Origin of the sequence: Laedolimicola ammoniilytica, from assembly GCF_025567165.1 — a bacterium.
Lineage (GTDB): Bacteria > Bacillota > Clostridia > Lachnospirales > Lachnospiraceae > Laedolimicola > Laedolimicola ammoniilytica.
In genome coordinates, this window is the sequence record NZ_JAOQKC010000024.1 from 1 (window position 1) to 54,726 (window position 54,726).

General features: G+C 47.9%; 50 protein-coding genes and 4 pseudogenes. 45 read left to right on the forward strand and 9 right to left on the reverse strand.

Features of this window, described 5'->3' with window-relative positions; translation table 11 throughout:
- Positions 1–123: 123 nt before the first annotated feature.
- Both OCV63_RS14250 and OCV63_RS14255 read right to left on the reverse strand, forming a co-directional pair.
- Positions 124–717: pseudogene (locus OCV63_RS14250) on the reverse strand (transposase); the annotation flags it as partial.
- Positions 718–855: 138 nt separating this feature from the next.
- Positions 856–1,680, reverse strand: coding sequence for an IclR family transcriptional regulator (locus OCV63_RS14255; protein WP_158364947.1), 825 nt, complete (start codon positions 1,678–1,680; stop codon positions 856–858).
- A gap of 307 nt (positions 1,681–1,987) precedes the next feature.
- Between OCV63_RS14255 and OCV63_RS14260 the strand changes: the two genes are divergently transcribed.
- The 7 genes and pseudogenes from OCV63_RS14260 to OCV63_RS17565 all read left to right on the forward strand — a co-directional run bounded on the left by OCV63_RS14260 (position 1,988) and on the right by OCV63_RS17565 (position 8,615).
- A complete protein-coding gene (locus OCV63_RS14260) occupies positions 1,988–2,872 on the forward strand; it encodes a dihydrodipicolinate synthase family protein (RefSeq protein ID WP_158364949.1) in 885 nt (294 codons plus the stop codon).
- Positions 2,873–2,888: 16 nt separating this feature from the next.
- Positions 2,889–3,890 (forward strand): dihydroxyacetone kinase subunit DhaK, encoded by a 1,002-nt coding sequence (locus OCV63_RS14265; protein WP_158364951.1) that lies wholly within the window; start codon positions 2,889–2,891, stop codon positions 3,888–3,890.
- 4 nt (positions 3,891–3,894) lie between these two features.
- Entirely contained in the window at positions 3,895–4,539 is a 645-nt protein-coding gene (locus OCV63_RS14270; protein ID WP_158364953.1) for a dihydroxyacetone kinase subunit L, read from the forward strand.
- Positions 4,540–4,574: 35 nt separating this feature from the next.
- Positions 4,575–5,723 (forward strand): mandelate racemase/muconate lactonizing enzyme family protein, encoded by a 1,149-nt coding sequence (locus OCV63_RS14275; RefSeq protein WP_158364955.1) that lies wholly within the window; start codon positions 4,575–4,577, stop codon positions 5,721–5,723.
- Between the two features lie 44 nt (positions 5,724–5,767).
- On the forward strand, positions 5,768–6,817 hold the full coding sequence (locus tag OCV63_RS14280) for a TRAP transporter substrate-binding protein (RefSeq protein ID WP_262670886.1): 1,050 nt from the start codon (positions 5,768–5,770) through the stop codon (positions 6,815–6,817).
- A 20-nt stretch (positions 6,818–6,837) separates the two neighbouring features.
- On the forward strand, positions 6,838–7,314 hold the full coding sequence (locus tag OCV63_RS14285) for a TRAP transporter small permease (RefSeq protein WP_158364959.1): 477 nt from the start codon (positions 6,838–6,840) through the stop codon (positions 7,312–7,314).
- Between the two features lie 48 nt (positions 7,315–7,362).
- A pseudogene (locus OCV63_RS17565) lies at positions 7,363–8,615 on the forward strand (TRAP transporter large permease).
- A gap of 37 nt (positions 8,616–8,652) precedes the next feature.
- On the opposite strand, the gene nrdG reads toward OCV63_RS17565, so the two are convergent.
- Positions 8,653–9,216, reverse strand: a complete 564-nt coding sequence (nrdG, locus tag OCV63_RS14300; RefSeq protein WP_158364965.1) for an anaerobic ribonucleoside-triphosphate reductase activating protein — start codon at positions 9,214–9,216, stop codon at positions 8,653–8,655.
- Positions 9,217–9,227: 11 nt separating this feature from the next.
- Complete coding sequence (nrdD, locus tag OCV63_RS14305) at positions 9,228–11,405, reverse strand: anaerobic ribonucleoside-triphosphate reductase (RefSeq protein ID WP_158364967.1); 2,178 nt, start codon at positions 11,403–11,405, stop codon at positions 9,228–9,230.
- 242 nt (positions 11,406–11,647) lie between these two features.
- Between nrdD and OCV63_RS14310 the strand changes: the two genes are divergently transcribed.
- The 3 genes from OCV63_RS14310 to OCV63_RS14320 are packed head-to-tail and all read left to right on the forward strand — an operon-like array spanning position 11,648 to position 15,517.
- Positions 11,648–12,643 carry a leucine-rich repeat protein gene (locus tag OCV63_RS14310; RefSeq protein ID WP_158364969.1) on the forward strand — a complete coding sequence of 332 codons (996 nt, stop codon included), beginning with the start codon at positions 11,648–11,650 and terminating at the stop codon, positions 12,641–12,643.
- A gap of 9 nt (positions 12,644–12,652) precedes the next feature.
- Entirely contained in the window at positions 12,653–13,978 is a 1,326-nt protein-coding gene (locus tag OCV63_RS14315) for a vWA domain-containing protein (protein WP_158364971.1), read from the forward strand.
- A gap of 15 nt (positions 13,979–13,993) precedes the next feature.
- Positions 13,994–15,517: an ATP-binding protein gene (locus tag OCV63_RS14320; RefSeq protein WP_158364973.1), complete on the forward strand. Its 1,524-nt coding sequence runs from the start codon at positions 13,994–13,996 to the stop codon at positions 15,515–15,517.
- Positions 15,518–15,721: 204 nt separating this feature from the next.
- Here OCV63_RS14320 and OCV63_RS14325 read toward each other — a convergent pair whose 3' ends face one another.
- Positions 15,722–16,366, reverse strand: coding sequence for a hypothetical protein (locus OCV63_RS14325; protein ID WP_158364975.1), 645 nt, complete (start codon positions 16,364–16,366; stop codon positions 15,722–15,724).
- Between the two features lie 85 nt (positions 16,367–16,451).
- A complete protein-coding gene (locus tag OCV63_RS14330) occupies positions 16,452–17,612 on the reverse strand; it encodes an alanyl-tRNA editing protein (protein ID WP_158364977.1) in 1,161 nt (386 codons plus the stop codon).
- A 280-nt stretch (positions 17,613–17,892) separates the two neighbouring features.
- Here OCV63_RS14330 and OCV63_RS14335 point away from each other — a divergent pair, with 280 nt between their 5' ends.
- Entirely contained in the window at positions 17,893–18,189 is a 297-nt protein-coding gene (locus OCV63_RS14335) for a GNAT family acetyltransferase (RefSeq protein WP_158364979.1), read from the forward strand.
- 192 nt (positions 18,190–18,381) lie between these two features.
- Here the strand turns inward: OCV63_RS14335 and OCV63_RS14340 are convergent, their stop codons facing one another.
- On the reverse strand, positions 18,382–20,022 hold the full coding sequence (locus OCV63_RS14340; protein ID WP_158364981.1) for an ABC-F family ATP-binding cassette domain-containing protein: 1,641 nt from the start codon (positions 20,020–20,022) through the stop codon (positions 18,382–18,384).
- A gap of 264 nt (positions 20,023–20,286) precedes the next feature.
- Between OCV63_RS14340 and OCV63_RS14345 the strand changes: the two genes are divergently transcribed.
- Complete coding sequence (locus tag OCV63_RS14345; RefSeq protein WP_158364983.1) at positions 20,287–21,132, forward strand: aldo/keto reductase; 846 nt, start codon at positions 20,287–20,289, stop codon at positions 21,130–21,132.
- 65 nt (positions 21,133–21,197) lie between these two features.
- Here OCV63_RS14345 and OCV63_RS14350 read toward each other — a convergent pair whose 3' ends face one another.
- Positions 21,198–21,971, reverse strand: a complete 774-nt coding sequence (locus OCV63_RS14350; RefSeq protein WP_158364985.1) for a creatininase family protein — start codon at positions 21,969–21,971, stop codon at positions 21,198–21,200.
- Between the two features lie 223 nt (positions 21,972–22,194).
- Here OCV63_RS14350 and OCV63_RS14355 point away from each other — a divergent pair, with 223 nt between their 5' ends.
- From OCV63_RS14355 to mobQ, 28 genes and pseudogenes are all read left to right on the forward strand, one after another.
- Positions 22,195–24,852: a PRD domain-containing protein gene (locus tag OCV63_RS14355; RefSeq protein ID WP_158364987.1), complete on the forward strand. Its 2,658-nt coding sequence runs from the start codon at positions 22,195–22,197 to the stop codon at positions 24,850–24,852.
- A complete protein-coding gene (locus OCV63_RS14360; RefSeq protein WP_158364989.1) occupies positions 24,853–25,263 on the forward strand; it encodes a PTS sugar transporter subunit IIA in 411 nt (136 codons plus the stop codon).
- A gap of 20 nt (positions 25,264–25,283) precedes the next feature.
- Positions 25,284–25,754, forward strand: a complete 471-nt coding sequence (locus OCV63_RS14365) for a PTS sugar transporter subunit IIB (RefSeq protein WP_158364991.1) — start codon at positions 25,284–25,286, stop codon at positions 25,752–25,754.
- Positions 25,755–25,771: 17 nt separating this feature from the next.
- Positions 25,772–26,566, forward strand: a complete 795-nt coding sequence (locus OCV63_RS14370; RefSeq protein ID WP_158364993.1) for a PTS mannose/fructose/sorbose/N-acetylgalactosamine transporter subunit IIC — start codon at positions 25,772–25,774, stop codon at positions 26,564–26,566.
- Positions 26,556–27,380 carry a PTS system mannose/fructose/sorbose family transporter subunit IID gene (locus OCV63_RS14375; RefSeq protein ID WP_158364995.1) on the forward strand — a complete coding sequence of 275 codons (825 nt, stop codon included), beginning with the start codon at positions 26,556–26,558 and terminating at the stop codon, positions 27,378–27,380. The genes OCV63_RS14370 and OCV63_RS14375 overlap by 11 nt, the downstream gene beginning before the upstream one ends.
- A 25-nt stretch (positions 27,381–27,405) precedes the next feature.
- A complete protein-coding gene (locus tag OCV63_RS14380; RefSeq protein WP_158364997.1) occupies positions 27,406–28,422 on the forward strand; it encodes an SIS domain-containing protein in 1,017 nt (338 codons plus the stop codon).
- A gap of 3 nt (positions 28,423–28,425) precedes the next feature.
- Positions 28,426–29,088 carry an HAD family hydrolase gene (locus OCV63_RS14385; RefSeq protein WP_158364999.1) on the forward strand — a complete coding sequence of 221 codons (663 nt, stop codon included), beginning with the start codon at positions 28,426–28,428 and terminating at the stop codon, positions 29,086–29,088.
- Positions 29,089–29,271: 183 nt separating this feature from the next.
- Positions 29,272–29,715 (forward strand): Hsp20/alpha crystallin family protein, encoded by a 444-nt coding sequence (locus tag OCV63_RS14390; protein ID WP_158365001.1) that lies wholly within the window; start codon positions 29,272–29,274, stop codon positions 29,713–29,715.
- Between the two features lie 102 nt (positions 29,716–29,817).
- Complete coding sequence (locus tag OCV63_RS14395; protein ID WP_158365003.1) at positions 29,818–30,873, forward strand: DnaJ C-terminal domain-containing protein; 1,056 nt, start codon at positions 29,818–29,820, stop codon at positions 30,871–30,873.
- Between the two features lie 298 nt (positions 30,874–31,171).
- Positions 31,172–32,035, forward strand: coding sequence for an energy-coupling factor transporter ATPase (locus tag OCV63_RS14400; protein WP_158365005.1), 864 nt, complete (start codon positions 31,172–31,174; stop codon positions 32,033–32,035).
- The gene (locus OCV63_RS14405) at positions 32,020–32,886 is read left to right on the forward strand and encodes an energy-coupling factor transporter ATPase (RefSeq protein WP_158365007.1); all 867 of its coding nucleotides are present in this window, start codon (positions 32,020–32,022) and stop codon (positions 32,884–32,886) included. The genes OCV63_RS14400 and OCV63_RS14405 overlap by 16 nt, the downstream gene beginning before the upstream one ends.
- Positions 32,879–33,682: an energy-coupling factor transporter transmembrane component T family protein gene (locus tag OCV63_RS14410; RefSeq protein WP_158365009.1), complete on the forward strand. Its 804-nt coding sequence runs from the start codon at positions 32,879–32,881 to the stop codon at positions 33,680–33,682. Before OCV63_RS14405 ends, OCV63_RS14410 begins: the two co-directional genes overlap by 8 nt.
- Positions 33,679–34,446: a tRNA pseudouridine(38-40) synthase TruA gene (truA, locus tag OCV63_RS14415; RefSeq protein WP_158365011.1), complete on the forward strand. Its 768-nt coding sequence runs from the start codon at positions 33,679–33,681 to the stop codon at positions 34,444–34,446. The genes OCV63_RS14410 and truA overlap by 4 nt, the downstream gene beginning before the upstream one ends.
- 132 nt (positions 34,447–34,578) lie before the next feature.
- On the forward strand, positions 34,579–35,007 hold the full coding sequence (rplM, locus tag OCV63_RS14420; protein WP_158365013.1) for a 50S ribosomal protein L13: 429 nt from the start codon (positions 34,579–34,581) through the stop codon (positions 35,005–35,007).
- Between the two features lie 30 nt (positions 35,008–35,037).
- Positions 35,038–35,430, forward strand: coding sequence for a 30S ribosomal protein S9 (gene rpsI, locus OCV63_RS14425; RefSeq protein WP_158365014.1), 393 nt, complete (start codon positions 35,038–35,040; stop codon positions 35,428–35,430).
- A gap of 466 nt (positions 35,431–35,896) precedes the next feature.
- A complete protein-coding gene (locus OCV63_RS14430) occupies positions 35,897–36,718 on the forward strand; it encodes a ParA family protein (RefSeq protein WP_008396279.1) in 822 nt (273 codons plus the stop codon).
- Positions 36,675–37,610 carry a ParB/RepB/Spo0J family partition protein gene (locus OCV63_RS14435; RefSeq protein ID WP_118374268.1) on the forward strand — a complete coding sequence of 312 codons (936 nt, stop codon included), beginning with the start codon at positions 36,675–36,677 and terminating at the stop codon, positions 37,608–37,610. The genes OCV63_RS14430 and OCV63_RS14435 overlap by 44 nt, the downstream gene beginning before the upstream one ends.
- A 12-nt stretch (positions 37,611–37,622) precedes the next feature.
- Positions 37,623–37,913 carry a DUF5720 family protein gene (locus OCV63_RS14440; protein WP_118217502.1) on the forward strand — a complete coding sequence of 97 codons (291 nt, stop codon included), beginning with the start codon at positions 37,623–37,625 and terminating at the stop codon, positions 37,911–37,913.
- A gap of 67 nt (positions 37,914–37,980) precedes the next feature.
- Positions 37,981–38,841, forward strand: coding sequence for a DUF6017 domain-containing protein (locus OCV63_RS14445; protein ID WP_117751524.1), 861 nt, complete (start codon positions 37,981–37,983; stop codon positions 38,839–38,841).
- A 51-nt stretch (positions 38,842–38,892) separates the two neighbouring features.
- Positions 38,893–39,204 (forward strand): DUF5720 family protein, encoded by a 312-nt coding sequence (locus OCV63_RS14450; RefSeq protein WP_118374283.1) that lies wholly within the window; start codon positions 38,893–38,895, stop codon positions 39,202–39,204.
- A gap of 98 nt (positions 39,205–39,302) precedes the next feature.
- Entirely contained in the window at positions 39,303–39,803 is a 501-nt protein-coding gene (locus OCV63_RS14455; RefSeq protein WP_007886614.1) for a PcfB family protein, read from the forward strand.
- Positions 39,800–40,102: pseudogene (locus OCV63_RS14460) on the forward strand (recombinase); the annotation flags it as partial. The gene OCV63_RS14455 and the pseudogene OCV63_RS14460, both read left to right, overlap by 4 nt.
- A 56-nt stretch (positions 40,103–40,158) precedes the next feature.
- Entirely contained in the window at positions 40,159–42,009 is a 1,851-nt protein-coding gene (locus OCV63_RS14465) for a recombinase family protein (RefSeq protein ID WP_330587118.1), read from the forward strand.
- Between the two features lie 79 nt (positions 42,010–42,088).
- Complete coding sequence (locus OCV63_RS14470; RefSeq protein ID WP_112091126.1) at positions 42,089–42,280, forward strand: transposon-encoded TnpW family protein; 192 nt, start codon at positions 42,089–42,091, stop codon at positions 42,278–42,280.
- A 133-nt stretch (positions 42,281–42,413) separates the two neighbouring features.
- Positions 42,414–42,710 (forward strand): hypothetical protein, encoded by a 297-nt coding sequence (locus tag OCV63_RS14475; RefSeq protein ID WP_158365019.1) that lies wholly within the window; start codon positions 42,414–42,416, stop codon positions 42,708–42,710.
- Between the two features lie 79 nt (positions 42,711–42,789).
- Complete coding sequence (locus OCV63_RS14480) at positions 42,790–43,731, forward strand: serine hydrolase (RefSeq protein WP_158365021.1); 942 nt, start codon at positions 42,790–42,792, stop codon at positions 43,729–43,731.
- A gap of 150 nt (positions 43,732–43,881) precedes the next feature.
- The gene (locus OCV63_RS14485; protein WP_158365023.1) at positions 43,882–44,175 is read left to right on the forward strand and encodes a DUF3847 domain-containing protein; all 294 of its coding nucleotides are present in this window, start codon (positions 43,882–43,884) and stop codon (positions 44,173–44,175) included.
- A gap of 233 nt (positions 44,176–44,408) precedes the next feature.
- Positions 44,409–45,923, forward strand: coding sequence for a MobQ family relaxase (gene mobQ, locus OCV63_RS14490; RefSeq protein WP_158365027.1), 1,515 nt, complete (start codon positions 44,409–44,411; stop codon positions 45,921–45,923).
- 65 nt (positions 45,924–45,988) lie between these two features.
- Here the strand turns inward: mobQ and OCV63_RS14495 are convergent, their stop codons facing one another.
- Entirely contained in the window at positions 45,989–46,390 is a 402-nt protein-coding gene (locus tag OCV63_RS14495) for a hypothetical protein (RefSeq protein WP_033121559.1), read from the reverse strand.
- A gap of 92 nt (positions 46,391–46,482) precedes the next feature.
- Here OCV63_RS14495 and OCV63_RS14500 point away from each other — a divergent pair, with 92 nt between their 5' ends.
- The 5 genes and pseudogenes from OCV63_RS14500 to OCV63_RS14520 all read left to right on the forward strand — a co-directional run bounded on the left by OCV63_RS14500 (position 46,483) and on the right by OCV63_RS14520 (position 54,298).
- On the forward strand, positions 46,483–48,384 hold the full coding sequence (locus OCV63_RS14500; RefSeq protein ID WP_158365025.1) for an AAA family ATPase: 1,902 nt from the start codon (positions 46,483–46,485) through the stop codon (positions 48,382–48,384).
- An 85-nt stretch (positions 48,385–48,469) separates the two neighbouring features.
- Positions 48,470–51,172 (forward strand): annotated as a pseudogene (locus OCV63_RS14505) (DUF4368 domain-containing protein); the annotation flags it as partial.
- Entirely contained in the window at positions 51,169–51,513 is a 345-nt protein-coding gene (locus tag OCV63_RS14510; RefSeq protein ID WP_002593326.1) for a TnpV protein, read from the forward strand. The pseudogene OCV63_RS14505 and the gene OCV63_RS14510, both read left to right, overlap by 4 nt.
- Before the next feature lie 215 nt (positions 51,514–51,728).
- Positions 51,729–53,693 (forward strand): bacteriocin-associated integral membrane family protein, encoded by a 1,965-nt coding sequence (locus OCV63_RS14515; RefSeq protein WP_158365026.1) that lies wholly within the window; start codon positions 51,729–51,731, stop codon positions 53,691–53,693.
- Positions 53,690–54,298 carry an ATP-binding cassette domain-containing protein gene (locus OCV63_RS14520; RefSeq protein ID WP_002593328.1) on the forward strand — a complete coding sequence of 203 codons (609 nt, stop codon included), beginning with the start codon at positions 53,690–53,692 and terminating at the stop codon, positions 54,296–54,298. Before OCV63_RS14515 ends, OCV63_RS14520 begins: the two co-directional genes overlap by 4 nt.
- The last annotated feature ends 428 nt before the right edge of the window (positions 54,299–54,726 follow it).

The window sequence follows — 54,726 nt, forward strand, 5'->3', positions numbered from 1 at the left end:
AAGGGGGAAATGCGCTTTTAGAGACTACTTCGTTTATAATTTTTTAGTCTAAAAGAGCGTGTAAAAAATGATTTCTCATTTTTTCACACGCCCTCAGACTGTAGACAAAGTGATGTTTGACCATTAGGTCAGGCACCACTTTTCTGTTACGTTTACTTTATTCAGTAAATTTTCAACTCTAAACATAAATAACAGCGATTTTTTATTTCTCATTACCAGTATTTTAGCTAGCTTTTTCAGGTTCATGCATACAAAAGTAAGCCCGGCTTTCATTTCCATCCGTACTTTTCCTATGTACTGAGTATATCGAAAACCATGAGGTTCTTTCGCTGTTCCAAAGATTCGTTCTGTCGTTTCTTTTCGTTTCTGATAAATCTCTTTATTTCCCAGTGCATGACGGATATCCTCTGTCTTCTCTATATATCTTTCCCATACATGTTGTGTTAGCGGCTTCACATGTTCTTTGCTTTCTGTACATTTAGATTTCTGGGGACAATTACAACAAATATATCCATGGCTTTTGTATTTACGATAGCCATCCCGATTTGTTGTGCTATAAGAAAGTGCCTGATTTTCAGGGCAAAGATAGCAGTCATAATACTCGTCATAAACGTATTCATGCTTTCTGAAATAGCCTTCTTTTGTCATCGGGCGCTTATATGGAAACAAGGGTTCATTTTCATCTGATAGCAGCCTTCTGGCAATCACCGGTATCCTGCATCTGCAATAATCATAGAAGCATTTCTTGTCATTATAAAAACACCGCCCTTCTGATATCATTATATCAGAAAAGCGGTTCGAACAATAGTAAAACTACACAAAAGCGGGGCCTTTGTCTATAGTCTGACAGGAAACCTACACGGTTTCCTGCGAATAAATTGCGCGCATTTGCGCGGCAGGAAACAGTGATGAGTAAGGCGCAAGAGAGTTACATACATTAGAAAGATTTTCAGCATATCCGTCTAATAGATTATCTTTCATACTCATCAAAGAGCCTGAAATACTGATTGCCCCTACAGGATATCCAGTGGAATCCCGGATCGGGACAGCGACACATTTAACACCTATAGATTCCTCCTCTACATCAATGGAGTAGCCATGATTTCGGATTCTCTTAAGTTCCTCAGATAATTCATCGTGAGTGGTAATGGTGTTTGGTGTAAATTTTTGCAGTGGCCACGTGTCATAAATCTGCTCGATTTCTTCGGATGGAAGATAGGCAAGCATGGCCTTGCCGCAACCGGTGCAGTACATGGGAAGTGTTTTTCCTATGACAGAGTAATTGATGTTTCGGATGGAAGGATACATAGCTTCAAGGTAAAGTACCCGGCCGTTTATGTGCGTAGTCAGGTAAATAATTTCACTTGTCTTTGTTTGAAGCTCTTCCAAAACTGGTCGTGCGTAGTGCACAATCTGCAAAGAAGAGCTTAAATTATAACTTAATTCCATTAGTTTATAACCGAGCTGGTAGTTTTGCTCGCCAGGTGTACGGATTAATAATCCCCCATGTTCTAGTGTTCGAATTAGATTCAGGGTTGTGCTTTTGGGCAGCTCCAGTTGCTGACTGATTTTAGTCAGAGATAACCGAGGTTGTGACCGGGTAAAACAATCCAAAATGCGTAGGGCTTTCACAACTGATCCAACATAATTGTTTGATGAGATACGTTTGTCCTTTTTCATATGCTACCTATATGAGATTTGTAAAAGCAAATCTTCCCCTTTCAGTGATTTATTAAAACATATTCGAAAATAATATTATTGTTTCAGTATTACTAAATATAGGTTATATTATACTTCAAACTGAATTGCTAGTCAATATTGTAAATACGTAATGTTATAGTCAGTATTACTAGATTTTAACAAAATAAATTGTTGAAAATTGTTCTATTGACAAAAAAATATTGCTGCTGTAATATAAAAACATAGAAAAATAAAAGTGAATCAAGTTCAGTAATGATGAACTAAAAACAAAAAAGGAGGAAGAAAGATGAAAAAACTGTATGGAGTTATTACTGCTATGACGACGCCGTTTGATGAAAATGGAAAAGTTGATCTGGAAGCAGTTCGAGATCAGACAAATTTCCTGATTGAAAAAGGCGTTCATTGTCTGTATCCGTGCGGAACCACAGGGGAGATGTACTCCATGTCTCCGGAAGAAAGAGAACAGATTGCAGAAACCGTAGTAAAAACTGCCGGACATCGTGTGACAGTGTTTATCCATGTGGGGGCAATGAAGCAAGAAGAGACAATTCGACTGGCACAGCATGCTGTAAAAATCGGAGCGGATGGCGTAGGAGTTGTAACACCGAGTTATTTTACGGTAAACGAACAGGCTATGGTGAAATATTATCAGGAAGTATGTTCGACATTGCCGGAGGATTTTCCGGTGTATGTATATGTAATTCCGCAGCTTGCACACAATGATATTACACCTGAAACAATGGAAAAAATTTGTGCAGTATGCCCGAATGTGGTGGGAGTAAAATACAGCTATGCAGATGTGAACAGAATGTTGCAATATACCAGAGTTAAAAGTGGAGAATTTTCTGTTGTATTTGGCCCGGATCATATGTTCCTTCCAGCGCTGGTTTCTGGCTGTGACGGTACGGTTTCCGGTTGTTCTGGCCCGATGCCGGAGTTATTTGTAGAAGTATATGAACAGTATCTTGCAGGAAATCTGGAAGCAGCACAGGAAGCGCAAAAGAAAGCGACAGAACTTTGCTGGTTAATGAAATGCGGCGCAGATATGTCGATTTTTAAAACAATTCTTACTTATCGAGGAGTAAATGGTGGACATATGAAGAAGCCCTTGTTGGATTTATCGGAAGAAGAACAGAAAAAACTGTTGTCTCAGATAAAAGCATACCTGTAGCATAAGGAGGTAAATCATGAAAAAGATTATAAATCGGCCGGAAGATTATACGGATGATATGTTGAGAGGAATTTATGCTGCTCATAGTGATTTGGTCCGGTACGTAGAAAATGATCTGCGTTGTTATTGTACCGCAAAGAAAAAGAAAGGAAAAGTTGCCATTGTTACGGGTGGAGGCACAGGGCATCTCCCGCTGTTTCTTGGCTATGTGGGAGAGGGATTGCTGGATGGCTGTGGTGTGGGAAGCGTATTCCAGTCGCCGTCTGCTGAGCAGATCTACAACATTAGTAAAGAAGTAGATGCTGGAGCAGGAATTTTATATATCTATGGAAATTATACAGGGGATATCATGAATTTTGATATTGCGGCGGAAATGTGCGAAATGGATGGAATACAAGTAAAGTCCATTGTAGGCGCAGACGATGTGAATTCGGCTTCATCGGAAAATGCAGGAGCAAGGCGTGGAGTTGCTGGAATTTTCTTTATGTATAAATGTGCTGGGGCAAAAGCGGCGAAAGGCGGCACACTGGAAGAAGTACTGGAGGCGGCTGAAAAAGCAAAAGAAAATATCAGAACGGTGGGCTTTTCATTGACTCCGTGTGTAATTCCTGAACTGGGAAAGTCCAATTTTACACTGGGTGAGAATGAAATGGCAATGGGAATGGGAATTCATGGAGAGCCTGGAGTTTGGAATGGCCCCATTCTCACGGCAGACGAGTTGGCAGAAGAATCTCTGGATACCATTTTGAAAGACATGCCGGTGGAAAGCGGAGAAGAAGTGGCTATTCTGGTGAATGGTCTGGGAGCAACGAGCCTGGAAGAACTTTACATTTTAAGCGGCTCTATAAGTAAAAAACTGGAAGCAAAAAAAATTGCAATCTATCGTACATTCGTAGGAGAATATGCGACTTCCATGGAAATGGCAGGGGCCTCTGTTAGTTTGATGCGATTGGATGAAGAGCAGAAAAGACTTTTAGATGCTCCGGCATATACGCCGTTTTATAATCAGAAGGGGTGATAAGATGAAATACATAGCTCGTGAAGCGGTCGGCGCATTGTTTGGCAGTGTTCAGAAAATTATGGAAGAACATGCGGAAGAATTGTGTAACATGGACGCAAAGATGGGAGATGGAGACCTGGGATTGACTATGAAAAAAGGGTTTTCTGTATTGCCCGGGATAATTGATGATATGGAGGAAAAAGATATCGGAAAATGTCTGATGAAAGCGGGAATGAAAATGGCGTCAACAGTGCCCTCTACGATGGGAACTCTTATGGCTTCTGGAATTATGAATGGTGGGAAGGCAATTACAGGATCAGATAAAATAGGAACCCAGCAGTTTGTGTCTTATCTGACAGGATTTGCAGAAGGAATTGCGAAAAGAGGAAAATGCAAACAGGGAGATCGTACGGTATTGGATGCGGTGTTGCCAGCGGCTCAGAAAGCGAAAACATTTTTAGAGCTTCATCCAACGGCATCTCTCAAAGAAGTATGTGATGCAGCGCTAAAGGGAGCTAGGGATGGAGCGGAATCAACGAAAAATATGGCTCCTAAATTTGGAAAAGCGGTGGTATTTTCTGAACGGGCGTCAGGGGTAATAGATCAGGGTGCGTATACAGGAGTATTGATGATTCAGGGATACAAAAACTATATGGATTCTTTGTGATACTTTGTAGGTAGAAAGGAAGGGCGTGAGATAGAATGAACATTAAAAAAGTAAAGACTTATATTATAAAAGCACCGATTGAATCACCATTTTATTTTTCGCAGGGTTTTGTATATGACAGATGTTCCGTCATCGTAGAAGTGGTGTGCGATGATGACGAAAGCGGTTTTGGAGAGTGCCTGTGTCATGGAATGCAGCCTCCTCAGATTTCAGCTGCATTTGTGGAAAACTTTATCGCACCCCGCGTTGTGGGTCGTGACATTTATGATGTGGAGGTTCTGTGGGAAGAACTGTATAATTTGTCCCGTCCATTCGGCCAGCAGGGAATTGCGGTAAACGCGTTGAGCGGATTTGATATCGCACTTTGGGATGCGATTGGAAAGCATCTGGGAAAACCGGTAAGTAAACTGATTGGAGGAACTTTCCGTACTTCGTTGAAGGCTTATGCTACAGGGTTCCATCGGCGGGAAGGAAAGAAATATCCGGAGGATGCGATTGCAGAGGCACATAGACATATTGAGAACGGATTCAAAGCTATGAAGCTGAAAGCAGGCTTTGGAGTAGAAAAAGATATTGTTTATATTCGGGCGATCCGTGAAGCAATTGGATTTGATGTGATGCTGATGGCGGATTTCAACAGTGCCTATTCTCAGGCAGAGGCCCGAAGAATTCTGTATAACCTGGAGCCGGAGAGGCTGGAGTTTTTTGAAGAACTATTGGCACCTGAGGACATAGCCGGGTATACAGCGATTCGTAATCTTACAGCTTCTTATGTCACCGCAGGGGAACAGACCTTTGGAAAGATGGCGTTCAAGGAATGGCTGTCGAGAGGGGCGCTAGATATTTATCAGCCAGATCTGTGTAGCAGTGGAGGCTTTACTGAATGCAAGAAAATTGCGGCTCTGTGCCAGGCTTATAATACGATGCTGATTCCGCATGTATGGGGTTCCGGAATCGGACTTGCAGCATCGCTACAGTTTCTTGCTACGCTCCCTGCGACGCCCTTGCGTCATATTCCGACAGAACCGCTGCTTGAATTTGATCAGGCCAGCCATCCGTTTAAAATGGATTTGATTTATGGCGCAATCAAGCTGGAGGACGGTTATGTGAAGGTTCCGGATGCACCGGGAATCGGCGTGGAAGTAAACAGAGAGATAATTCAGAAATTTTGTGTAAATCATTGATGCATGGAGAATACAGGGAAAATCGAAAGATAAGGAGAACGTATATGAAAATGAAAAAATTTTGGGTAATGATGTTATGTGGTGTAATGTTGGTTTCTGCTGCAGCTTGTACAAAAAGTACTTCCGGTTCTGTTGAAACAGATACAGCGGATACGAGCAAAGAGGCAACTGAGAATGCGGGGAAAACGGTAGTTTTGAGATTTGCAAATTGTCAGACATCTGGTCATCCGTGGATTTCGTCAATTGATGAATTTAGTGCGCTTGCGGAGGAGTATTCAAATGGTCGTCTGAAAATTGAGCAGTATTCAGATTCTACGCTCGGTTCAGAAACAGAATTAATGGATCAGGTGGTTGCCGGAACCTTGGACATGTGCGTTATCGATCCTTCTGTAGGAGCGAGCTATAGTAATAAACTGGAATTATTTGCGCTTCCATTCCTGTTTCAGGATAAAGAACAATGGAAAAAGGCATTAACAGGAGAAGCGGGTAAAGAATATGCGAATTTGATTGAAGAAGAAACCGAATTAAAGATTCTCGCTTATTGGGGTGGTTCCACCAGAAATGTACTGAGCGCAAAAGAGGCTGTTACAGATGTATCTCAGCTGAAGGGGTATAAGCTCAGATTGACGGCTTCAGAATTGAAATTCAATGTATGGGAAGCAGTAGGTTGTCTTCCAGTAGAGGTTGCAATTGGTGAAACATATTCAGCACTTTCCAGTAATCTTTGCGATGGAATGGAAAATGAGATGCCTGCATTCCTGTCATTTAAATTTTATGAAGTGGCTCCATATTTGACAAAAACAGAACACGAAATTACAGTACGCCCGGTATTTATTAATGAAGATGTATTTAATGGATTGGATACAGAATTACAGGATGCGCTTGTAAAAGCTATGGACGAGACAACTCCGCATGAATGGCAGGCGGAAGAGGACTACTGCAAAGAAGCTGAGACAACGATGATAAATGATTTTGGATTACAGGAATTTGAAATTGATAAGGAGCCGATTATCAAAGCAGTACAGCCGGTGTTTGCAGAATTTGGTGAAAAGAATGGCCTGACAGAGGTTATTCAGATGATTCAGGGACTGTAACAGGAAAGGAAGGGGAAATTATGACAAAAATCTCCGAAGTTCTGGGCAAGGTTATCGAAAGTATATTGTATTTTTTTATGATAATTCTTGTTTCAGCGACATTTCTTCAGGTATTTTGCCGATTCGTTGTAAAGACACCGATTAGTTGGAGTCAGGAGTTGGTGAAGCTGTGCTTTATCTGGATTATTTTTCTGGGGGCAGCCATTGCTGTACGAGAGCAGACGCATCTTACAATGGATATTATTGTCCCACATTTACCAGGTGGGGCACAAAAGATGATAAGAGGCGGCATTTATATTATGTCCGTGGTTTGCGCGCTTTTTATGCTGTATGGTGGCATTGGATTCTGTATCCAATGCTCTGCAAAAAAAATGATGACTCTGCCTTTGCCGGCAGATGCGCAATATATTGCAATGCCCATATCGGCCGGTTTGATGATTTGGTATTTGATAGAAAAAGCATGGTTATCTCTGACTCATAGAAAGGAGGGGGCTTAAATGAATATCGTGCCAATTGTGAGCTTATTTGTCATTATGGTTGTGCTGATGCTTTTGGGACTTCCACTTGCCTATTCACTTTTTATTTCGTCAGTTTTTGTGGCAGCATCATGGACTAGTTTACCGTTTCTGCAGTTAGTGCAAAAAATGTTTGCGGGAGTTGATTCTTTTGTACTTACGGCAATTCCGTTTTTCTTACTTGCGGGAAATATTATGAATTCAGGAAAGATTACAGATAAACTGTTGAATTTGGCAACTGTTCTGGTAGGACATTTGCGGGGAGGACTGGCGCATATCAATGTTCTGGTTAGTCTGTTCTTTGGTGGCGTTTCAGGTTCTGCGGTGGCAGATACTTCAGGAATTGGTTCTATTTTAATCCCGGCGATGCAAGAAAGAGGATATCCGCAGTCATTTACAGTAGCTGTGACGGCTACCTCGTCTGTATTGGGGCAGATTATACCGCCCAGTATGATCATGATTATTTACGCTTCGGCAAGTGGGGCGAGTGTGCAGGCATTGTTTGTTGCGGGGATCATTCCGGGGATTCTGCTTGCACTGGCTATGATGGCTGTTTCCTGGTGCTATGCAGTAAAATATGATTATCCTCGTGAGGAAAAAAGAGTTTTAAGGATTTTTTCATAGCACTGAAAGAATCTATTTTGGTTCTGATTATGCCGATTATCATCATCGGCGGAGTGTTGTCCGGCATTTGTACTGCGACAGAAAGCGCAGTGGTTGCGGTTGTATACAGTTTATTTTTAACATTGTTTGTGGAAAAAACTCTGCGTTTTAAAGAACTGAAATTGATTTTTATTCAGACGGCAAAAGGAACGGCAACTGCTCTGATATGTATTGCATCTGCCAATGTTTTTGGCTATATTATGGCATATTTCAAAGTGAGTAGTCTGGTACAACAGCTGCTTACCAATATGCATATGGCACCATGGCAGTTTACTCTGTTTTGCATTGCAGTCTTTTTCATTCTGGGTTGTTTTATGGATTCTACTCCAGCTATCTATATCTTCGTACCGATTATCGCACCCGCAGGTCTGGCGCTTGGAATGAATCCGGTACATCTTGGCATTATTATTTGTCTGACTCTTGCAATTGGAATGGTGACACCCCCATATGGTCTTTGCTTGTTGTTGGGATGTCAGATATCAGGTATTGCACCGCAGGATACCTTTAGAGATGTGGGGATTATGTTGCTGGCGGTAATGACTACTTTACTGATTATCTGCATGATTCCAGATTTGATTCTCTGGCTTCCGAGATTAGTTGTGCCAAATGCAGTCGGGTAGAAAAAGTATATTTGGGAATATTCACGAGGATTAATTTTTAATCCTCGTGAATATTCCCATTTCCCATTTTCCGCTGCCAGGTGCCGGGCAGAAGAATCATGTGCCCGGCTTTCAGAGAAGCGGGAACGTCGATGATATTCTGATTGGCAGAGCCGCGGAAGAGGAGCGAGGCGTCCTTTTCCTCCTCTATAAATTTCCCGTCCACCAGGACGTCGAGGAAGGAGAGAAGCTCCCGGACCGTGTCAGGGTTGCCCACCGCTCCGGTCAGCAGATCCTGTTCAAAGGAAAAGCCGGTGTAACACCAGAGATTCTTTTCCGGAAAGCGTTCCTTGAACCGGCGGGCCAGGGTCAGCAGCCCTTCCTGATTTTCCGGCTCGAAGGGTTCGCCGCCCAGAAAAGAGAGCCCGGCCACATAGTCAGGGGCGAGAGCCGCCAGAATCTCGTCCATCACGGCGTCCGTAAAGGGCTGACCAAAGGAAAAATCCCAGGCTTCCCGGTTGAAGCAGTTCCGGCAATGGTGGCGGCAGCCGCTGACAAAGAGGGATACGCGGACCCCTGGACCGTTGGCGATATCATTTTTCTTAATGGTTGCGTAATTCATAGTTCAGACTCCTACAAATGCAGAACACGCTCCTTGATTTCCTGAGTTCTGCCCTGATTCCAGAACTGAGTCCCGATATAGCCGCAGGTGCGGCGGGCCACGTTCAGCTTATTCTGGTCAGTATTGCCGCAGTTGGGGCAGGTCCAGATGAGCTTGCCGTGCTCGTCTTCCTTGATCTCAATCTCTCCGTCATAGCCGCATACCTGGCAGTAGTCGCTCTTGGTATTCAGCTCCGCGTACATGATATTATTGTAAATAAATTTCATGACGGACAGGACAGCCTCCAGATTATTCTGCATGTTCGGAACCTCCACATAGGAGATAGCGCCGCCCGGTGACAGCGCCTGGAACTTGGATTCCAGCGCCAGCTTGTCAAAGGCGTCGATCTTCTCGGTCACATGTACGTGATAGCTGTTCGTAATGTAGTTGCGATCCGTTACACCCTTTACGATACCGAAACGCTTCTGCAGACATTTGGCAAACTTGTAGGTGGTGCTTTCCAGCGGAGTACCGTACAGGGAGTAGTCGATATTTTCAGCTGCTTTCCATTTGGCCGTGTACTCGTTGAGTTTTTTCATAATCTCCAGGCCCAGTTCCTCGCCCTCCGGTTCGGTCAGTTTCTTGCCGTTCAGGCTGTATACACACTCCCAAAGGCCTGCGTAGCCCAGGGACAGAGTAGAATAACCGCCGTGGAGATATTTGTCGATGGTTTCGCCCTTCTCCAGACGGAGCAGAGCGCCGTGCTGCCAGAGAATCGGAGCCGCGTCGGATACGGTACCGCTCAGACGCTCGTGACGGCACTGGAGGGCACGATGACAGAGCTCCATGCGCTCGTCAAAGATCTCCCAGAACCGGTTCATGTCGCCGCCGGCAGAAAGTCCGATATCCACCAGGTTGACGGTGACAACGCCCTGATTAAAGCGGCCGTAGTACTTTGGCTTGCCGTTCTCATCCACATAGGGGGTCAGGAAGCTGCGGCAGCCCATGCAGGTGTAGCAGTGGCCCTCGCCGTTCTTGTCCACTTTGTTCTGGAACATGATTTTCTCGGAAATATAATCCGGAACCATGCGCTTGGCGGTACATTTGGCAGCCAGCTTCGTCAGATAGTAGTAGGGGTCCTCGTCGTGGATGTTGTCATCCTCCAGCACGTAGATCAGCTTCGGGAAGGCCGGGGTGATCCAGACGCCCTTTTCATTTTTCACGCCCTGATAACGCTGGCGCAGAGTCTCTTCTATAATAAGAGCCAGATCCTTCTTTTCCTGTTCGTTCTTTGCCTCGTTCAGATACATGAAGACGGTGACGAAAGGAGCCTGTCCGTTGGTGGTCATCAGCGTTACGACCTGATACTGAATCATCTGTACGCCGTTTTTAACCTCTTCCCGCAGACGCTTCTCGGTAATGAAATCGATCTCCTCCTGGGTCACAGCCTCGCGGATGGAGTGTAGCTCATCGGCCACCTGACGGCGGATCTTCTTCCGGCTGATATCCACGAAGGGAGCCAGATGGGTCAGGGAAATACTCTGGCCGCCGTACTGACAGGAAGCCACCTGGGCAATGATCTGTGTGGCGATGTTGCAGGCAGTGGAGAAGCTGTGGGGCTTCTCGATAAGAGTACCGCTGATAACGGTACCATTCTGCAGCATATCCTCCAGATTGACCAGATCACAGTTGTGCATATGCTGGGCAAAATAATCCGCGTCGTGGAAATGGATGATGCCCTCCTGATGGGCCTCCACGATATCCGGCGGAAGCAGAATACGGCGGGTGATATCCTTACTGACCTCGCCTGCCATATAGTCGCGCTGTACGCTGTTGACAGTGGGGTTCTTATTGGAATTCTCCTGCTTGACTTCCTCATTATTACATTCAATCAGGCTTAAGATCTGCTCGTCCGTGGTGTTGGACTTCCGCACCAGGGCGCGGGTATAGCGGTAGGTGATGTACTGTCTCGCCACGTCAAAGGCGCGCTGATTCATGATTTGATCCTCGACCATATCCTGAATCTCCTCCACACTTAAGGAACGCTTGATATTCAGCGCCGCGCTTTCCACATCCTCGGCGATTCGCCTAATCTGAACCGGCGTCATCCGGGCACTGGGAACCACGCTGTCATTGGCCTTGGAGACCGCGATTATGATCTTATGGGGGTCAAATTCTACCTCCGCTCCGCTTCGTTTGATGATTTTCATGTGCTACACTCCCTCTATGATAAAAATTGTTCTTTCGTCAGTAACAAGCTTATTGTAACAAGATATAGTAGTGGTGTCAATGCTGATTTACTATATATTGTTGTATACATGCGTGAAAATATGCAGGAATTTCTTGTTATTTACACATTCTTTCTGGAAATAACAGAAAGTTTGTGGTATGATGCAAGAGCATAAAGGGATTGTGAAAAAAGAAAACTGACAAAAGGAGACAAAGGCAGAAAATGAGGTTTGCCTATGAGATAAAAAATGGCTGCGCGGTGGTGCGCCGCTGTTATGACTTTGGAAAGGAAGCGGAAATTCCGTCAGAGATCGACGGTTGTCCGGTGACGGAACTGGGTGCGTATGCCTTTTCCGCGCATCTTGGCCGGGAGCGGTTCGCTCTGGAGTTGAAAAGCAAAGCTGTAAAAATATGGAATTTTGAAACGAAAGAGCAGGAAGCAAAAGAGCCGTCACCGGAAGCAGCCCCGGAGCTTCAGGGCATACAGGTGGAACGGGTCAGCCTGCCGGAGGGGCTTCGGAAAATAGGCGCGTATGCCTTCTATAATTGTAACGCACTATCGGAGCTGCATTTCCACAGTAGCCTGAAGGATTTGGGGGCGGGGCTGTTTACTGGCTGCCATCATCTGGGGCAGCTGACGGTGAAGCTGGACGGGACAGAGACTTCCTGCCTGAAGGAGATTCTGATCGAGGTGCCGGAGAAAATGGCCGTGACCGTGGAGGGACAGTTTCGGGCGAAGCTCCTGTTCCCGGAATTTTTCGAGGAGAGCGTGGAGAATACCCCGGCCCGCATCCTGATGACCCATATGCACGGCAGCGGCATGAATTTCCGCAACAGCTTTTATATGAAGAAACTGGATTTCCGGGCCTACGACGCCTGCTACTACATGGCGAAGGCGGAAGAAGATTTTGATACGGTATTGGAAATGACCATGGACCGGCTTCAGTACCCGGTGGGTCTGTCGGAGGATCGCCGGGAGGATTATGAGAGCTGGCTTAACGGACATCTTGTGCAGGCCTTTGAAAAGGCAGTGGAGCATCGGGATCTGGACATGCTCATGTGGCTGACCGAACATGGAAAACCGGATGATGGCCTGCTTTCACAGACGGCCATCGCGGCGGCGGACGGATTTCCGGAGGGCGTGGCGTATCTGCAGGATCGACTGGGCGCTTCAGGGCATACAAAAAAACAGTCGTTCCTGGATCGGTTTGAGCTGTAGGAGGGCATCATGATAAAAAGCGCGATATTGGAAGAGCAAAAGGCGCAGTTGAAAAAGGAGGAACTGGCGGCCCGGATCCTGAACCAGTCCAGGAACGAGCTGTATCTGAAGCTGCGCTATCTGGATCTGGCTCTGGGCAATTTGGCCCTGGCCCCGGGCACGGTGTCGCCAGCCGGAACCGATGGCGGAGCGCTGTACTATTTCCCGGATGGGCTGCTGTTACTCTATGAGCAGCAGGGGCGGGCGGCCTGCACCAGGCTCTATCTGCATGGAATTCTTCATTGCCTGTTCTGCCATCCCTTTGATCGGAAAGGGCGGGATGAGAGACTGTGGAACCTGGCCTGCGACGTGGCTACGGAAGCCCTGATTGATAGCCTCTATTTGAAATGCGTCCATATTTCCTCAGGAGCATTCCGGAAAAGTGTGTATGCGAGACTGCGGGAAAAGCTGCCGGTGCTGACTGCGGAAGGAATTTATAAATTTATAGAGGAAACGCTTGTGGAGGCGGAAATCAGCCGCTGGCAGATGGAGTTCCGGCTGGACGACCACAGTCTCTGGGAGCAGGATTCGAAGAACGGCCCGAAAAATCCGAATCCCAACCGGAAAAAATGGGATGATATCCGGGAACGGATGGAGACAGAGGTGATGCTTTTCTCCAACGAGGCCTCGGAGGGGGAAGGTGAGCTGAAGGAGCAGCTGCGGGTCAGCAACCGCTCCCGTTATGACTACAAGGAATTCCTGCGAAAATTTACGGTGCTCCATGAGGAGATGCAGATCGATCCGGACAGCTTTGATTACATTTTCTACCACTACGGGATGGAAATGTATGGGAATATGCCGCTGATCGAGCCGCTGGAGACCAGCGAGGTGCGGAAAATCGAAGAGTTCGTCATCGTCATTGACACATCCATGTCCTGCAAGGAGGGGCTGGTAAAGCGGTTTCTGGAAGAAACCTACGACGTGCTCTCCCAGACGGAGAATTTCTTCAAGCGCATGCGGATCCACATCCTCCAGTGCGACGAGCGGGTCCAGTCCGACGTGCTCATCGAGAGCCAGGAGGCACTGAAAGAGTACATGGAGCATTTCACGATCCTGGGCGGAGGCGGTACGGATTTCCGCCCGGCCTTTACTTATGTGGAAGAGCAGCTGGCGAAGAAGAAATTCTGGCGGCTGCGGGGGCTTCTGTACTTTACGGATGGCTATGGGGTGTTTCCGGTGAAAATGCCACCCTATGAAACCGCGTTTATCTTTGTGCAGAACCATTACCGGGACGTGGATGTGCCGGCGTGGGCGATTAAGTTGATACTGCAGGAGAGCGATCTGGAAAACAGATAAAAGAAGGAGAAAAAAATGAACATCAAGAGAGCAAAACAGGAGATCAAAGACGCGATAGAAGCGTATCTTTTAAAAGATGAATACGGCGACTACGTCATCCCCACCGTGCGCCAGCGCCCGGTTCTGTTGCTGGGCGCGCCAGGTATCGGCAAGACTCAGATCATGGAACAGGTAGCCAGAGAGTGCGGCGTGGGCCTGGTGGCCTACACCATCACCCACCACACGCGCCAGAGCGCCATCGGTCTGCCCTTTATCTCGGAAATGGAATTTGGCGGTCAGAAAAAAGCCGTCACCGAATACACCATGAGTGAAATCGTGGCCTCCATCTATGAAAAAATGAAGAAAACGGGGTTGAAAGAAGGCATTCTCTTCATCGACGAGATCAACTGTGTCTCCGAGACCCTGGCCCCGGCCATGCTTCAGTTCCTCCAGTGTAAGACCTTCGGTAATCACCCAATTCCCGAGGGCTGGATCATCGTAGCCGCAGGCAACCCGCCCGAGTACAACAAATCCGTCCGGGAGTTTGACGTGGTTACCCTGGACCGTGTGAAGAAGATTGAAGTGGAGCCGGATTATGGCGTATGGCGGGAATACGCGGTACAGTCCCGGATCCATCCGGCGGTGATTTCCTATCTGGATGCCCGCCCTGCCCATTTTTATCAGATGGAAAGCACAGTGGACGGCCGCCGTTTTGCCACGCCCCGTGGCTGGGAGGATTTGTCCCGCCTTTTAGAAGTCTATGAAAAGCTGGGAAAGAAGGCGGATAAAGACGTGGTGCGCCAGTATCTCCAGCATGACAAAATCGCCGGAGAATTCGCCAACTATCTGGAACTCTACCGGAAATATGAGAGTGATTATCAGATAGAGGAAATCCTGGGCGGTACCATCCGGGAGGCAACTCTGAAAAAGCTGTCCCACGCCTCCTTTGACGAGCGTCTGAGTGTGGTAAATCTGCTGCTGTCCGGCTGCATCGAACGCCTGCGAAAAGTCCGGGAACAGGAACGCTTCACCGAAGCTCTATTCGCCCAGATGAAAGCAGCGGGCTCCGTGCTGAACGCAGAAAACTTCGCGGCAGACGGCGAAGGGATTCCAAAGGTTCTTGAAAATCTGCGGGATACAGTGGAAGAAAAACGGCAGCAGAAAAAAGAGGCAGAGCTCCTGACCAAGGATGAGGAGAAACGTCTCCTGCGTCTGGAAGAAACTCTGTTGTCCTATGAGAACACATTGAAAGCCGAACATCCCGAAGATGGATCTGCAGCCTTCGAGATTCTACGCCGCCTTTTCGGCGAGCAGCGGGCCCGCTATGCCGGCGAGCAGGAAAGCGGCAGCGCGGTCCTTGAACACGCCTTTGACTTCCTGGAAGCCGCCTTCGGCGACAGCCAGGAAATGGTCATTTTCCTTACTGGCCTTAACATGTCCGAAGCCGCGGTGGCTTTCCTGCAGACCACGGACTGTGAGCGTTATGAACGTTATAATAAGAGATTGCTTTTTAATGAGAGTGATCGTGAGATACGAGACGAGATCGCAAGACTGAAGTAGAAGTCAGTTAGGGAAATTTCATTTCCCGTGCGTTCGCAATTGAAAACAAAAAGGGCTACGCACGAGCGTAACCCCCCTTGAGACAATCTTCCGGGAGTTCTCCCGGCCAACCCCAGGTTGGAAAATCAACTTTCCTAAGGAGAGGCTAGGTCGCCTCGAACGTGGGAAATTGATTTTCCGACCGTCCGTTGTAGAAGCCCCCTCTTACGAAGTCCTTTTATCTCGCACTGCCGCTTCAATTCGCACCTGCTCCTCCAGCATGGCGTCAATCCGCGCATCCTCGGAAAAGTCTGCTGCCAGCTTATCTAACAGCTTCACATCTTCTTCAGAAAACTGCTTATGAAGCACTTCTTTGATAGCTTCATACTTTTTCCGATAAAGCGACTCCAGTTCATTGACCGGTACCGTCACCGGCAATTCTGCGATCTCCGGAGCAGCGATGCCCTCCGTCTCAAACCACTTCTTAATATTCTTGATCCGCGCATGCTCCGCAGGTCCTTCGGTCAGAATTTTCTTCGACTTTTGAATCTGTGCCACAGCCACCCCGATAAAAGCCAGAAACAGCACACTCATACTGTAAGGCGCGATTTTCGGTAAGGGAAGCTGAAGGGAGCCGGTGATGGCGAGTATCATGGCCGCCAGGCCCAGTACGCCCACCAGAAGCAGTGTCATGGCCGTGCTCCTGGCGTCGGCGCAGCGTTCTTCCACGGTCTTGAAAAGCTTGGACTCGTCCGGTCTCTTGATGGGGCCGTCCAGAATATTGGACATGGTCACCTCCGCGGGTTCTTTCACATCGACGCCCTGTTTGCGGGCTGCCGCTTTCTGTACATCCTTGTATAGGGACATCATAAAATTCTCCTTATATGGTATTTGACGGCAAAGGATAGGAGCCGTCGTCCGAGGCGCGCATAGAGACGCAAATAGCAGTCATTACCTAGCTGCGCAGAAAAGTTTCTACTGCGCCCATCAGCTCTTCCTGGGTGCCGGAGAGCGATCCCTGCACCATCTCGGGCTTTCCGCCGCCCTTCCCGCCGAACTGCCCGTTCAGGGCCTTGCAGAGGGGCCGGGTATCCTCGGTCTTGCTTCCGAAGATGTAGCGGTAGCCGCTCTCATCATTTCCGATGAAGAGACAGGCGATGCCGCTGCAGCGGGCGGATAAGAGGTTTACGAATTCCCGGCTGGTATCCGCATCCAGGTTATCCTCGAAAAATATGGGATTGGCGGTTCCTTCGGCTACGGAAGCAGCCTTATTCTGAATCAACGTCTTACTCAGCGCCATCAACTGTCCGGTGAGGCGGAAATTCTCCTGCTTCAGCCGTTCTACCGCGTCAGCTACCACCGCCTCTTTGGCGGAGAGCAGCACGGAAACAGCCTTCACGCTGCTCTCTTTTTCCCGGTAGTCGCGAAGCGCCCGATCTCCGGCCAGGAGATTGACCCGGACGCCGCCCCGGTGGGACTGTACATTCGTAAGCTTAATCAGGCCGATCTCTCCGGTGGTATTCACATGGGGCGCGCAGCAGGCGCAGACGTCGATATCGGGAATGGTGACGATACGCACCTGTCCTTCGATCTCGATTTTGCTCCGGTAATCGAGAACAGCCAGTTCTTCTTTGCTGGGATAGGAGATCTGAATCGGCACATTACCGAAGACCACCTGGTTGGCAGCAGTCTCAACTTCTAAAAGCTCTTTTTTGGTAATCGGGCCATTGAAGTCCATAGTGACTTCTTCCTCTCCCAGATGGAAGCCCACGTTGTCGTAGCCGAAGCGGGTATGGATAAGACCGGAGACGATATGCTCGCCGGAATGCTGCTGCATCCGGGAAAAGCGTTTTTCCCAGTCCAGGACGCCTTTTACCTCTGCGCCGACTTCCAGGGGCTGTCTGGTATAATGCCAGATTTCTCCATTTTTCTCATGGGTATCGAAGACCTCCACGTCGCCCAGATATCCTGTATCCCCGGCCTGTCCGCCGCCTTCCGGGAAAAACGCGGTCTGGTCGAGCGCCACCTTCCAGAAATCCTTTTCCTGCTCGCAGGCAGTCACCACCGCCGGGAACTCGGTCAGGTGGCTGTCTTCATAATATAAACGGTCTGTCATGGTGTAAAACCTCCTGTTGTCGAAATGAAACCATATCTTATGTAAGGAAACCGTTGATTCCGGTGTTGAAATTCAGATAAAATTTTCATGCAGGAAACAACGCTTTCAGTATAACATTTTATCACAGTTTTGGACAGGGATATTTTAAGCGGATGTTGGCAGTTTTCAGTTATCGGTGGGCGACAGCTGAGAAAATGCGCATTGAGGAGAAAAGGGAACTGTGCTATAATTTCAAAGAAATCATCGGAAAAGATATGAAAACCAGAAAGGAAGTCATTCTATGATAGATTTACACGGCCAGGCCGGCCTCCCCTATATCAACCGGGGCGTCTATACCGGAAGCTATGAGGGCATGCGTTACCGGCTGCGGAAGAAAGAGGAAGAGGACAAAAAGACACTGGAGGCAGTGATTTATCCGGAGCCCTTCTGCTTTGAAAAGACAGCGGAGGATCAGAAGGAGGCCAGGGAGTTTCCCTTCACAGACGAGGGCTTTACACAGGCCATCGCCTGGCTGAACGAGCAGTACGAGGCCCAGCAGGAGCGATGGACAGAGGCGAAGAACGCCAGCTGGGTGTAAACGAAACTGTGTCGGTGGAAAACATAGGGTCACCAAAAGAGAAAAAGGCATTCTGTAGTTTCAGATCATGAAATAGAAACTATAGAATGCCTTTTTCGTAATAAAACGATTTTTGACGGATTCAGAAAACTTCAGTTCCGGAACAGATTCATTTCTACGAAGATTCGCGAAAATTCCTGCAAAACAAAATTTTTAGTTATCATCCTCCTCGTCCGCGCTCTTGGTATAGACGGTACGCTTTCTTGCCATTTCATCGCTCTCCAGGTACTCGTCGTAGGTGGTGATCTTATCGATCATAGCGCCGTTCGGCAGCAGCTCGATGATACGGTTGGCGGTAGTCTGTACAATCTGGTGGTCACGGGAGGAGAACAGCAGCACGCCCGGGAACTTGATGAGGCCGTTGTTCAGGGCCGTGATGGACTCCATATCCAGGTGGTCGGTGGGCTCGTCGAGAATCAGCACGTTGGCGCCGGAAATCATCAGCTTGGACAGCATACAGCGGACCTTCTCACCTCCGGACAGAACCTTGACCTTCTTCACGCCGTCTTCTCCGGCGAAGAGCATACGGCCTAGGAAGCCGCGGACATAGGTTGCGTCCTTGATCTCGGAATACTGGGTCAGCCAGTCGACGATGGTATCGTCGTTGTCAAATTCCTTACTGTTGTCCTTGGGGAAATAGGACTGGCTGGTGGTGATACCCCATTTATAAGTACCCTCGTCCGGCTCCATTTCTCCGGACAGAATCTTAAAGAGGGTTGTTTTGGCAAACTCGTTGCCGCCTACGAAGGCTACCTTGTCGTCATGCCCCAGAATAAAGGAAATATTATCCAGAACCTTCACGCCGTCGATGGTCTTGGACAGACCCTCTACGGTCAGCACTTCATTTCCGATCTCGCGGTTCGGACGGAAATCGATGTAGGGGTACTTCCGGCTGGAGGGACGGATCTCGTCCAGCTCGATTTTCTCCAGAGCCTTCTTTCTGGAGGTTGCCTGCTTGGACTTGGAAGCGTTAGCAGAGAAACGGGAGATAAATTCCTGCAGCTCTTTGATCTTCTCTTCCTTCTTCTTATTGGCCTCCTTCATCTGGCGAATCAGCAGCTGGCTGGACTCGTACCAGAAGTCGTAGTTACCGGCATAGAGCTGAATCTTGCCGTAATCGATGTCGGCGATATGGGTGCAGACCTTATTCAGGAAATAACGGTCATGGGATACTACGATGACGGTGTTCGGGAAGTTAATCAGGAACTCCTCCAGCCATGCGATAGCGTCCAGATCCAGGTGGTTGGTCGGCTCGTCCAGAAGCAGGATATCCGGGTTGCCGAACAATGCCTGTGCCAGCAGAACCTTGACCTTCTGGGCACCCAGGAGATCCTTCATCAGGGTGTAGTGAAGATCGGTATCGATACCCAGTCCGTTTAAGAGAGTAGCGGCGTCAGACTCAGCCTCCCAGCCGTCCATGTCCGCAAATTCAGCCTCCAGCTCGCTGGCGCGGATACCGTCCTCGTCGGTAAAGTCCTCTTTTGCGTAGATGGCTTCCTTTTCCTTCATAATCTCATAGAGACGGGCATTTCCCATAATAACGGTATCCAGAACCGGGTACTCGTCATACTGGAAATGATCCTGTTTCAGGAAGGAGAGACGTTGGCCCGGAGTGATGACCACTTCGCCATTGGTGGAATCCAGCTCGCCGGAGAGAATCTTTAAGAAGGTAGATTTTCCCGCGCCGTTGGCTCCGATGAGGCCATAGCAGTTGCCCTCGGTAAATTTGATATTGACATCCTCGAATAAGGCTTTCTTTCCTATTCTAAGCGTTACGTTATTTGCACTGATCATGTTTTGCTCCTTATGACTTGGTAAATATGGTGTATGATACGTTTTTTTTGACCTACAGCTTTTATCTGCGGGCATACACATCTATTTTACAGGAAAATATAGAATTTGCAAGCCCTTTCCACGGTTAAATTCCCGAAATTTCTGAGTTTTCAGGATTTCGGAGGGAAAACGGGATTTTCCGGCGGACGGACTTGAGCGGCCGGGGAAAAGAAGGTATAATGTAGGAAATCACGAGCGTGAAAGCACGGAAGAAGGGAGCAGCATATGAGACATACATTTACATTGGCCAATGGTGTGGAGATTCCGGCGGTGGGCTTCGGCACCTACAAGGCCGCAGAACACAACGATGAGGCTATTATCAGCGAAGCTATCCGGCAGGGCTACCGGCATCTGGATACGGCTGCCTTTTATTTTAATGAGGAAGCAGTGGGAAAAGCAGTCCGGGAAAGCGGCATTCCCCGGGAAGAATTTTTCCTGACCTCAAAGGTCTGGAGAGACCGCCTCGGCTACGATTCAACCCTGCGGGAGTTTGAAGAGTCCTGTAAAAAACTGGGCACCGACTATCTGGATCTGTATCTGATTCACTGGCCGAGACCCAATGACTTGACAGCCGAGTGGAAGGATCTGGATGTGGAAACCTGGAAAGCCCTGGAGGATCTCTATAAGTCGAAAAAGGTGCGGGCCATCGGCGTCAGCAATTTTCTGCCTCACCATCTGAACAACCTGCTGGAGCGGACCAGTATCATTCCCATGGTGAATCAGCTGGAGTTCCATCCGGGATATATGCAGAAGGCCGCGGTGGATTTCAGCCAGCGCCTGGGCATTCAGGTGGAGGCCTGGAGTCCCATCGGACGGGCCAGGGTGCTTGGGGAGCCGCTTCTCATGGAACTGGCGGAAAAGTATCAGGTATCTGTAGCGCAACTCTGCATCCATTTCGCCCTTCAGTGCGGCGTACTGCCTCTGCCGAAATCCTCTTCCGGCGAGCGGATGCGCCAGAACCTGGACGTCTTTGGCTTTAACATCGAGGACGACGATATGCACATGCTGATGACACTGCCCCAGATTGGCTGGTCCGGGGAGCATCCGGACCGGGAGCGGGTCATTATTTAGAAAAACAGAACGGACAGAATCTGATGGGAAGGATTCTGTCCGTTCTTTGATAGAAAAAGAAATTCTTATTTTAAAGCAGTTTTATGTTGGGTAGAACCGTAATTCCAGTCCCGGCTGTCCAATTCCCGGATGGCTTTTGCGGCGAAATCTACCAGAACATTTGTCATTTTCTCACCCTTTTCTGCAGTGCCCTTTGTGGCGTCTCCGGTCTGTGCAGTATTGGTAATTTCAGAAAAATCCCATTTTATATCAATGCCATCTATCAGATGATCCGGAATGACACAGGTAGCCAGCTCCGGCTCACAGTATTCGCCGAACAAATGATATGCAATAGAAGTTTCGCCTTCACCGGCATGCCCCACGCCGTTCCATACCTCGAAGGTTCCTTCCGGCAACAGCTTTCCGGCGATTACCCACCATTCCGGCAGAGAAGCAATGCGGGCGTCCGGATACTTTTCTTTGATTTTGCGGGAAGCAATCTCAATGGGGGCAATATTGCCGTCATGGCCATTGAAAACAAAAATCTTATTAATGCCGTTGCGAAGGACGCTTTCCATTATATCATAGATCACCTGTGTTACGGTGTCATAGCTTAAAGTCAGTGTGAAGGGAAACGTATCGTAATGTCCGCTGTAGCCGACGGTGACAGGAGGCAGCATCAACAGGCCATCTACGTTGTCGGCAATCTTCTTACTTAATTCATAAGAAACCAGAGTGTCGCAGCCTTCCGCGATATGCTGACCATGGGCTTCACAGGAACCGACAGCGAGAATAGCCTTGTCGTAATGCCCCTCTTTTACCTGATGAGCTGTTAATTTCATTAATTCATGATTTGCCATAAGAAAAACTCCTCTCTTTTTTTGTATCAAGCATACGAAATCAAACTTTCAGAGTCAATGGGGTGGAAAAAATAAAGTGTCTGAAAATACAGAGGCTGTATGAATAGTTTGTGTCGAAAATAGTTGCAAGTGTCCGGAAAAGCAGTAGAATGTCGATATAGCGTCGAAGGCATTTTCAAACCCAAAAAAGTGTGTAAAATAGAGCACGTGGAGAGGAGAAAGCATGACAGGAAATACGAAAGACCAGATAGGAAAGCTGCTTACAGAAAAGAGCAGAGAGTTTTCAGGCAATAACAGAATTGAACTGACAGCGAAGAATATCGGAGATGATTTGTACATCAGCAGGAACCTGGCCAGCCAGTATCTGAACGAATTGGTTAAGGAAGAAAAGGCAGTGAAAATCAATTCCTGGCCTATTTGCTTTTTGAGCAGGGAGGAATTGGAAAAAAACTATCGGGTGCATCTGGAGAAGATTACCTATCAGAGCTTTGAGGAGCTGCTGGATGTACTGGAACAGACCGGAACCAGAGATTTTGCCAGGGCCATCGGTTATAACGGAAGCCTGGGGTACTGTATTGAACAGTGTAAATCAGCTATTGGTTATCCGGGACATGGAATCCCGATTCTCCTGTGTGGTGAAAACGGAGTAGGAAAAAATTTCCTGGTACAACTCATGTTCGAGTATGCGGTCAACAGAGAAGTGGTTCCAAAGGAGGAAGAGGTTGTCTGGATGAACTGCAGCGATTACCAGAATAAACCGGAAAAATTCCGGGAACTGCTGGCTGTGCAGCAGGGAAAAAGGCTGATGGTCTTTGAAAATCTGGATCGGCTGCCGCCGGAGGAACAGGAGCTGTTGCTTCCACTTTTGACAGAAGGACTGGACGAGTGGGGAAGGCGGCTGGTATTCACGGCCTCTGAAAAAACAGAAAGAAAAATTCTGGATTCCCTTTTGCGACAGATTCCGATTGTACTTCAGATTCCTTCTCTGGACGAACGGTCTCCGGAAGAACGGGAGGAGCTTATTGTATCCTGTTTTCATAAGGAATCATTGAAGCTACATAAGGACATCTATATCAGCAAGCGGGTGCTGCAGGCCTTTATGAATTATCATTTTGAAGGAAATATCCGTCAGCTTCGCAACAGCATTGCCATCTGTTGTGCCAATGCATTGATGCGGCAAAACGGAGAACATATTCAGGTTATGCTGTACCATCTTTCGGAGGATATGATTGCTTCTCTTCCTATGGCAGAGGAAAAGACAGAGGACGAGACGTTGATTCCCATCCGGGGGTATCAGCATGAAAACGGATTGGACAGCTATTTCAATATACTTTCACAAATATTGAATCAGTTCGAACAGCTGGAAGCTGAAAAAAACTGGAACGATTTTGTAAAGCAGTCTTATTACTGTGTAAAAGGCTATTACGATTATCTGGTATTCCGGAAAATCTACGCAAACGGAAAGCTGAAAGCGGTTCGAATGGTAGTAGAGGATGTGATAGGCTCTGTCAGCAAGAAATATAATATTACGCTTTCCACAAACTGGGGAATTGTTATTACAAGGCTCATCTATCAGCAGATACAGAATTATGTGCAAATATCCGGTTGGGAGGAACAGCATAAAAAGGAATTGAACTATCTGGAACACCGGCTGACAGAGAATTTCCCGAAAGCAGCTCTGGTAGTGAAGGATCTGGCAAAGGCAGTGCGGGATAATCTGGATCTGAATCCCGGAATTTCAGCCCGTATTTTGCTGACACTGGAAATTATGCAGTATGACCGGGATATTCATGAAAATGATATGTATGGCCTGATCATTTGCCACGGCTATTCTACAGCCAGCAGTATTGCGGATTCAGTCAATGAAATTCTGGATTCTAGAGTATTCGAGGCCATTGACATGCCGCTGGACAGCAATGTGGTTGAGGTGGTGCAGAATGTCAAACGTCATATCCGGAATCTTCCCGGAATTAAAAATCTGTTGTTACTGACGGATACGGGAAGTCTGGAGGATATAGATATCCGTTTGGATGATGTATCCAATATAAATATCGGTATCATCAATAACGTATCCACAGCTCTGGCTCTGGAGGTAGGCAGCCGGATGCTGCAGAGAGAGGAACCGGAGCAGATTATCCGGGAAGCGGTTCTGGCGGGCAATCCGAAGGGAAGGCTGATAAAAAAGGTACAGAAGGAAGCAGCCATTATCTTTGTCAGCGAATCAGGCATCCGATCTGCTGAGCGGATGAAGAAGCTGTTTGACGAGAGTATGCCGCGGATCCTTCCGATTCAGTCTATTGTTTACGATTATTATGATTTAGTGAAAAACCAGGAGTCTGCAGAGATTTTTCAGAAGTATGATGTGCTTTGCATGATTGGCGTTTTCAATCCGAAGCTGAAGGAGGTTCCCTTTATCGCCCTGGAGGATATGATTTCCGGAAATTCACTGGAACGGTTAGAAGGAATCTTCCGCAACTATCTAAATGAGGAAGAAATTCAGCAGTTTGAGAGTAATTTCCTGAAGAATTTCACGCTGGAAAATGTAGTTCAGTATCTGACTATTCTGAATGCCCCGGCACTTTTGAATATGGTAGAAGCGGCCATGCAGACCTTACAGAAGCATATGCACAGGCAGCTGGGAGGCAGAACCATCTGCGGCCTGTATATCCATATCTGCTGTCTCATTGAGCGTCTGGTGACAAAGGCGGAGATAACCTCTGTGGAATATGAAGATTTCGAAAATGAGCACCGGGAATTCATTGATATGATGCAGAGCAGCTTTGAAGAAATCTGCAGTCATTACGGTGTGAAATTGCCCATCGGCGAGATTGCCTATGTATATGATTATATAAAAAATGACAACAGGGAAGAGGAGTTTTAAATGAAGATTTTAATTGCGTCCCATGGAACTCTGGCAAAAGGAATGAAATGTTCGTTGGAGCTGATCATGGGAAAACAGGAAGAGGTAAAAACCTTCTGCGCCTATCTGGATGGAGAGACCAGTATTGAAGCGCGTGTGAAAGAATTTATGGAAAACATAAAGGAAGGAGAAGAGTGGGTGATTGTCACCGATTTACTGGGCGGCAGTGTGAACAATGAGTTTATGAAGTACATCCATCGTCCGGATATCCATCTTCTCACCGGAATGAATCTGGCCCTCCTGCTGGTGCTGACCGAATTAAAGGATGCATCGGTGGAGGTTGCGATAGAAGAAGCCCTGAATGCAGCCAGAGAAGGGGCAGTTAACTGCAGAAAGCTTCTGGACGCAGAAGCGAAAAATGAGGACTTTTAAAAGCTGGGAGGTGTAAGAGAATGATTAAACTGCTGCGTGTGGATCACAGACTGCTGCACGGTCAGGTGGCGTTTTCCTGGACCACGAACCTGGGCGCGGACTGTATTTTGATTGCCAATGACGGTATTATGCATGACGATTTGCGGAAAACAACCGTGAAACTCAGCAAGCCCGCCGGAACTAAGCTGGTTATCAAAAATATTGAGGATTCCATTGCTGCAATTAACAGTGGAGTTACCGATAAATACAAATTATTTATCGTAGTAGAATCCCCAAAGGACGCCATTACATTAGCGGAGCATTGTCCGCAGATTACCCATATCAATCTGGGCGGCGTCAAGAAACTGGAAAACGGAAAGCAGCTTTCCAAGACCATCTGGGTAACAGAGGAAGAGGAAGCAGGTCTGAAACGGCTGATAGAAAAGGGTACTGAGGTGGAAATACGTCTGGTACCGGATGAACGAAAGGTTAATGTAGGTAATCTTATCTAAAGAGGAGGTAAAGTAAAATGGGATCAAATTTGGGAATTGCGCTATTGCTCGGCCTGGTCGGAGCATTTGCAATCTATGATTACGCAATCGGAACTAACTATATTTTCCGACCGTTGGTTACTGGTGTGCTGGTAGGAATTGTAATGGGTGATGTCAGACAGGGAACCATTATCGGTGCCTCCCTGGAGCTGATGTTTATGGGGGCTGTATCGGTTGGAGCTTATATTCCGCCTGACATTGTTACCGGAGGTATTCTGGGAACCGCGTTTGCTATCGGCCTGGGAAAGGATACAGGAATTGCCATGGCCCTGGCGCTTCCTATTTCCATGATAGCGCTGGTTGTCAACAACCTGGTATTTATGCTGGGTACCGTGATTGCCACAAGAGCTGATAAGTACGCGGCGGAAGGAAACGCAAAGGGCGTATTCCGGGTGATGAATTTCTTTGGTTTTATTCGCTGCCTGAGTACATTTATTCTGGTTTTCGCCGGTTATTATCTGGGCAGTGATGTAATGCAGAAATTCCTAGACTCTATTCCGGCTTTTATTACCAACGGTCTTTCTGTTGCGGCAGGTCTCCTTCCTGCAGTCGGAATTGCGGTATTGGCGAAAATGATACTGAACAAGCAGCTGATTCCGTTCCTGTTCCTTGGTTTTGTACTGTGTTCATATTTTAATGCGCCAATTCTGGCAGTAGCGATTATCGGTATCATTATTGCAGTAGAAAAATCAGGCTTACTGGCACCGAAGGGCGCGGCAGCAGAGGCTGCGGTTAATACCATAGCAGAGGAGGATGAGGACGATGACTTCTAATCAGACAGAAAAGCATTTGGAGAAAAAGGATTTACAGAGAATGTTCCGGCGAAGCCTGAAAACAGGCTGGGCATGGCATTACGAGCGGCAGATGCATCTGGGCTTTGAGTACATGATGGAGCCGATTCTTCGGAAGCTGTATGGGGAAGGAACCCCCGAATATAAGGACGCCCTGGTACGTCACCTGGAATTCTTCAACTGTACCCATCAGCTGATTCCTTTTGTAGGCGGCGTGGTGGCTTCCATGGAGGAAACCAATGCCAACAGTGATGATTTTGATACGGCATCTATTACGCAGGTAAAAACAGCCCTGATGGGTCCTCTGTCCGGCGTGGGCGATTCCATTTTCCTGGGAACCATCCGTGTCATCGGTACCGGTATCGGCTGTTCTCTGGGAGCTGCAGGCAACTGGCTGGGCGCGATTTTGTTCCTGTTGATTTTCAATGTACCCAGTTATCTGTGCAGATATTTCGGCGCATTAAAGGGTTATGAGCTAGGAACAAAGTATCTGGAGAAAATCCAGAAATCTCATATGATGGATAAATTGATGCTGGCCACCGGAATTGTGGGTATTATGACTGTAGGCGGTATGATGATGACTATGGTATCGGTCAATTGCCCCATTACGATCGGATCCGGTGACGCCGCAACGACCATTCAGTCCATTCTGGACGGTATTATGCCGGGTATGCTGGGTCTGGCCTTTACAGGAATCTATTACTGGCTCATGAAGAAGAACGTAAATGTCATGTGGCTGATTCTCGGAACCTGTATTTTCGGAATCATCTGTGCATTCTTTGGCATTTTAGGTTAAATAAAAAAAGAGGAGAAAAGAAAAAATGTATAAGTTTGACGAGGCAAAGTATCTGGAGATCGGACACAAGACAGCGGCAGATTTGGAGCTGGCAGAAAAGGCGGCAGATGCTGCGGTAGTACACGGTTTTGACAACATTTTTATGGTAGGCGTGGGAGGCTCTATGGCAATGCTTACAGCGGCAAGCGTTGTATGGAAGCAGATGAGTAATACGCCGGTTTATCTGGAGCACGCGGCAGAGCTGATGACCATCGGAAACCGTCAGCTGACAGAAAAATCTCTGATTATTACGGTATCCAAATCCGGAGATACAAAAGAGGTAACAGCGGCTACGGCAAAGCTGAAGGAAAAAGGTTGTTATATCGTGGCATTTACCAGCAGTCCGGACAGCCCGATCGGAAAGAATTCCGATGGCTATGTACCGGTAGTAAAGGCGGATCTTCCGGAGTTCTATTACATGGAGATTTATACCTTCCTGATGCGGATTTTCCTGAAACAGGGAGAAATTTCTGAGGCAGACTATGCACAGTTCAAAAAAGAAGTTGCCATGATGCCGGAAAATATGGTGAAGGTAAAAGAAAAGTTTGATCCGGAAGCAGAAAGAATGGCGGAGGCTCTGAAGAGAGAAAATTACATCCTTTTTGTAGGCGGCGGCCAGATGTGGGGCGAGAATATTGACGAGGCTATGTGTGTGGTAGAGGAAGCACTCTGGGTTCGCACGAAGTCCGTATCCTCCGCGGATCTGTTCCATGGAACTCTGGAGTTGATTGACGATTTAACACCTGTCATTCTGATTAAGGGTGAGGGTCCGGACCGCGCGCTTGACGAGAGAGCAGAGCGTTTCCTGAAGCAGACACCGGCGAAGCTTTTTGTAGTAGATACGAAGGATTATGAGCTGGAAGGCGTAGATGAAAAGTTCCGCTGGATCTATGCTCCGTTTATCGCCTGCAGTCTGCTGATTGACCGCCTGTCCATACAGATGTCCCTGAAGCTGGGTCATGATATGCAGCTTAGAAGATACTATCGCCAGTTTGAGTATTAATATATGAAAAAAGCAGTTATCTTTGATTTGGATGGTACCCTGATAGACAGTGAACTCTTTTACCTGAATTTGCTTCTGGAGTTTCTGAAAGGAAAAGGTATGGTACTTTCTTTTGAGGAAGCCTGCAAGACCGTCGGCGCCCACAATTCTCCCATATGGGAGAATGTGGCCCGGGCGCATGGCGGAAGCATATCAGGAAAGGCGCTTCGTCAGGAGTATAAAGACGAATTTGAGAGAAAGCTCCGGGATCGGGAGCTGGATTACAGTCAGATGCAGTTTGCGGACGTGCTTCCGGTATTGGAAAAGTTGCGTGCAGACGGCATAAGGATGGCCATCGCCTCATCCTCTCCCCATCGGATTATCCGACTGGTGGTCGAACAGCAGAACTGGGGAAACTATTTTTCAGTGCTGGTCAGTGGTGATGATTTCCAGAGAAGTAAACCGGATCCGGAAATTTATCGGTACACGATGAAGCAGTTGGGAACGGCACCGGAGGAGACATTGGTTGTGGAGGATTCCACCTACGGAATTGAAGCCGGAAAAGCAGCAGGCGTAATGGTAGCTGCGAGACGAGATTTACGATTTGGATTTCACCAGGAAAAAGCAGATTGCCTGTTTGATGATATGCGGGAAATACTTCCGAAGATATCAGATAAATATGTCTGAATTGTTATGATTATTATGCAAATATTATAATTCTAAACAATCTCTAAAATATTAGCACTCCTACTTGACGAGTGCTAACAATGGTGCTATAACAGAATCAGAGCAAGGGAGAAGAAAGAAAATAAGAAAAAACCCTTGCGGAACCTCCAGCAGAACTGAAGGGAAGATTAGGAGGAATGATTTATGTTAGTACCGAGTATTTTTGGAGAAAGTTTATTAGATGATTTTGTAAATGATTTTGCATTTCCGTATGCGCCTGCAAAGAAGGTTTACGGCAAAGAGGCAGCGTCCCTTATGCGCACCGATGTGAAGGAGACCAAGACAGGTTACGAGCTTGAGATTGAGCTTCCGGGTGTAAAGAAAGAGGATGTGAAGGCAGAACTGAAGGACGGTTATCTGACCATTACCGCTTCCACCGACAGCAAGAAGGAGGAGAAGCAGGATGGTAAGTACATCCGTAAGGAGCGCTACAGCGGCACCACCAGCCGGAGCTTCTATGTGGGAGAGGATCTCACCCAGGAAGACATCAAGGCCAAATTTGAAAATGGCGTGCTGAAGGTGCTGGTTCCGAAGAAAGAGGAGCAGCCGAAGGTAGAAAAGAAGAGCTATATCGATATTGAAGGCTAAGCGTAGGCCTTTTCGACAGGCAAAAGAGAAGATGGGGATGCGGCTTGGCTGCATCCCCATCTTTGTAGCTGGTAATTATGCAGGCGGAGGTGAGCAGGCATTATGAAACAGGACTATTATGAGGTGCTCGGCATTGGAAAGCAGGCAGATGAGAAAGAGATAAAGCGTGCTTACCGGAAGCTGGCAAAGAAATACCACCCGGACATGAATCCAGGGGACAAGGTGGCCGAGCAGAAGTTTAAAGAGGTCACAGAGGCCTACAATGTGCTCAGTGACAAGGAAAAGAAGAAATTATACGATCAGTTTGGTTTTGCGGCCTTTGACGAGGCAGGCAACGCCCGGGCAGACGCAGGAAGCGGTTTCTACGGAGGAGCGGGCGGTCAGGGCTTTGGCGGCCAGGGAGGCTTCCGTAGCGGCAGCTTCCACACGGGAGACGGCAGCGGCTATCAGGAGTTCCATTATGAAGGCGGCGACATGGGCGATATGTTCGGAGATATCTTTGGCAATATGTTCCATGGCAACGCGGGCGGCCACAGCAGCTTTTACAGCAATGGTTCCGGTTTTGGCGGCTTTGGCGGTCAGAAGGGCTATCGGCAGCAGGCTTCTTATCGGGGCGAGGATTTACACGCGGACATTACGGTCGGCTTTGATGAGGCGGCCTTTGGGTGCGATAAGATGATTCACATTCAGGCAGCAGACGGTACCGGCGTACAGTCCTTAAGCGTGCATATTCCGGCAGGTATTGACGACGGCAAGAGCGTGCGGCTCCGGGGCAAGGGACACCCGGGCTTCGGAGGCGGGGAGAACGGCGATTTGCTGCTGAAGGTACACATTACGCCCAGGGCAGGATATGAGCGGAAGGGCATGGATGTCTATACCACGGCCGATATCCCATTTACCACAGCGGTATTTGGCGGCGAGGCCAGCTTCCCGACCCTCTACGGAAATGTGGTCTGCAAGGTTCCGGCAGGAACCCAGTCCGGAAAGAAGATACGGCTCCGCGGCAAGGGCATCGTCTCCATGAAGAACCCCAATGTCCACGGCGATCAGTATGTAACCATTCAGATTCAGGTACCGACCACACTGACAGCCGAGCAGCGGCAGAAGCTGCATGAATATGAAAATGCCATGAAGCAGGGCGGCAGAAGCGCCGCGTAAGATAGAAAGTAAAAGTCAGAGCCTTCAGAGCGGAAACGTTCCGAGGGCTCTTATTTTCAGCGGCGAAACATAGAAATAACTGTCATTTTTAGTTAAAATGTAAACTGGAGAATAAAAATCCGTTGACAATCCATACTTTTTCTTGCAAATCCCATGACGTTATTATACAATTAAAGGCAGTGCCACGACCGGCGTGCAGCCGGGGACTTATGGTGGAGCGTAGGAAAGAAGATTCAGAAAATGTAAAACTCCAGAAAAAAGGAAATTTCTGGTGGAGTTTGCAGGACAGGTTGAAAATATGGATAAGAAAGAAACTATGATCAAAGCCAAAGATTTGGTTTATGAATACAGAAAATACGATGAGGAAGGCCGGGAGCGGGAGCTGATTAAGGCGGTGAACGGCGTGGACTTCGCGATCGAGAAGGGTGATTTTGTAGCGATCCTGGGACACAATGGTTCCGGAAAGTCCACCCTGGCGAAGCATATCAACGCATTGCTTGTACCCAGTGAGGGAACCCTCTGGGTGGACGGCATCGACACTAGGGATGAGGAGCGGGTCTGGGACGTGCGTCAGAGCGCTGGTATGGTGTTCCAGAACCCGGACAATCAGATCATCGGAACCATCGTGGAAGAGGACGTGGGCTTTGGTCCGGAAAATATGGGAGTGCCCACGAAAGAAATCTGGGAGCGGGTGGAGGAGAGCCTGAAGGCAGTGAATATGCTGAAATACCGTCACCATTCTCCGAATAAGCTGTCCGGAGGCCAGAAGCAGCGGGTGGCCATTGCGGGCGTGGTAGCCATGCATCCCAAGTGCATCGTGCTGGATGAGCCTACCGCCATGCTGGACCCCAATGGCCGGAAGGAAGTCATTCGGACAGTCCGGGCGTTGAATCAGGTGGAAGATATTACGGTCATTCTGATTACTCATTATATGGAAGAAGTCATTTACGCGGACAAGGTCATCGTCATGGACGACGGTAAAATCGTCATGACCGGAACGCCGAAGGAGATCTTCTCCCAGGTGGAGACTCTGAAATCTTACCGGCTGGACGTACCCCAGGCCACCCAGCTGGCGTGGGAGCTGAAAAAAGCGGGTCTTGACCTGCCCGACGGAATACTGACAAGAGAGGAACTGGTGGAAGCCTTATGTCACTTAAATTAGAGCATGTACAATATACCTACAGTCCTTCCACAGCCTATGAGATTCATGCGCTGAAGGACGTAAATCTGGAGATCCCGGACGGTCAGTTTATCGGTCTCATCGGCCACACCGGATCGGGAAAATCCACACTGGTACAGCACCTGAACGGTCTGGTAAAGCCCACCTCCGGCCATATTTATTTTAACGGAGAGGACATTTACGCGGAAGGCTACGATATGCGGAAGCTTCGAAGCAAGGTGGGACTGGTATTTCAGTATCCGGAACACCAGCTTTTTGAAGTGGACGTCTTAAGCGACATCTGCTTCGGGCCGAAGAATCAGGGATTATCGAAGGGAGAGGCGGAAGCCCGGGCTAGAGAGGCCATGCGGATGGTAGGCCTTTCGGAAGAATATGAGAAGCAGTCGCCCTTTGAACTGTCCGGCGGTCAGAAGCGCCGGGTGGCCATCGCGGGCGTACTTGCCATGGAACCGGAGGTGCTGATTCTGGACGAACCTACGGCGGGCCTGGATCCAAGGGGCCGGGACGAGATTTTGGACCAGATAAGCTGGCTTCATAAAGAAAAGGGCATTACCATCGTGCTAGTATCCCACAGCATGGAGGACGTGGCCCAATACGTGGAGCGCATCATCGTCATGAATCAGGGCCAGGTGCTGCACGACGGAGTGCCAAGAGAGGTGTTCCGCCACTATAAAGAGCTGGAGAGCGTCGGCCTGGCCGCACCCCAGGTGACCTATATTCTGCATACCCTGAAGGAAAAGGGATTTGGCGTGGACGAGGACGCTACGACCATAGAAGAGGCAAGGGATACGATTCTGAACGTGTTCCGGGATAAGGTAAAAAAACATGATTAGAGATATTACGCTGGGACAGTATTACCCGGCAGATTCCATATTGCACAAATTAGATCCCCGCGTGAAGCTGGTGACAACCATCGTCTTTCTGATAGCCCTTTTTGTGGCCGATGACTGGGTGGGGTATCTGGTGGCAACGGTTTTTCTGGTGGCTGTGATTAAGCTTTCGAAAGTGCCTTTCCATTTTATGGTAAAGGGTCTGAAGGCCATCTTTTTCATCCTGCTGATTACGATGTTTTTCAATCTGTTCCTGACGCCTGGCGACGTGGTGCTGGTGCAGATCTGGAAGCTGAAAATCACAGATAAAGGACTTCACACTGCTATTTTCATGGCCATCCGACTGATTTACCTGATCCTTGGTTCCTCGGTCATGACCCTGACCACCACGCCCAACGACCTGACCGACGGCCTGGAGAAGCTCATGAGTCCCTTGAAGAAGCTGCATGTACCGGTGCATGAGGTGGCTATGATGATGTCCATCGCCCTGCGCTTTATCCCGATTCTGCTGGAAGAGACGGACAAGATCATGAAGGCCCAGATCGCCCGGGGCGCGGATTTTGAAAATGGCAACCTGATTCAGAAAGCGAAGAACCTGGTGCCCCTGCTGGTGCCGCTGTTCATCTCAGCCTTCCGCCGTGCCAACGACCTGGCCATGGCCATGGAGGCCAGATGCTACCGGGGCGGCGAGGGCAGAACAAAAATGAAGCCGCTGGTCTATGCGAAGCGTGATTATTACGCCTATGGCGTGGTGGCACTCTTTATGGCGGCAATTATTGCAGTGAGAGTGGTATTATGAAGCGCGTGATGCTGATTGTGGCCTATGACGGCACGGATTACTGCGGCTGGCAGGTACAGAATAACGGAGATACGATAGAAGGAGAGCTGAACAAGGCTCTTTCTTCTTTATTAAAAGAGGAGATCACGGTTATCGGCGCCAGCCGGACCGATTCCGGGGTCCATGCCCTGGGAAATGTGGCCGTCTTTGATACGGAGGCCCGGATGCCCGCCGAAAAAATGGCCTACGCTCTAAACAGCCGCTTGCCCGAGGATATCCGGGTACAGCGTTCTTTTCAGGTGGCCGATGATTTCCATCCCCGAAAGGCCAGCTGCATCAAAACCTATGAGTATCGGATTCTGAACCGGGAATTCGAACTGCCCGGAGAACGGCTGAACAGCCACTTCTTCCGGAAGAAGCTGGACGTGGCAAAGATGCGGGAGGCCTGCCTGCCGTTTTTGGGAGAACATGATTTTAAAAGCTTCTGCAGCATTCATACCCAGGCGGAAACCACGGTCCGGACGATCTACAGTCTGGATGTGATAAGAGAAGGGGATATGATACGAATCCGGGTGACCGGAAACGGCTTTCTCTACAATATGGTCCGCATTCTTGCAGGTACCCTGATAAATGTGGGCTTCGGAGTTACAGACCCGGCAGAAATTCCCGGCATGATAGAGGCGCGGGATCGTCAGGCGGCGGGACCGACAGCTCCGGCGAAAGGCCTGACTCTGATAAAAATGGAATATCCGGAGCATCCGGAATTTCCGGGACAGAAAAGTTGAAAAAGTGGTTGACACAACCGCGTTTCTATCATATAATAACTCAATGTGACGTAGTGCGAAAATGTCTGAGCCAAAGCCCCGGTAATGACATATTTCCATAGAAGTTTCAATTTATTTTCAGGAGGAAAACCAATGAAAAGTTACATGGCTAGTCCAGCAACAATTGAGAGAAAATGGTATGTAGTTGACGCTACAGGATATACATTAGGACGTTTGGCTTCAGAAGTAGCTAAAGTTCTGAGAGGTAAGAACAAAGCAATCTTTACTCCGCACATCGACACCGGAGATTATGTAATCGTTGTAAATGCAGACAAGATCAAAGTAACCGGCAAGAAGCTGGATCAGAAGATTTACTATCATCACTCTGATTACGTAGGCGGTATGAAAGAGACCACCCTGCGTGAGATGATGAACAAGAAGCCGGAGAAGGTTATCGAGCTCGCTGTAAAGGGCATGCTTCCGAAGGGACCGCTGGGAAGACAGATGTATACAAAGCTTCACGTATACGCTGGTCCGGAGCACAATCATGAGGCTCAGAAGCCGGAAGTGCTTACATTTTAATTGAGAAAAGGTTAAAGGAGGAAATTTACAGTGGCTAAGTCAAAATTCTACGGAACTGGCAGAAGAAAGAAATCCATCGCAAGAGTATACCTGGTACCGGGTACTGGAAATATCACCATCAATAAGAGAAGCATCGACGAGTATCTTGGTCTTGAGACCTTGAAGGTAGTTGTTCGTCAGCCGCTCGTTGCTACAGAGACAGCAGACAAGTTCGACGTTCTGGTAAATGTTCGCGGAGGCGGATATACAGGACAGGCTGGTGCTATCCGTCATGGTATCGCAAGAGCACTGCTTCAGGCAGATCCGGATTACCGTCCGGTCCTGAAGAAGGCTGGTTACCTGACTCGTGACCCGAGAATGAAAGAGCGTAAGAAGTACGGTCTCAAAGCAGCTCGTCGCGCTCCGCAGTTCAGCAAGCGATAATCGACTGCTCAGACTATATCAAAATGGTTCAAAAAGCCCGGAAAATCAAGGTTTTCCGGGCTTTTGCTATATCTAAACGGGCTGATATGGTTTGACCAAATTTGGCAAAACGAGAGCCGATTTCACCCAAGTTTTAGTGGTTAAATATAGGACAACCGGCAAAAATGGGGTCAAAAAACGGCCTTAGTGGTTAAAAAATAGGACAACCAGAGAGCAATTTCGGGGGTATTTTTGAGGGTGATTTGGCACTCTCAGACACCGGATTTTTCGCTGGAGGGTTTGGCATAATCTGACCAAATCTGAACAATTAAATACGATTCTAATGCAGGCACTCAGTAACAAATAACTGGGTGCTTTTTTGTTTCAGAGATTCCGGCATTAGAAAGGGCCGTCACTTTATGATTTTGAAGTGGCGGCTTTTTCTATTTCCAGAAACAACAGCAACAATCAGAAATGAGGTGAAGTCATGAACACACAAATCATCGCCATCGCCAACCAGAAAGGCGGCGTTGGCAAAACAACAACCTGTGCGAACTTGGGAATAGGTCTGGCACAGGCCGGAAAGAAAGTGCTTCTGATCGACGGGGACCCACAAGGAAGCCTGACAATCAGCTTGGGAAATCCGCAACCGGACAAGCTGCCATTTACACTGTCGGATGCAATGGGCAAAATTCTGATGGATCATCCTATACGCCCCGGAGAAGGTATTCTGCATCATGCAGAAGGCGTTGACCTGATGCCTGCGGATATTCAGCTTTCCGGTATGGAGGTTTCTCTGGTAAACGCCATGAGCCGTGAAACAATTTTACGGCAATACCTGGACACACTGAAGGGACAATATTCCCATATCCTGATTGACTGTCAGCCCTCGTTGGGGATGCTTACGGTCAATGCGCTGGCGGCTGCGAACAGGATCATAATTCCCGTGCAGGCAGAGTATCTGCCTGCCAAAGGACTGGAACAGCTTCTATCTACGGTCAGTAAGGTGAAACGGCAGATCAATCCAAAGCTCCAGATTGACGGTATCTTGCTGACGATGGTGGATAACCGCACCAACTTTGCAAAAGAGATTGCTGCTTTGCTGCGGGACACCTATGGAAGTAAAATCAAAGTCTTTGGAACGGAGATTCCACACTCTGTCCGTGCAAAGGAAATCAGCGCAGAGGGAAAAAGTATTTTCGCCCATGACCCTGGCGGCAAGGTGGCAGAGGGGTATCGAAATCTGACGAAGGAGGTGTTGAAACTTGAAAAGCAGCGCGAAAAAAGTAGAGCTGGCATCGGTAGATGATCTGTTTTCTACGGAGGAGAGCCGTGCCGATGCTCAGAGAGAAAAAGTAGTAGAAATCCCGCTGTCGGAACTGCACCCGTTCAAAAGGCATCCATTCAAAGTCAAGGATGACGAAGCAATGATGGAAACCGCAGACAGTATCAAGCAGTATGGTGTGCTGGTTCCAGCAATTGCCCGCCCTGACCCGGAGGGTGGTTATGAACTGGTGGCCGGACACAGACGGCACAGAGCAAGTGAACTGGCAGAAAAAGAGACCATGCCGGTAATTGTCCGTGATCTGGACGATGACGCTGCCACAATTATTATGGTTGACAGCAACCTGCAACGAGAAAGCCTGCTTCCAAGTGAGAGGGCCTTTGCCTATAAAATGAAGTTGGAGGCTATGAAGCACCAGGGAGAGCGAGTGGATTTAACTTGTGCCCAAGTTGGGCACAAGTCCGATGGTAGAAAATCCAGAGATATTTTAGCTGAACAGGTTGGACAGAGTAAGAATCAAATTCAGAGATTTATCCGTCTGACCGAGCTGATTCCCGAACTGCTGGACATGGTGGATGAAAAGAAAATTGCCTTAAATCCTGCTTATGAGCTGTCCTTTCTCAAAAAGGAGGAACAGGTAAACCTGTTGGACGCGATGGACAGCGAACAGGCTACCCCTTCTCTTTCTCAAGCCCAGCGGCTCAAGAAATACAGTCAGGAGGGGCATCTGACCCTCGATATGATGCGTGTCATCATGGGTGAGGAAAAGAAAAGCGATCTGGACCGAGTGACATTTACCTCTGACACCTTGCGGAAGTATTTTCCTAAAAGCTATACGCCCCAGCGGATGCAGGAAACCATCATCAAGCTGCTGGAGGCATGGCAGAAAAAGCGTCAGAGAGATCAGGAACGATGAAAGGAGCCGCCTATGAAAGATATTTCAGCAAGGGAGCTGAAAGGACATAACATTCTTGCCGTGGAACGCTTTGAGGACAGCACCCGATGGATGATTGAGTTTGTTGTTCTCCATCCGTGTAGTGCTTACGGGAGCAGAGGTGATGAAATGCGTCTGTTTCTTGCAGAGGACAGCTATCAGAATGCTCTCCAAGACCAGCAGCGCCGGAAAATCAAAATCAAGCGGTATGCCCGTGTTGTTGAGGGACACATCCTCGACTTTAAGCCGGGAAAGAAACGCACAAGAAAATATAGAGAAAGTTGAACGCCACAATTCTTTGATTTGGGATTGTGGCTTTTTTTATATCCAAAAGTCGGAAGGAGTGAGGTCGATGGCCGTTTTTCGCATTGAACGGACCCGTGATTATACTGTGATGAGCAATCATCATTTACGAAATGCAAACCTGTCGTTAAAAGCCAAGGGGCTGCTTTCCATGATGCTGTCTTTGCCAGAGGACTGGAATTACACCACCCGTGGTCTTGCAAAGATCTGTAAGGAGGGCGTGGATGCCATAGGCGCTGCGTTGCGGGAATTGGAGGCCGCCGGTTATATTGTACGGCACAAGTTGCGTGACCGGCAGGGACGCATCAGCGATACAGAGTATGTCATATACGAGCAGCCACAGCTTAGAAAACCGGATACGGATTCACCAGATACGGAAAACCCGTATATGGATAAACCGGATACGGAAAAGCCCGCAGAATTAAATATAGAGAAATCAAATACTCAAAAACAAAATATTTATGGATCAAGTACCGATTCCATTCCCTTCCGGGATTGTGCGGCAGATTGTCTGCCGGAATGGAAAGGAAGGGATGCGATGTCACTCACAGAGATAGAGAGTTATCGGGAATTGATTCAGGAGAATATCGGGTATGAATACCTGTGTCAGCAGTATGAAACTTATCGGGAGGATTTGGATGAGATTGTGGAGCTGATCGTGGAAACGGTCTGTGCAAAGCGAAAGACCACCCGTATTGCAGGAAGCGATTTTCCGCATGAAATCGTTCGTTCCAGATTCTTGAAGCTGGATAACTCGCACATTGAGTTTGTCATGGACTGTTTACAGAAGAACACCACGGAAATTCGTAACATGAAGCAGTATCTTCTGACCGTTCTGTTTAATGCACCCACCACGATAAGCAATCATTACACCTCACAAGTAAATCACGATCTGTATGGCGGCTGGTAAATGGTCGCTATTTTTATTGCCCGGAAGTGCCGGGAGAAAGGAGTAAGCATGATGTCTGAGGGAAAGACCATAGGGCAGCTGATGGAAGAAATGCGGGTAAAGGCAGGAGCGCAGAATTATCACGGTCATGGATATATGGACCTCCAGCGTTTTGCGGAGAACACCCGGCACATGATTATTTTTGATGTGCTGACGAACGATTCCCCTGTTGGCTGGAAAGGCGAACGAACCCGCCTGTTCTTGTCGGATACTGGTTATGAAAAAGCACTGGATAGTCAGGAAAAGGGGCAGATTAAGATTTTGAGCCACGCAAAGGTACGTCAGGGCAATCTGCACTATGACCGTTCTGACCAGTTACGCTAAGGAGGGTGATATGAAGCGTTATCTTCTGCGGCGGCTGGTGGTTCCGCCTTAGCAAAAAAAGAGATTCCCTGCAAACTTCGTGGAAAGGAGGCGAGAAAATGCAGGAAGAAGTGGAAAACAGAACTTTGACGCTGGTTGTCAGTGGAACAAAGTTTACCGGCAGAATGTTTAAGGCTGCCATAAGCAAGTACATGGCACATCGCAAGGAAAAGAAGCTGGAAAAACAGAGAAGCCGTGATGCGCCGGTTGTTCCGCATGGAAAACAGACTGTGAAGCAGCTTGTCGGGCAGAATCAGGGAATATCCAACATTGAGATCACAGACCCCTCTATCAAGGAGTTTGAGAAAATCGCCCGGAAATATGGTGTGGATTATGCGGTGAAAAAGGACCGCAGCAGTTCTCCGCCAAAGTACCTGATTTTTTTCAAAGGCCGTGATGCAGATGCTCTGACAGCAGCTTTTACAGAGTACACCAACAAAAAGGTCAAAAAGGCAACGAAAACAGAGCGCCCGTCCGTACTGGCAAAACTTAACCAGTTCAAAGAGATGGTTAAAAATGCTGTGGTGGATCGCACCAAGCGAAAGGAGCTGGAACGATGAAAAAGACATTGGACATCAAAAAGCTCATTTTGCTGAATATGCCGTATATCCTGATGGGACTGTTTGCTACCAATTTTGGAGAGGCATGGCGAATGGCACAAGGGGCGGATGCTTCAGAAAAGTTTCTTTCGCTGGTTGCTGTTCTGCCTGGGGCGCTGCAAAGTTTCTGGCCAAGCCTGCATCCATTGGACTTGTTGGTAGGGCTGTGTTGTGGAGGCAGTCTGAGGCTGGCGGTGTATCTTAAAAGCAAGAACGCCAAGAAATATCGACATGGTTTGGAATATGGTTCGGCCCGCTGGAGTGCATAATTTTAAGTGTAAATGACACATACATGGACGCACAGGAGGTTATGCACATGACTGATTATAGCAAAATTACAGCCCTTTACTCCCGCCTTTCCGTGGGCGACGAGGACAGGGACGGCGGCGAGAGCAACAGCATACAGAACCAAAAAATATTTTTGGAGAACTATGCCAGAGGGCAGCACCTAACCAATATCCGGCACTACATCGACGATGACGAAAGCGGCAGGTTTTTTGACCGTTCCGCCTACTCCCGCATGATGGACGATGTGGAAAACGGGAAAATCGGTGTCTGCATTATGAAAGACCTTACCCGCTGGGGGCGCGACTATCTCCAAGTCGGCAACGCGATGGAGATATTCAGACGGAACAATGTGCGCTTTATCGCGGTCAACAACGGCATAGACAGCGAGAAGCCCGACACGCTGGAGTTTGCGCCCTTTATCAACATCATGTCGGAGTGGTACGCAAAGGACATCAGCAAAAAAGTGAAAACAGGCATTAAGACCAAAGGCATGAGCGGAAAGCCGATTGTCACCGAAGCCCCTTACGGCTATGTCAAAGACCCGAACAACAAGGATTTTTGGATAATCGACGAGGAAGCCGCCGCGGTTGTCCGTTTGATTTTTCGTCTGTTTATCGGTGGGAAGAACCGCAACCAAATCGCCGTGCATCTGAAAAACGAGCAAATCCCTACCCCCACTTTCTATATGAAAGACCGGGGGCGGGGAACTTGTAAAAATAAGACGCTCAACGAGGATAACCGCTGCAAGTGGAACAAAGCCACCTTGACCAATATCCTCACACGGCAGGAGTATTGCGGCGATGTAGTCAACTTCAAGACTACAAAGCATTTCCGGGATAAACATAACCACTATGTAGACCGGAGCCAGTGGCACATCACAGAAAATGTGCATGAGCCGATTATCAGCCGCAGCGATTTTGAAACCGTACAGCGGATTTTGGAAAACGCATCCGTCAGACGCCCCAACGGGGACGGGGAAATCCACCCTCTGTCCGGCTTGCTTTTCTGTAAGGACTGCGGTGCAAAAATGCACATTCGTATTGATTACCGGAACGGCGGCAAGCGCCATGTTGCCTATTGCAGCGAGTACCACAAGGGGAAAGCCAAGAACCCCAAATGCCATTCCCCGCACATCATGGACGCGGACTTGCTCATGCAGACCATCGCGGAAGTGCTGAAGAAAATCGAGGACTATTCCATCAGCAACCGGGCGGAGTTTGAAGTCTTAGTGAAAAAGAACCTTGCCATGCAGCAGACCGACCAGAGCAAAAAGCAGCAGAAGCGTATTCCGCAAATCACGACGCGCCTTGAACAGATTGACAAGGTGCTGAATAAGCTCTACGAGGACAACGCCCTCGGCACGATTCCGCAAGACCGTTATGAGCAGATGTCGCAGAAGTATTCGGAAGAATACTATGCGCTGAAAGCGGAGCTTGCCACGCTCCAAGAGCAGCTGTCCGCTTATGAGAACGCGGGAGGACGGGCGCAGAAGTTTTTGAAGCTGACGGAACGCCATGCTGCCTTTACCGACCTGACACCCGCCATTCTCAACGAGTTTATCAGCCGGATTGAAGTGCATGAGCGCGACCAGAAAAGGGCGAGATACGCAATCCAGCACATCAGCATATATTTCAATTATATCGGCAAGTTTGAGAACGAAGTGACACAGCTTGCAGAGCCGACCGAGCAGGAAATCCGGCAAATGCGGGAGGAAATCGAAGAAGCCAAAAAGGAAAAGAGCCGCGCCTACCACCGGCAGTATTCAAGGGAGTACCGGGCGCGAAACCTTGAAAAGCAGCGGGAGTATGACCGCATGAAAGCGCGGGAATACCGGGCAAGGAGAAAGGCGCAGGCAGCCGCCGCACAGCCCACACAGTAAAACAGAATAACCGTCAACCAAGAGGGATTTTCCGAGTTACGGGAAATCCCTCTTTTGCACCCGGAGAAAGGAGCCGCCTATGGCAGAACAGACCCCCGACAATATCATCACGACCCAGAGGAACGGGCAGACCATTGTTGCGGAGTTATTTTTCAATCACAGCAGCACAGAAACATTCCGCGACAAGCTGCTCAAACTGGTGCTTGCCGACAGTACGCGTTTATCCGCGTCTGACGGTCAAGAGCCGGAAAAAACAGAAATCTTGCGATAACAGCCGCCCCGACGAACCATTCCCTGTCCGGGCGGTTTCTATTTGAAAATCCTCATTTTCCCCAAGTCAAGAGCCGGGAAAAACACCCGAAAAATGCCCCTATTGCGTAACAGGGGCGCAGAAAGGAGAGTTTATGAGAACAGGGCTTACGAAGCAGGAAAAGACCACCGATATTTGGTTTGACGAGAAAGACCCGCTGATCCATATCCGCACCCACAACACCGACCTAAAGAAACGGATGCTTGCATACAGCCGCCGCTACCCGGAGAACTGCAAGCAGACCGACACCGACCCGGAAACGGGCTGCATGGAGTTTGACATTGAGAAAGGCCGTTTCTCTTTCCGTCTGACCGCCCCATACAGCGAGGAACGGCGGGAAGCAGCGCGGCAATATGCCAGAGAAAACAGCACTACAAACTTGTTGAAATAATGTGGATTTGTTCATGTTCTTGTGCTATACTTTTCTCAAAGGCACAGAATGGCAGATATAAATTCGTGGGAGAAAAAATATGAAGAAGCATAGAAAATGTAAAAAGATAATAATAGCTTTTGTAACAGTGTTGTTTATAGCATTTGTTGCAGTAATTGGGCTACACAAAACAGGGATTTATCGTTTTGATTTCTTAAAGGACATCTATAAAAAAATTGATTTTCAACTAAGTACGAATGAGCTTAACATTCCGCAGGACGCTCTTTCATTTTCTGTTTATGATATTGAGCAAGAAGAATATTTATTTTACGAGGGTGATAGCCAGTTGCCCACTGTCGCAAGTTTGGCAAAACTATTTGCCATTGATTATGCTTTGGGAAAAGTAGATTTGGAAGATATTGTTGAAGTAAATCAAGAGGTATTAGAACTTGTTCCGGCGGGTTCATCTTTAGCAAATCTGTATGCTGGGGAATACACAGTTAAACAAATCATGGAGGCTATGCTTGTTCCTTCCGGAAATGACGCAGCCTATGTGTTGGCATATCATATCGCTAAAAACGAATTAGGCGAAGGTTATACAGCAACGGAATATATAGATTATTTCATGACAGAACTTAGTGAGTATTTAATCGAAGCAGGCTATTCCAAAACAAATTTATATAATGACCCAAGTGGCGCGTCTATGCAAGCTGACTCTCATTTAGATGACATTAACCGCGTAGCGTTGAAGCTCCTTAACTACGATTTTGTTAAAGAATGTATTGGAAAAAGCGAATTTTCAATTCAAACTCCGCAAGGTGAATTTACATGGAAAAATACAAATGAATTTTTAGATGAAAATTCACCGTACTATAATGCAAATGTTAAAGGAATGAAAACAGGAACAATGGCATCTTCCTATAACATTGTTGTTCTGTATGAAAAAGATGGAAAAGCATATTTAATTACCTGTTTAGCGGCACACTCAAATGAGGGGAGATATAAAGCGGTACAGTCTGCTATCAACACGATTATTGAATAATGATGATGAAATATCCCGTTTAAGTAAAGTGTCAAAACAATAAGGGTAAGATAAAACAGCACACAATAAAACTTAATACCCACCCAAAAGGGCAGCCGAGAAATCGACTGTCCTTTTTCTATGCCGACAGGCAGAAAGGAGCGGCCACCCATGACGAAACCGAGAGAGAAAACCCGTGAGGAGCTGCAAGCCGAGATTGAGGACGGGAAGAAGAAAATCCGGCAGTTTGAGAACCGGGAAAAGATGTTGCGTCAGAAGCTATCCAAAGAAGAACGCAGAACGCGCAGCCACCGCCTTATCGTCCGGGGCGCAGTCTTTGAAAGCATTGTGCCGGAAGCAAAGAACATGACCGACGAGGAAGCCGCAGCACTTCTCCGGCTTGCCTTGACGAGTGAACCAGCGCGGGAATATCTGAAAAAACGAGCCGGGGGAACGACAAGCTGAAAATCCCTTAGGAACTAAGGGCGCACTTATACACCCTTGCGGGCGTGTGCGCTCTGCCGAGGGCTTATCTCCGCACAGGGAACTTTCCCCGCGCTACGATATGGCGGCTTTGCCGCAACAAGGGGCTGCACCCCTTGCGCCGCTTTGCGGCTATCCCTGCACACCCACAAAAACAGTACACCCGCCGTTGGCGTCTGTACCATTTTTGCGGGTTTTATTATCCTATCCGGGAGGTGATACCCATAGCCATTTACCATTGGAACATCGGCATTGTGAGCCGAGGAAAAGGCAAATCAGCCGTTGCCGCAGCCGCCTACCGAAGCGGTGAAAAGCTGACAAACGAATGGGACGGAATGACCCATGACTACACCCGCAAAGGCGGCGTTGTCCATACAGAGATCATGCTGCCGCCCCACGCGCCACCCTCATTCTCTGACCGTTCAACCTTGTGGAACAGCGTGGAGCTTTACGAGAAAGCCGGGAACGCCCAGCTTGCGCGTGAGATTGACGCAGCGCTCCCCATAGAATTATCCAGAGAGGAACAGATCCGGCTTGTCCGGGAATACTGTTCCTCTCAATTTGTTTCCAGAGGAATGTGCGTTGATTATGCCATTCACGACACCGACAAAGGCAATCCCCATTGTCATATCATGCTTACCATGCGCCCCCTTGACGAGCGCGGCGCATGGGCGGCGAAGTCCAAAAAGGAATATGACCTTGACGAAAACGGCGAGCGTATCCGCTTGCCAAGTGGCAGATACAAAACCCACAAGGTTGACCTTACAGGCTGGAACGACAAGGACAACACCCTCTTGTGGCGCAAGGCATGGGCTGACTTTACCAACGACTTTTTGGAGAGGAACGGAAGCCCGGAGCGTATCGACCACCGCAGCAACGCCGAGCGCGGCATTGACGAGATACCCACCGTCCACATGGGCGTGGCGGCTTGCCAGATGGAGAAGAAAGGTATCGCCACCGAGAAAGGCGCACTGAACCGCAGTATTCAAAAGACAAACCGCCTTATCCGGGAAATCCGGGCGCAGATTGAGAAACTCAAAGAATGGATTGCCGACCTGTTCAAAGTGTGGGAAACCGCCCCGAAGCAGCCGCCGCAAGCTCCCAACCTTGCAAATCTGTTGATGAAGTATTTGAGCGTTCAGAGAGAAAAGAGCCGGAAGTATTCGCAGCGTTGGCAACAACAGCACACAGCCGATGAACTGAAAACCATAGCGGCAGCGGTCAACTATCTCTCCGAGCATGGCATCTCTAATCTTGACGAGCTGGACGCTTCTCTTTCCTCTGTCAGTGATAGAGCCTATTCAATCCGGGCAGGAATGAAAACCGCCGAGGAACGCATGAAGAAGCTACAAAAGCTAATTGAATACGGGAAGAACTACACAGAGTACAAGCCCATTCACGATGAACTGAAAAAGCTGCAAAACGGCTGGACAAACAAGCGCGACAAGTACGAGGAAGCCCACCGCGCCGAGCTGACCCTATGGAACGCAGCAAGTCGCTATCTCCATGCAAATCTGCCGAAAGGAACAAAGACCTTGCCTATTGCGGAATGGGAACAGGAATATGCTGACCTCAAAACACAGAGGGACAGCGATTATACCAAACTGAAAGATACCCGCACCAATGTTTCAGAGCTTCAAAAAATCCGCAAATGCGTGGATATTGCACTCCGCGCCGACCAACCGGAGCAGACGCAGAGCCGCACCAAGCGGCATGAACAGGAGCGATAAGAAAAAGGACGGGCAAGCGGTTTTGCCTGTCCGTCCTAAACACTTTCCGATAAACTGGAATTGGGTTAGTTAATCGGTGGAGCAGAAGGATTGCTTACCTTGTAGTAGCTCCCACCAATGATAATATATGCTTCGCTACCTCTATCTTCGTAGGTAAAAGCACTTTCACCTTTCACATAGAATTCATAACTTTCCGAGCCTTCTACTGCTTCTGGCTCATCGCAAGCAGTCAGCTTCAAATCATAGAACCAGTTAATAACAGGGGTTGTAGATAAATCATTGGAGTCATATTCCTCTGAACCAATTTCAAATGCAGTTTCTTCTCCTTGTGAGTAGAAAGACACTGTAATCATTGTTGTAGGTTCGGGGAAAGAATACACTTCTGAAGCACTAACAGCCTTTTGATTGCAACCGACCAAACCTAACACACAAACTAATGCTAAGACAAGTGTTATCAACTTCTTCATACAATCACACTCCTTTGTCAAATTCAAGTTTGTTGACTTTATTTTACTTCAAAACTATGAACAATTCAACCACAGAAAGAGAGGTATTAACCATGTATTACACCCAAGAACAGATAGACCGCGCCAACCAAGCCGACCTTGTTTCTTTCCTGCAATCACAGGGCGAGCAGCTTACCCGTGCCGGAAATGAATACCGCTGGAAGCGGCACGACAGCCTGACCGTCCGGGGAAACAAATGGTACAGGCACAGCCAGAGTAAGGGCGGTGCACCCATTGATTTTGTCATGGAGTTTTTCGGCAAGAGCTTCACCGAAGCCGTTGAACTGCTGACAGGCGAAAAAGGAGCCGCCCCGCCGCCGGACAGACCAAGCCCCACACCCTTTTCTGATTTCCGACTGCCACCCCGCAGCCCCGACAACTGCATAGCAAGGAATTACCTCACAGCAGCCCGCCGCATTGATGAAGATGTGTCGGGCTATTTCTTTGCCACCGGGGATATTTACGAGGAAGCCGCCCACCACAACGCCGTATTTGTGGGGCGTGACAAGGACGGAGTACCACGCTACGCCCACCAGCGCAGCACAGCCGGGAACTTACGGCTTGATGTGAAAGGAAGCGACAAAGCCTTTAACTTCTGCTATCGGGGCGAGGGCGAAAGATTGTTTGTCTTTGAAGCCCCTATTGACCTCTTATCTTTTCTCTGTCTATTCAAAAAAGACTGGCAGAAGCAAAGCTATCTTGCGCTGGGTGGCGTGGGAGATAAAGCCCTTATGTGCTTTCTCTCTGACCGCCCGAACATCAAGACCGTATATCTCTGCCTTGACAGCGACAAAGCCGGAAACGACGCTTGCAGCCGCCTTGTGAAGCTCATGCCGGAGGGCTACACCGTCCACCGGCTTATCCCTCTTTTCAAGGACTGGAACGAGGTATTGCAGCACCGGGCGGAAATCACAGACGGGAAGTATTTGCGGGAAGCAGTCTACGGCTTGAAAGAGCCACCGCAGGAAGAAACCGTTGAGATTATCCGCATGAGCGAGGTGGACACACAGACCGTCGAATGGCTATGGGAGCCGTATATCCCCTTTGGGAAAGTAACCATTGTGCAGGGCAACCCCGGCGAGGGCAAGACCACCTTTGCCCTACGCCTTGCCGCAGCCTGTACCACTGGCGGGACGCTTCCGGGCATGAAGCCCATACAGCCGTTTCAAGTGATTTATCAGACCGCCGAGGACGGTTTGGGAGATACCGTCAAGCCACGCTTGATAGAAGCCGAAGCAGACCTTGACCGGGTACTTGTCATTGACGAAGCCAAGCAGGAACTTACCCTATCGGACGAGCGTATCGAGAAAGCCATTGTGCAGACCGGGGCGCGGCTGATTATCCTTGACCCCATACAGGCGTACATGGGCGAAAAAACCGACATGAACCGGGCGAACGAAGTGCGCCCCATGTTCCGCCGCCTTGCCGATGTTGCCGAGCGTACCGGGTGCGCCGTTATCCTTATCGGACATCTCAACAAAGCTGCCGGAGGGCAGAGCGCATACCGGGGCTTAGGTTCTATCGACTTCCGCGCCGCAGCAAGGAGCGTCCTGCTGATCGGGCGCGTGAAGCGAGAACCGAATGTGCGGGTAATCGTCCATGACAAATCTTCCCTTGCGCCGGAGGGCAAGCCCATAGCCTTTTGCCTTGACCCGGAAACAGGCTTTTCGTGGATAGGCGAATACGACATCACCGCCGACGAGCTGCTGTCCGGTGCGGGCGGCAACAACGCCACCAAAACCGAACAGGCTGAAAGGCTGATACTTGACCTGCTTGCAGACGGGAAAGAACTTGCCAGCGAGGACATTGTAAAAGCCGCAGCCGAAGCCGGAATATCCGAAAGGACGGTACAGAACGCCAAGCGCAACATGGGCGGCATTTTAGGCGCAAGGCGTGTCGGCGGTCAATGGTACAACTTCATCAAGAAGAAGCAGCCACCCGAACCCGCAAGCTGAAAGTGCAAAACGCAGACCCTTTGCACTTTGCACTTTCGCACTTTCACGATAATTTGCGTCAATAACTCAAAAAAGCACTTGACAAAACGCTTCATGGGGAACCCGTGAGGATATTGCACCTTACGTTGATCCTGTATTTCAGAACAATGTGATTCTGACGAAAACGGAGAGCCTGACCATGAACAGCCGCCCCAAGGACCCCAAGACTGCCAGAAACAAAAATGTACTGGTGATTGGCGGCTCCGGTTCCGGTAAGACCCGATTCTGGCTGAAACCCAACCTGATGCAGATGCACAGCTCCTATGTTGTGACGGACCCGAAAGGAACAATTCTGGTGGAGTGCGGAAAAATGCTCCAAAGGGGTGCGCCCAAGCTGGGGAAGGACGGAAAGCCCATGAAGGATAAGCACGGCAAGGTCATTTATGAGCCGTACCGAATCAAGGTCCTAAATACCATCAACTTCAAGAAGTCCATGCACTATAACCCCTTTGCATACATCCACTCGGAAAAGGATATTTTGAAGCTGGTGACAACGCTGATTGCCAATACCAAAGGCGAGGGAAAGGCCGGAGATGATTTCTGGGTCAAGGCGGAAACATTGCTGTATTGCGCGTTGATCGGATATATCCACTATGAAGCTCCGGTGGAGGAGCAAAACTTCTCCACCCTCATCGAGTTCATCAACGCCATGGAAGTCCGGGAGGATGACGAGGAGTTCAAAAATCCCGTAGACCTGATGTTTGATGCACTGGAATCGGAAAAGCCAAACCACTTCGCAGTGCGGCAGTATAAGAAATATAAGCTGGCAGCCGGTGTTGTATGCTCTAAAAGACTTCTTAATCAAGCGGTTGGGAAGTCTCTTAGAACACACAACCTAAAACCGAAGAAAGGAGCGCAAGTTATGAGAAAAAATGAGAAAATCACAGCTCTGTACGAACGACTGAGCCGTGATGACTTTGGCAAAGATGATGACCAACAGCGTGAGAGCAATTCCATATCCAATCAAAAGGCAATGTTGGAGGAGTTCGCCGCACGGCAGGGCTTTACAAACATTGTCCATTTCACGGACGATGGCATTAGTGGTACTTGCTTTGACCGTCCCGGATTTTTAGCAATGATGAAAGAAGTGGAAGCCGGGAATGTGGAGTATTTGTGCATCAAGGACATGAGCCGCATGGGTCGTGACTATCTGAAAGTCGGTCAGATTATGGAAATCCTGCGTCAGCGTGGCGTTCGCCTTATCGCCATCAATGACGGCGTGGACAGTGCCAGAGGGGACGATGATTTTACCCCTTTCCGCAACATTATGAACGAGTATTACGCCAGAGACACCAGCCGTAAAATCCGTTCCACTTTCCAGTCCAAAGGCAAGTCCGGCAAGCACCTCACAGGCACGGTCATTTACGGCTATCTTTGGAACGAAGCCAGAGACCAATGGTTGGTTGACCCCGAAGCCGCCGAGGTGGTCAAGCGCATCTTTGCCATGACGATTGACGGCTACGGTCCGTATCAGATCGCCAGCAAGCTGAAAGAAGAAAAAGTCCTCATTCCGTCCGCTTACCTTGCCCGGCACGGCGAGGGCGTGAACAAAAATAAGACCTTCAAAGATGTGTACGGCTGGGGTTCTTCCACCATCTGCAACATTCTTGAAAAGCGTGAATATCTGGGACACACCATCAACTTCAAGACCCGAAAGCACTTCAAGGACAAGAAAAGCCATTATGTCCCGGAGGACGAATGGACAATTTTCGAGAATACCCATGAAGCTATCATTGACCAGCAGACCTTTGACCTTGTGCAGAAAATCCGTGGGAATGTCAGACGCTACCCGGACGGCTGGGGCGAAGCAGCTCCCCTCACAGGCTTGCTTTATTGTGCCGATTGCGGCGGCAAGATGTATGTCCACCGTACCAACAACGGCAAGCGTATTTCTCAATATACCTGTTCCCAATACAGCAAAGTCCCAGTTGGAAAGCTCTGCACGACACAGCACCGTATCAATGAAGATGTGGTACTGTCCCTTGTTTCCGAAATGCTCAAAGCTATTGCCGAGTATGCGAAGCATGACAGAGCCGAGTTTGTCCGAGTGGTGCAGGAAGCGCAGTCCAGCCAGCAGACGGCAGAGGTCAAGAAACAGCGGATACGCCTTGCCACCGCAAAGCAGAGAGTTTCCGAGCTGGAAGTCCTGCTCTGCAAAATCTATGAGGACAACATTTTAGGAAAGCTGTCTGACAGCAGATATGCCACTCTGGACGCTCAATATGAAAAGGAGCAGACCGAGCTTACCGCTGAAATCTCTGTTCTGGAAAAGGCTATCAAGAGCTACGAGAAGCACGAAAAGGACGCTGACCGTTTTATCGCTCTGATTGACAAGTATGAGAACTTCGACAAGCTGACGATTGCCATGCTCAATGAGTTTATTGAGAAAATCCTTGTGCATGAGCGTGACCGCAAGGGCAGTATTCAGACCACACAGGAGGTCGAGATTTACTTCAATTTCGTGGGTCGTTTCGTTCCCCCTGCGTTTGGCGAAGTGGAGCTTACCCCGGAGGAATTAGAGGAAATCCGCAAGCGTGAGGAACGCAAGGACAGGCTCCACCAGAACTACTTGAAGCGGAAAGCCAGCGGAGCACAGAAGCGATACGAGGACAAAATCAAAAAGCGGAAAAAGGCAGAAATCGAAGCCAAGAAAGCCGCCATTCGTGCGGAGGACATTGCAAAGGGCGTGTTCGTCCCTGTCAGCAGTTTACCGCAGAGAGAGCCGATGAAAGGAGTACAAACAGCATGAATATCACTTACACACAGAACGGCGATTATCTTATCCCAAACATCATTATCCGCAAGACCAAGCCCCTCGGACACTACGGCAGACTTCGCAAGGCGTATCTGGAAATGCACCGTCCGATACTGTTCAATGAGCTGGTGCTATCCGACAAGCTCTTTGAGCATTGCGCCGAGATTGACGAAACAGCACGAAACCGCATGGAGCTGATCGTGCGGTCACTGGCAGAGCAAAACGGCGTGACCGAGCAACTGAAAGCCGAAAACCAAATGGAATGGGTGCGGCAGATGAACGCTTGCAAGGCACAGGCAGAGGAGATTGTGAAAGTGGAATTGATTTATGATTGAGCGAGGAAGTCCGGGCAGAAAACTGTTCGGACTTTTCTCATGTAGTCCAAAGTTGCGGTAGAATTGTTCACGAGTTTTATGGTACAATTTATGCGAATAAAGAAAACGGAAAATTAGAATCTAACAAGAGAATGTGGTTGTATGAAAAAATCCATATTAGTATTTTGGGCAATCGTGTGTCTGTTACCTATTCAAAGGAGGTTTAAGAATTTTAAATGAAACATATAAGAAATATATTGCTGTTGATTACGATTATTTTTGCTTTTGTTATGCAAGCTGAAGTATATCAAAATATGCTCTGGAACTTTAATGGTGCTTATTATTTATCGTCCAGATACACAACTACTAATGACGATATGGATTCATTTTTAGCCAATGCAGAAGATACAGCTGAGAAGCATGGTGTTCATATTTTTTCGACTTTTAATCAGAGAGTTTCTAATTATCAGACAAGACTTTATATTTATGGTGATGATACCGTTGTTCGGGATAGTCTTAAAAGCACAATGGATATTGAGGAAAAAACATATACGGCTTTGATAGGCGGAATCACCGTAATAGAATTTGAAGATTTTAGAGAAGCAAAAAACACAGGCAATGGACAGGAAATAATGGTCAGCTATATCGGTGACGATGATGACATTATTGCCACATATCAAGATTTGGCAAAAGAATATTCTATATCGCAGCCAGAGTTTTGGCAATCAACCGAAACTGATATGATGTTCATTGTTTGGGGCCTGGTTGCCATATTGATGATTGTACTTAATATGATTGAGGTGATACGCAGACAAAAGGAAGTAGTTGTACGAGCTTCTCTGGGCGAAAATGCTGCTGTGATTGCTCTAAAAGCTGTAGTGGCTGATATGATTTCATATGCTGCATTATTCGTCTTAGCAAAGTTGCTTGTTTCTCAATTTATATCGGGAGCGTATGAAGATCATCTCATTTTGGCAGTGTATTGTGCCGGAGCAGTTCTTTCCGTAATTCCTTATGCTGCTTTTGTCCGCTTTGATGTAAAAAAAGCCTTTGCCAATGCTTCAGATAAAAAAGGTATGTTTTATCTTCTGAACGGTCTTAAAGTATTTGCTACTGCTATGACGATTTTTACAATAACTACAAATCTCAGTAGCATTCAAGGTAATTTACTTACAAACACTACTCTTTTAGAAAATCATTATAATGATTACTATTTTGGAGTTATGCAGATTGAACCTCCTTTTGAAGAAAATGAGGAGGAATCCAAAGAGAGCGAATTTTGGAATGACCTTTACGAAAATGAATACAACACGATAAATCCGGTGGTCTGCATAGGCAGCCGGATAAGCGATACGGATAATTATATTTTTGTAAATCATAATGCCAGAGATATGCTGCAAGGGTTTTCTGATATGCTTACTGAAGATGATGAAAAAGAGGATATCGTGGTCTTCGTGCCAAAGGGAAAAAATGCGGAATCATACAAAGATATCGCAAAAGAGGAAATTGGCTCTCTTACCCAAAATGCAGAAGAACTGCGTGTTGTTTATAAAGAATATTCTGGCAGAGAACAATTTTATTATCTCAATTCGAACAGAGAAGAGGCTATTGACGGATTGTCAAGAGTAACAAATCCGATTGTGATTTATCAGGCAAATGAGGCTGTTGCTTTAAATGGAAGTTATATCGAAACAGGAACATATAATGGTGAGGTAATCTACGGATGCGATGAAAGCACAATTCGCAGTGTTGCGAAAAAATATTCAGAACAGCTTGGTTCACACTATTTTATGCTGACGAATGTCGGGGAGGATTACATTTATAGTCATAGTTTCCTCGTGAAACTGATTGGCTTTATAAGCTCTCTTTGCGTATTAGTATTGCTGTTAGATATCGCTATCATCATATCTGAAGTGAAAATGGAATTTAGACTTAATGCGATGGAAATCTCCCTCAAAAAGGTTTTGGGCTATCGCTTTTATGAAAGGCACAAAAGATTTATTTCCGTTAATCTCTTAGAAAATATAGCCGTTGTGATATTGATTTGCATTGTTTCGCTTTTTATATCTAACGCAAGTGTCGGGATTGCTTTACTGGTTGGAGCATTGCTCACCATTATTGAAATGGCAATCATTTTCACAAATGTTATGTGGGTTGAAAAAACAAATATCTCAAAGTCCTTGAAAGGTGGATGTTTATGATTATAATTCGTGGCTTAAATAAAGCATTTGGAGAGAAAATAATTTTCTCCAACTTTAATTTGGAAATTCCGGATGGAAGTTTTGTAGTAATCAGCGGGGATAGCGGCAGTGGAAAAAGCACTTTGCTCAATATGATTGGTGGTATCGAAAAGCCGGATAGCGGCAGTATCATAATCGAAGGGCTGAATATTACCCGGCTTAAAAATAAAAACAGTTTTTTTGCGGATACAGTGGGGTTTCTTTTTCAGAATTTTGCACTGCTTGAAAATAAGACAGTTAAAGAAAATTTAAGTTTGATTAAAAAATCAAGCCGAACTAAAGTATCACTTAAAGAAGCTCTTAATCGTGTGGGGTTATCAAAGGAAGTTAACAAAAAAGTTTATCAGCTTTCCGGTGGTGAACAACAGAGAGTTGCTTTAGCTCGTCTTATGATGAAAAAATGTTCTGTTGTTTTGGCAGATGAACCTACTGGCTCACTTGACAAGAAAAATAGAGATATTGTTATGAGGTTATTGCACGAACTCAATGAAGAAGGTAAAACGGTTATCATTGTTACCCACGATCAGGGTATTATTGAAGATGAACCTTATGTTGTGAAAATCTGAGAGTACCTCTTAGAAATGTCTTGATCTACATTTTATGTAATTTGGGTCAGAAGAAAATCCCTTTAGGAACTAAAGGGCGCACTTCTATACTCTCCTATCGGGAGTATGTGCGTCCTGCGGAGCTTCATTCCCGGTCAGCAGAGAAAAACTGCTTGACCGAAAATGTTTCGTCACTTCGTTCCGTCAAGGGAGCTACACTCCCTTGCGACGCTTGTGCGTCTATCCCTTGTGGACTTGCCGTCCGCAAACAGCATGAAATGCTGTTCGCCGCCAGCAAGTTTGGAAAAATAAATACCGAAAATCAGACCGTTGACTGGTCGCAATGTGCGAAAAGTTGACGGTCTTTTTTTACTTTATAGGAAAGACCGCCTCCGGCGCTCTCTTGAACGAAAAAGGCCCGCGCGGAGGCGGGCATGAAAACGGGACGG

Coding starts and splice junctions, on each gene's coding strand:
- rplM (WP_158365013.1), top strand. CDS start 34,579: ATGAAAAGTTACATGGCTAGTCCAGCAACAATTGAGAGAAAATGGTAT.
- OCV63_RS14345 (WP_158364983.1), top strand. CDS start 20,287: ATGAGACATACATTTACATTGGCCAATGGTGTGGAGATTCCGGCGGTG.
- OCV63_RS14445 (WP_117751524.1), top strand. CDS start 37,981: ATGGCCGTTTTTCGCATTGAACGGACCCGTGATTATACTGTGATGAGC.
- OCV63_RS14275 (WP_158364955.1), top strand. CDS start 4,575: ATGAACATTAAAAAAGTAAAGACTTATATTATAAAAGCACCGATTGAA.
- OCV63_RS14500 (WP_158365025.1), top strand. CDS start 46,483: ATGTATTACACCCAAGAACAGATAGACCGCGCCAACCAAGCCGACCTT.
- OCV63_RS14325 (WP_158364975.1), bottom strand. CDS start 16,366: ATGATGTCCCTATACAAGGATGTACAGAAAGCGGCAGCCCGCAAACAG.
- OCV63_RS14485 (WP_158365023.1), top strand. CDS start 43,882: ATGACGAAACCGAGAGAGAAAACCCGTGAGGAGCTGCAAGCCGAGATT.
- nrdG (WP_158364965.1), bottom strand. CDS start 9,216: ATGAATTACGCAACCATTAAGAAAAATGATATCGCCAACGGTCCAGGG.
- OCV63_RS14375 (WP_158364995.1), top strand. CDS start 26,556: ATGACTTCTAATCAGACAGAAAAGCATTTGGAGAAAAAGGATTTACAG.
- OCV63_RS14450 (WP_118374283.1), top strand. CDS start 38,893: ATGTCTGAGGGAAAGACCATAGGGCAGCTGATGGAAGAAATGCGGGTA.
- OCV63_RS14455 (WP_007886614.1), top strand. CDS start 39,303: ATGCAGGAAGAAGTGGAAAACAGAACTTTGACGCTGGTTGTCAGTGGA.
- OCV63_RS14340 (WP_158364981.1), bottom strand. CDS start 20,022: ATGATCAGTGCAAATAACGTAACGCTTAGAATAGGAAAGAAAGCCTTA.
- OCV63_RS14395 (WP_158365003.1), top strand. CDS start 29,818: ATGAAACAGGACTATTATGAGGTGCTCGGCATTGGAAAGCAGGCAGAT.
- OCV63_RS14365 (WP_158364991.1), top strand. CDS start 25,284: ATGATTAAACTGCTGCGTGTGGATCACAGACTGCTGCACGGTCAGGTG.
- OCV63_RS14470 (WP_112091126.1), top strand. CDS start 42,089: ATGGCAGAACAGACCCCCGACAATATCATCACGACCCAGAGGAACGGG.
- OCV63_RS14405 (WP_158365007.1), top strand. CDS start 32,020: ATGTCACTTAAATTAGAGCATGTACAATATACCTACAGTCCTTCCACA.
- OCV63_RS14465 (WP_330587118.1), top strand. CDS start 40,159: ATGACTGATTATAGCAAAATTACAGCCCTTTACTCCCGCCTTTCCGTG.
- OCV63_RS14480 (WP_158365021.1), top strand. CDS start 42,790: ATGAAGAAGCATAGAAAATGTAAAAAGATAATAATAGCTTTTGTAACA.
- OCV63_RS14310 (WP_158364969.1), top strand. CDS start 11,648: ATGAGGTTTGCCTATGAGATAAAAAATGGCTGCGCGGTGGTGCGCCGC.
- OCV63_RS14265 (WP_158364951.1), top strand. CDS start 2,889: ATGAAAAAGATTATAAATCGGCCGGAAGATTATACGGATGATATGTTG.
- OCV63_RS14515 (WP_158365026.1), top strand. CDS start 51,729: ATGAAACATATAAGAAATATATTGCTGTTGATTACGATTATTTTTGCT.
- OCV63_RS14410 (WP_158365009.1), top strand. CDS start 32,879: ATGATTAGAGATATTACGCTGGGACAGTATTACCCGGCAGATTCCATA.
- OCV63_RS14380 (WP_158364997.1), top strand. CDS start 27,406: ATGTATAAGTTTGACGAGGCAAAGTATCTGGAGATCGGACACAAGACA.
- OCV63_RS14385 (WP_158364999.1), top strand. CDS start 28,426: ATGAAAAAAGCAGTTATCTTTGATTTGGATGGTACCCTGATAGACAGT.
- OCV63_RS14335 (WP_158364979.1), top strand. CDS start 17,893: ATGATAGATTTACACGGCCAGGCCGGCCTCCCCTATATCAACCGGGGC.
- OCV63_RS14400 (WP_158365005.1), top strand. CDS start 31,172: ATGGATAAGAAAGAAACTATGATCAAAGCCAAAGATTTGGTTTATGAA.
- OCV63_RS14355 (WP_158364987.1), top strand. CDS start 22,195: ATGACAGGAAATACGAAAGACCAGATAGGAAAGCTGCTTACAGAAAAG.
- OCV63_RS14315 (WP_158364971.1), top strand. CDS start 12,653: ATGATAAAAAGCGCGATATTGGAAGAGCAAAAGGCGCAGTTGAAAAAG.
- OCV63_RS14520 (WP_002593328.1), top strand. CDS start 53,690: ATGATTATAATTCGTGGCTTAAATAAAGCATTTGGAGAGAAAATAATT.
- OCV63_RS14430 (WP_008396279.1), top strand. CDS start 35,897: ATGAACACACAAATCATCGCCATCGCCAACCAGAAAGGCGGCGTTGGC.
- OCV63_RS14285 (WP_158364959.1), top strand. CDS start 6,838: ATGACAAAAATCTCCGAAGTTCTGGGCAAGGTTATCGAAAGTATATTG.
- OCV63_RS14495 (WP_033121559.1), bottom strand. CDS start 46,390: ATGAAGAAGTTGATAACACTTGTCTTAGCATTAGTTTGTGTGTTAGGT.
- OCV63_RS14255 (WP_158364947.1), bottom strand. CDS start 1,680: ATGAAAAAGGACAAACGTATCTCATCAAACAATTATGTTGGATCAGTT.
- OCV63_RS14440 (WP_118217502.1), top strand. CDS start 37,623: ATGAAAGATATTTCAGCAAGGGAGCTGAAAGGACATAACATTCTTGCC.
- OCV63_RS14475 (WP_158365019.1), top strand. CDS start 42,414: ATGAGAACAGGGCTTACGAAGCAGGAAAAGACCACCGATATTTGGTTT.
- OCV63_RS14370 (WP_158364993.1), top strand. CDS start 25,772: ATGGGATCAAATTTGGGAATTGCGCTATTGCTCGGCCTGGTCGGAGCA.
- OCV63_RS14260 (WP_158364949.1), top strand. CDS start 1,988: ATGAAAAAACTGTATGGAGTTATTACTGCTATGACGACGCCGTTTGAT.
- OCV63_RS14320 (WP_158364973.1), top strand. CDS start 13,994: ATGAACATCAAGAGAGCAAAACAGGAGATCAAAGACGCGATAGAAGCG.
- OCV63_RS14350 (WP_158364985.1), bottom strand. CDS start 21,971: ATGGCAAATCATGAATTAATGAAATTAACAGCTCATCAGGTAAAAGAG.
- nrdD (WP_158364967.1), bottom strand. CDS start 11,405: ATGAAAATCATCAAACGAAGCGGAGCGGAGGTAGAATTTGACCCCCAT.
- OCV63_RS14270 (WP_158364953.1), top strand. CDS start 3,895: ATGAAATACATAGCTCGTGAAGCGGTCGGCGCATTGTTTGGCAGTGTT.
- OCV63_RS14360 (WP_158364989.1), top strand. CDS start 24,853: ATGAAGATTTTAATTGCGTCCCATGGAACTCTGGCAAAAGGAATGAAA.
- OCV63_RS14280 (WP_262670886.1), top strand. CDS start 5,768: ATGAAAATGAAAAAATTTTGGGTAATGATGTTATGTGGTGTAATGTTG.
- truA (WP_158365011.1), top strand. CDS start 33,679: ATGAAGCGCGTGATGCTGATTGTGGCCTATGACGGCACGGATTACTGC.
- OCV63_RS14330 (WP_158364977.1), bottom strand. CDS start 17,612: ATGACAGACCGTTTATATTATGAAGACAGCCACCTGACCGAGTTCCCG.
- OCV63_RS14390 (WP_158365001.1), top strand. CDS start 29,272: ATGTTAGTACCGAGTATTTTTGGAGAAAGTTTATTAGATGATTTTGTA.
- OCV63_RS14510 (WP_002593326.1), top strand. CDS start 51,169: ATGAATATCACTTACACACAGAACGGCGATTATCTTATCCCAAACATC.